Genomic DNA, 57671 nt, shown 5'->3' with positions numbered 1-57671 from the left:
GCGCGCACGCCGTCGAGGCGCGGCTTGCCGTCGACGTAGAGCCGATAGTCGCTGTCCGCGTCGAAAGGGACGAAGGGCGTTCCCGCGCCTTCGGATTGTCGTTTCAGGAAGTCGTCGAAGACAGCCTTCCAGGCGGCCGCGTGGATCCCGGCCGTCTGCACGACCACGCCGTCCATGTCGAAGATTACCGCCGCGATCGATCGGCCTGACATGACCCGCCCCCCCGTTCGTGCCGCCCGTAGGCGGGCCCTGTCCAATGTCCGCCGCCCGGCCCTTTCGCTCCTCGCCGCGAGGACGCTCCCACCGCGCCACTGGCGCGTACATCTTTCCTGCAAGCGGGGGCCTCGCGCAACCGGAACAGCCCCTTCGGCTAGGAGTGTTCGTGTCTGGGTCCGCCTCTGCTAAACTAGAGCTAGTTCAGATGCAGTGTAATCACTGCGGGTTGCCTCGTTACCCAAATAAACGGCATGAAGGTTCTCATCTATTCAGTGGTGCTGGTTCCGGCGTTTTGCCTCGCGCCAGCTGTGGTCGCGGACCCTGCCAAATCGTCAGAATCCCTATCCACCCAGTGCTGGTCGGATCCTTGGCCGAAGCCTTGGCTGCACGCTTATGGGAAAAATTTTTCCCCTCAACCGGTAAGAATCAATCTCGAGAACCCGAGCGACAAGGATCTGGAAATCTGCGTTTACGATAGAGTCTGTAATCAGGTCGTCTACTCGGGAATCCTGAACCGAAGATCCTTGGCCATACTGAATCTTTGCTCCAACGAGAAGCGCCGCGGTTCCATGCTGGTTATGGACCGGCAGGGAAATACTCTGCGGTATCAGGACCTTCGTAGGAAGTCTATCAAGCTGCCGGTGAAGCGCCGGTAAGCCCGACCCATCCGCTTCCAAGACGACGTCACCGGCGTGCTAGAGATCCTTGCACAGCCGCAGCGAGTCGTAGATCGCGGCGTGGACGTTGCGGCTGGCGACGGCGTCGCCGACGCGGAACAGCCGAAACAGCCCGCCGGGGTTGTCGCCCTCGGGTTGGGGCCGGCCGTCGAGCAGGGCGGCCTGGTCGGTATGGCCGTGGTTCGTGGCCTGCTCCTTGAGGCCGTGGAACACCTCGTCCATGGGGATCGTCCCGTGCTCGACCACCAGGTGGTCGACCAGGCGAGTCTCCTCCGCGCCGGTGAATTCGTTGCGCAGGGTCACCTTGAGCCTGTTGTCCTGTCTTTCCACGCCGGCCAATCGGCGGTCCGGGGTCAGCGTCGCGCCGTGCTGGTAGAGATGCTCCAGGAAGATCGGAAAGCTGAGAGTGCCCATCTCCGCCGCCGCCATGCGGTCCGGCGTCACCAGCTCGACCTGGCAGCCGCGCTCGGCGAGGAACTCGGCGCAGGAGGGGCCGGGGTGCTGGCCGTTGTCGTCGTAGACCATGACCGAGCCCGAGAGCGTGACCGAGCCCGAGAGCACGTCGACCACCGAGAGCACAAGGTCGGCCTGCTCATCGAGCACCGGGTCGGGCAGGCCGCCGGTGGCCATGATGACGATATCCGGGCGTTCGGCGATGATGTCCACCTCCTCGGCGTAGCGGTTGGTGTGGACGGTCACGCCGAGGTGCTCCAGCTCGTGCTCGAGCCATTGAACGATTCCCACCATGTCGCCGCGCCAGCTCGCCTTGGCCGCCAGGTTGACCTGCCCGCCCAGGGCCTTCGCCGCTTCGAAGAGCACCACCTCGTGGCCGCGCTCGGCGAGCACCCGGGCCGCCTCCAGGCCGCCGGGGCCGCCGCCGACAACGACGGCCTTCTTGCCCGGCTTGTCCGACCTGGGGACGACGTGGGGCATGGTCGCCTCGCGGCCCGTGGCGGCGTTGTGGATGCAGAGCGCCTCGCCGCCGGCGTAGATCCGGTCCAGGCAGTAGCCGGCGCCGACGCAGGGCCGGATGCGCTCCTCCTCGCCGCGCATCAGCTTGCTGACGATGTGGGGGTCGGCGATGTGCGCCCGGGTCATGCCGACCATGTCGAGCAGGCCGGCCTCGACGGCGTGGCGCGCGCTGGCCAGGTCGATGATCCGGCAGGCGTGGAACAGGGGCAGCTTGACCCGACCACGGAAGTGCTTGAGCACGTGCAGGTGCACGCCGAGCGGGTCAGACATGCCGGGCATCATGTGGGCGAGCGTCTGGTCGCTCTCGATCTGGCCGCGGTTGATGTTGAGGAAGTCGACCAGGCCGCTCTGCTCCATCTTCTCGGCGATGTCGAGGTTCTCCTCCAGGGTCAGGTCGTCCTCCAGGTCGCTCTCGGAGCCCATGCGGATACCGACCACGAAGTCCGGGCCGACCTCGCGGCGCACCGCCTCCAGCACCTCGAGCGAGAAGCGCATGCGGTTTTCCAGCGAGCCGCCGTAGCCGTCGCTGCGCTTGTTGACCCGGCGCGACCAGAACTGCTCCAGCAGGTGGCCGTGGGCCAGCAGCTCGACGCCGTCGAGGCCGCCCTCCTTGACGCGGCGCGCCGTAGCGGCATAGGCCGCGACCGTGCGGTCGATGTCGTACTGGTCCATCTCCTTGGGGAAACCCCGGTGGGCCGGCTCGCGCACCCGCGAAGGCGCGATCACCGGCAGCCACTCGCCGTCGTTCCAGGTGGTGCGCCGGCCCATATGGGTGATCTGGCACATGATGGCGGCGCCGTGCTTGTGCACCCGGTCCGCCAGGGCCTGGAAGTGCGGGATGACGGAATCGTCGGCGGCGTAGATCTGGCCGAAGACCGAGGGCGAGTCGGGAGCGACATTGGTCGAGCCGCCGAACATGGTCAGCCCGATGCCGCCCTTGGCCTTCTCCTCGTGATAGAGCTGATAGCGCTCGCGCGGGTGCCCGTCCTTCACGTAGGCGGGCGCGTGGCTGGTGCTCATGATGCGGTTGCGGATGGTCAGGCCCTTCAGCGTGAAGGGCTCCAGGAGCGGGTCCTGCCTGGTCATGGCCGCCTGTCCTCCGGTGCTCGTCCTGGTCTTCGGCTGCTCGTTCCTCCGATCTTTGGTCAGGCCACCCCGCCTGGCAATGGCGAATTCGAGCGGCAGCGCGCGTCTGCTGCCCCATCCGATGTCCATGCTATGCTGGCCGGGGGTATGACATGACTTTTGAGCAGGGCATCGTCTTCGCCGTTCTCGGGGCGGCCATGGCGCTTTTCGCCTGGGGGCGATGGCGATTCGACGTGGTCGCGGTCCTGGCACTGCTGGCGCTGGTTGCCGCAGGCATCGTGCCCGCCGCCGAGGCCTTCCACGGCTTCGGCCACCCGGCGGTGATCACCGTGGCCGCGGTCCTGATCATCAGCCGCTCGCTCCAGGACTCCGGCGTGGTCGACAACCTCGTACGCTTCCTGGCGCCGACCCGGCACCGGACCACCACCCAGGTCGGCGCTGCTGGCGCCCTGACGGCGGCGATCTCGGCCTTCATGAACAACGTCGGGGCGCTGGCGCTCATGCTGCCGGTCGCCCTGCGCTCGGCCCAGCGGGCCGGGCGCTCGCCGGCCAAGGTGCTCATGCCGCTCTCCTTCGCCTCGCTGCTCGGCGGGCTGGTGACCCTGATCGGCACGCCGCCCAACATCATCGTTGCGACCTTCCGCGGCGACGCCGCGGGCGAGCCCTTCGGCATGTTCGACTTCACGCCGGTCGGCCTCGCCGTGGCCTTGGCCGGCATCGCCTACATCACCCTGATCGGCTGGCGGCTGCTGCCGGAGAACCGGCACGGCGAGGCCGCGCGTGAAGGCCGTTTCCGGATCCAGGCCTATACGACCGAGGCGCGGGTCGGCCCGAGCTCCCGGCTGATCGGCCGGAGCGTGCGCCACCTCGAACGGCTGTGCGAGAACGAGGCGACGGTCATGTCCATCGTGCGCGGCGAGCGCCGCCGACTCGCCCCGCGGGGCATCGAACGGCTGCGCGCCGGCGACATCCTGGTGCTGGAAGGTGACCCGGCGGCGCTCGAGCCGCTGTTCGACGACGGCATGCTGCGGCAGCTGGCCGAGCACGCCGTCAAACCAGAGGAGGTCCGCTCACCCGACGTCCGCGTCGTCGAGGCGGTGCTCATGCCCGACTCGCCGATCGAGGGGCAGAGGATGCGGGCGCTCAGGATGCACGACCGCTACGGCGTCAACCTGCTCGCGGTGGCCAGGCGCGACCGCAGTCCCGTGGCGCGCCTGGCCAACGTGCGCTTCGAGACCGGCGACGTGCTGCTGCTGCAGGGCGAGCGGGAGACGCTGAACCAGGTGATGGACGACCTCGGCTGCTTGCCCCTGGCCGAGCGCGGTCTGCGGCCGCAGAACCCGCGCCGCCGGGTGGTCACCCTCTCGATCTTCGTCGCCGCCGTCACCGCGTCGGCCTTCGGCTGGGTGCCGATCCAGATCGCCTTCGTCGCCGCGGTCGCGGCCCTGATCCTGGCCGGGCGCATCGCGGTGCGGGACGCCTACGAGAGCATCGAGTGGCCGGTCGTCGTGCTGCTGGCGGCGCTGATCCCGGTCGGCGAGGCCCTGGAGGCGACCGGCGGCACGGCGCTGATCGCCGGCTGGATCGTCGGCGCCGCCGGCGACCTGCCGATCTGGGCCATGCTCGCGCTCCTGGTCGTCGCCTCCATGTGGCTGTCCGACCTGATCCACAACTCGCCGACGGCGATCCTCATGGCGCCGATCGCCGTCTCGGTCGCCGGAGCGTTGAACCTCTCGATGGACCCCTTCCTGATGGCGGTCGCCGTGGGCAGCGCCTCGCCCTATCTGACGCCGATCGGCCACCAGTCCAATGCCCTGGTCATGGGCCCCGGCGGCTACCGCTTCACCGACTACGCCAGGATGGGCGCGCCGCTCGAGCTGCTGATCGTCGCGGTCTCGGTGCCGACGATCATGGCTGTCTGGATGCCCTGACGGCAGGGCCCTCAGGAGCGCGATCTTAACGAAAAATTTCCCATCGCCGTCTAGTCCGGAACTATGCGTTCGAACTATTCCCATCGCGCCGCGACCAAAGACGCCAAACGCCTGCAGATTCTCCTGGTCGAGGACGAGCCCCAGATCGGCAAGGCCGTCGAACTGATGCTCAAGAGTTGCAGGCACAAGACCGACTGGGTCACGCGCGGCGAGGAGGCGGTGGCCCATGCCGTCAACCAGCCCTACGACCTGATCTTGCTCGACGTGATGCTGCCGGGGATGGACGGCTACGAGGTGCTTCAGCAGCTCCGCGCCGCGGGTGTCGAGACGCCGGTCATCATCCAGACCGGCCTCGTCCGGCAGGACGAAGCCAAGCTGGGCTTCAGCCTCGGGGTCGCCGACTACCTGGTCAAGCCGTTCAACCGGGACCAGTTGGTGACCCGCATCGACTTGGCTCTGGCGCGAACCCGGGAAGAGCCGCCGGAGGAACCTGCGGCGCCCGATCCAGAACCCGAGCCCGAGCCGGAACCTGCCCCGGGCCGAAAACCCGTGATCCGTCTGGCCCCGCGGCCGGGCCGGGAGCGCCGGGAATCGGAGCGCTCCAGCGTCCTGCAGGGCGCGGTCATCGTCTACCGGGCTGCCACCTGCACCATGGACTGCGTCGTGCTCAACCTCTCGGACGGCGGCGCCGCGCTCCAGCCGGCCGATCTGCCCCACTGCCCCGATGAGTTCACCCTGCGCATCCACATGGGTCCGTCCTACAGATGCGTGGTCTGCTGGCGCTACCGCAACAAGCTGGGCGTTCGCTTCGTCTGAGCCCCGTAGAGCGATCCTCCAGAACAGATTTCTCAAGGACTGACGCAGGGGTGCGATCCGGCTAGACTGCCCGCCTCATCTGAAGAGGGAAGCAAGCCGTGATCGTCGAGCAGATCTGGACCGCCAACGCCTATCGCAACTTCAACTACCTAATCGCCTGCCCGGAGACCGGCGAGGCGCTGGCGATCGACCCCTTGGATCACAAGAAGTGCCTGGCCAAGGCCAAGGAGAAGGGCTGGGAGATCACCCAGATCCTCAACACCCACGAGCACGGCGACCATATCGGCGGCAACAAAGCCATGGTGAGGGCGACCGGCGCCAAGCTGCTGGCCCACGAGAACGCCAAGGACAAGATCCCGGGCATGGACCGGGGCCTGGGCGCCGGCGACGTCATCAAGGTCGGCAAGTCGGTCGAGCTGGAGGCCCTCGACACGCCGGGCCACACCATGAGCCACGTCTGCCTCTTGTCCCGCACCGACCAGCCGGCGCTGTTCTGCGGCGACACGCTGTTCAACGCCGGCGCCGGCAACTGCCACAACGGCGGCCACCCCAACGAGCTCTACCACACCTTCGCGGCCCAGCTCGCCAAGCTGCCCGACGAGACGCTGATCTATCCGGGCCACGACTACATCGCCAACAACCTGCGCTTCACCCTCGACCGGGAGCCGGACAACGCCAGGGCGGCAGCGCTGCTCGGCGACGTGGACGACCAGGACCCGGACGAGGCGCTGGTCTCGACTCTCGGCCTCGAGAAAGAGATCAACACCTTCTTCCGGCTGCACAGCCCCAGCGTGATCGCGCGCCTGCGCGAGGCCTTCACGGACCTGCCGGACCAGCCCGACCCCAAGACGGTCTTCCTCAAGCTGCGCGAACTGCGCAACAGCTGGTGATGCGTCGGGCCGCTGACTTAGCGGCTAGCCGGGGCCATCACCCTTCGACAAGCTCAGGGTGAGGGGGAAGTCGTATCCAAAAAGTATTCTCACCCTGAGCTTGTCGAAGGGTGGCGTCGATCAAGGACTCCAATTTTCTTTCAGCCAGTAAAGACAACACGGTTAGGGAACAAGCCATGCGCCGCAACCGCAGCCCCGGGTTCAACACGCGGGCGATCCACTTCGGCTACGACGCGTCGGAAGAGCAGGGCGCGGTGACGCCGCCGGTGCACTTCTCCTCGACCTTCGCGTTCGAGAACGTGGAGGAGGCTGCCTTGGCCGCGGTCGGGCAGGGCGAGGCCTTCATCTACGGCCGCACCCGCAACCCGACGCAGGAGCTGCTGGAAAGCCGTCTGGCCGATCTTGAAGGGGGCGATGCCGCCATGGCCGCCGGCTCCGGCATGGCGGCGATCTCCAGCCTCTTCTGGTCGCTGCTCAACCAGGGCGACGAGCTCGTCGCCCACACCACGCTCTACGGCAACACCCACGCCTTGGTCGCCGAGGGTCTGCCCCGTTTCGGCGTCACGGTGAAGCGGGTCGACCTGGCCGACCCGGCGGCGGTCGAGGCCGGGATCACGGAGAAGACCCGCCTGGTCTTCTTCGAGACGCCGGCCAACCCGGACCTGGCGATCGTGGACGTGCGCGCCGTCTCGGAAGTGGCGAAGGCGCACGGCGCCCTCACCGTGGTCGACAACACCTTCGCCTCGCCGGCCCTGCAGCGGCCGATCGAGTGCGGCGCCGATGCCGTGGTCCACTCCATGACGAAGTTCCTGGGCGGCCACAGCGACGTGATCGCCGGCGCGCTGATCGGCCCGGAAGAGGTCGTCACGCAAACCCGCCGCCACGGCCTGCGCTACCTGACCGGCGGCGCGCTGGCGCCGCTCTCCGCCTTCCTGGTGCTGCGCGGCCTGAAGACCCTGGGCGTCCGGGTCGAGCGCCAGAGCCGTAACGCCATGGCGTTGGCCCGCTTCCTCGAGGGCCATCCCAAGGTCGCCAGAGTCCTCTATCCGGGACTGGAGTCCCACCCCGGGCACGCCGTCGCCAAGGCCCAGATGAGCGACTTCGGCGGCCTGCTCGCCTTCGAGCTCAAGGGCGGCGCAGACGCGGGGCGGCATTTCATGAACGCGCTGAAGCTGGCCAGCCGGGCGGTTAGTCTGGGCGGCTGCGAGACCCTGGTGCAGCACCCGACGAGCATGACCCACGCGACCTACAGCGCGGAGGACCTGGCCCGAGCGGGGCTTACTCACGGGCTGATCCGCGCCTCGATCGGCCTGGAGGACGAGGAGGATATCCTGGAGGACTTCGAGGCGGCCTTGGGGTGACGGGCGGCGGCAGGTTTGTAGTTTCTGTCATGGCCGGACTCGATCCGGCCATCCAGGAGTAGCGGCACCGGATTTGCGCGTGGTCCCTGGATGCCCGGATCAAGTCCGGGCATGACAATTCGGTCAGGGGTTTCCTGCGGTCGTCAAGCGGCGACCGGGACTACTCGAAGGCCGGATCCCACTCACCGCAGCCGTAGTCCGAGGCGACGGTCGGCCAGGCGTTCATCACCTTGGTGCCCAGTTCCGAGACCGTCGCAGGACGCGGGGCGTAGCGCCGGCACTCGCCGACCTTGACCTTCTGGTTGAGGATCTCCGGGTCGTCGCGGTCGAGCTCCTCGCCGCTGGGGGCGAAGCTCCGGCAGCTGCGGCAGTACTTCATCGCGTCGCTCTCCTGGGGCCGACTGGGGGGAGCGGGAGTGTCGCGCCGAAAGACCAGGATTTCGTTAATTGCGGGGTCTCTTGGGTCGCGGCAGGACGCGTCATGGCCTAGAGTTGTGCGACTTCGAACGATGCTGCAGAGGGGAGGGCGCCTTGGCCCAGATCAACATCCAGTTCACCTTGTTCTCCGCCTTCTACTCGCCGCTGATCTCGGCGATGTCGGGCGGTTTTCTCCGGGACGAGGGGCTGGAGCCCGAGTGGTCGGTGTCGCCGCCGGGAACCTCGGCGCTGGGCGCCTTGAGCGAGGGGTCGGTCCATGTCGTGCAGTCGGCGCTCAGCCAGGGCTTCGGGCCGCTCAACAAGGGCGAGACCCCGGCCACGGTGCACTTCGCCCAGGTCAACGAGATGGACGGCTTCTTTCTGACCGGGCGCGAGGCCGACCCCGACTTCACCTGGGACAAGCTGGAAGGCGCCGAGGTCGTTCTCTTCAAGGGCGGGCAGCCGCTCGCCATGTTCAAGTACGCCTGCCACAAGGCCGGTATCGACTTCGACAGGATCAAGCCGATCAACCCGGGCGGGGCGGCCGACATCGACAAGGCCTTCCGCGAAGGGCAGGGCCTCTATGTCCAGCAGCAGGGGCCCTTCCCGCAGCAGCTCCAGGCCGACGGCGTCGGCCACGTCGTGGCGCAGGTCGGCCCGCTGATCGGCCCTTGCGGCTTCTCCAGCCTGGCCGCCACCCGCGAATGGCTCGAGACCGACATGGCCCGGGCCTTCATGCGGGCCTACCGCAAGACCCGGGTCTACATGAACGAGACCCCGGCCGCCGAGATCGCCAAGGCCGAGAAGCCCTACTTCCCCGACATCGACGAGGCCGTGCTGACCGACTGCATCGCGACCTACCAGAAGCTCGGCTGCTGGACGCCCCACGTCGAGATCACCGAGGCGGCCTACCAGAAGACGCTCGACGTCTTCGAGTACAACGGCCTGATCAAGGAACGCTACCGCTACGACCAGGTCTGTGCGCTACCGCCGAACTAGATTCTTCTCGGCCGTAAACGCTCTTTCTTGTGGTGGTTGACCGCAGTTCAAGACGACCCGTGAGGAGATCCCATTTCGTCCCGGATGCCGGAAGAGCCGCCAAACCTCCTGTTCCTGCTCGGTGAAAGCCATGCGCCGGATCTGCTCGGGGCCTTGGGCAATCCCTGGATCAAGACGCCGAACCTCGACGCCCTGGCAAAGCGGGGCCTGCTCTTCGAGTCCGCCTATTGTGCGAGCCCGCTCTGCGTTCCCGCCCGCGCGGCCGTCGCCACGGGCCGCTTCCCGCACGAAAGCGGCTACTGGGATTCCTCGATCGCCTACGACGGAGTCCGCGACAGCTGGATGAAGCGGCTTCGTGGCGCCGGCTACGAGACCGTCGGCGTCGGCAAGATGCACTTCCGCGACGATACGGACGACTACGGCTTCAGCCGCTTCATGGAAACCATGCAGATCGCCGACGGCATCGGCGACCTGGTGAGCGCGCTGCGCTTCAAGGATGCGGAGCCCTGCTATCGGGGCCTTTGGGACATCTGGACGTCGCAGTTCGGCGCCGGAGACTTGTCGCCCTACCGCCGCTACGACGAACGCATCGTCGCGGCGGCTCAAGCTTGGCTGCGGGAGGAAGCCGTCTCGAGCGTCGCGCCCTGGGCCTTGTCGGTCCATTTCATCGCCGCCCACGCGCCCTTTGTGACGCCCGAGAAGTTCTACAAGCTCTACGACCCCTCCGATCTGCCGCCCCCCATCCGGTTCCACGAGGACGAGCGCCCGGACCACCCCTCGATCCGTCACCTGCGGGACATCGTCTGCCACCAGCCCGACGTTACGCTGGCGCAGGTTCAAGCCGTCCGGGCGGCCTACTTCGCCACGGTGAGCTACCTGGACGATCTCGTCGGTCGTGTCCTCGGGACGCTGGAGGGGCTCGGCCTGGCGGAGACCACCCGTGTCGTCTACACCTCGGATCACGGCTTCAGTTGCGGCGACCACTACATCTTCGGTCTCTTTCATCTCTTCGAGGAGGCGCTGCGGGTTCCCCTGATACTGGCCGGTCCGCAGATCCCGTCCGGCGCCCGGCTCGGCGACCCGGTGTCCCATGTCGACCTCTACCCGACGATCCTCGAAGGCTGCGGCCTTCCTCCGACGGCCGAAGAGCAGGGCCTCGAGGCTCGCAGCCTCTGGCCCTTGATCCGCGGCCGCGAGCGGCGCTGCTCCAACTTCGCCGAGTACCATGGCACCGGCACCAAGTCGGCTGGCTTCGTTCTGCGCGAGGGGCCTTTGAAGCTGATCTACTTCGTCGGCATGGAGCCCCAGCTCTTCGACCTTTCCGCCGATCCGCAGGAGGCGCGGGACTTGGCCCTCGACGCCGGCAACCGGGCGCAGGTCGAGAGAATGATCGGCTTGCTGCGGGCCAAGCTCGACCCGGAAGCCGTGGATGCGCAGGCAAAAGCGGATCAAAGGGCCTTGATCGAGCTGCACGGCGGTGAGGCGAGGGTGCGCGAGAAGATGAGCGGCTTTGCCTACTCACCGCCACCCGGGATGAGCTGGCAGTCGATCAACGCGGCAGGGTGAGGCGCTTGAAACCCCGCAAGTGCCGAACGTTTCGGCGATCAATCAGAAGGCCCGTGTTTCAGCGCGAAAGCACCGGCCTCCTTCATCATGTCTTCGAAAAGCGGGTTCTCCGCCTCGAGAATCTTGCCGTTGTCCCGAATTGGGTCTTTCAGTACGAGGCTTGCGTGGGAGACACCGCGACTCTCTGGAATTCTATAAAAGACTAGCGACTCATCTCCCGATACTTTTTCGCAAAGATTCTCAACGCCACTGATGTCGGCCGTTGAATCCGATTCTGAATGAGCAATAAAGATGCGCCTCGGGAAGGGACATTTGTGGTCAAATCCGTCGATGAGGTCGTCGGTTTCCTTGATCAGATAGGCGAGCTCTTGAGCTGCATCCATGTCGATGTGGCTGTAGCGGTATGGATTGGAGCCAACAAGCGGCTTCTCCTGATCAAGAATATCCGCCAGGAAGGTTCTCAAGACACGTTCTTTCAACTCACCGAGCAACCCCATGTGGCCACCAGCGAGGTCGAGCGCCGCCGAGAAAAGGTAGAGATCACCATTCACTGCCGGCTTGGTCGCGGCCATGTAGAAGCTTAGCGTGCCACCGGTAGAGAGCCCGCCGATGGATATTCTTTCCGATCTTTCCTGCGCTTTTCGCATCGCAAAGCGTACGTTCCGTTTCCACTCCGCCAGATCGACCGTTTCCATGCCACGCGGCTCCCGTAGACCGTGGCACTGTAAGAGCGGCAGGTAGACATCGAACCCCAGTTTCTCGTGGAAGTGTTGGCCTATTGAAGAAACGAAGTGCGGTGAGTCCGATAATCCGTGGACCAGGACGATTGCGTTTCTTGCCGGCGCGGCATGAAGCATGATACGTGGATGGCAGCCGTCCCTTACGTCTTTTGGTGAGAAATAGGTGAACTCCTTGTAGTACTCCATCCACTCGAAATGTCGTGGCTCGGGATCAGGTGAATTTGTCATCTTTCTCGCCCTTTTTCGTATGTTGCACTCGTGGACTTGCTATGGTTTTGCCGCAAGGGCACCGCTAATTTCCGGTCTTGGCTAAGCCAAGACGTTCCAAATAGATCCCTTTGACGCCGCTCTACGGCGAGGCCTTTACCTAGACCCGGAACAGCTGCCCGCAGCCGTCGCGCTTGTCCTGGATTCCTGCGAGCCTCAGGCAGTGCCAGGCCACGGCGTGGTTGCTCGAGGTCACCGGCTTGCCGAGCTCGGCTTCCAGTTCCTCGATGCCGTCTGCCAGACGTATCGAGGTGCAGGAGACGAAGACCGCGTCGACCTGATCCGAGGACCCGAGGTCGACCGCGGCGGCGCGCAGCGAGGCCGCAGAGATGCGCGCGACCCTGTTGTCGTCGGGCTCGTTGAACGAGCCCATGACCGGCACCTCGAAGCCGCCCTCCAGGATGCGCGCGCGCATGGCCTGGTTGATCTCGTCGAGGTAGGGGGTAAGCAAGGCGATGCGCCGGCAGCCCAGCGCCTCGAAGGCGGCGCAGGCGGCGACCATGGGGTTGGTGCAGGCGATCCCCGGCCTGGCCTTGTGGATCTGCGCGGCGACCTTCTCGTCGCCGATCATCATGGCGCCCGAGGTGCAGCCGTAGGCCATGACGTCGAGCGGGACGCCGGGCAGGATCACGCCGGCGGCCTCCTCCAGGCCGGCCTCCATGGCCTTCAGCGTCTCGGGCGTGATGGTCGGGTCGTTGGCGATGCGGCTCTCGAAGAAGGCCACGCCCGGCAGGTCGATGAGGCGGCGGAACTCGTACTCGATCGTGTTGTCGGAGCCGAGCACGATGACCCCGATGGCGGCCCGCGCCGCGATGCCCTCGTCGGTCTCGAAGGGAATGTTGCGCCGGTTCTCGATCAGGCCCTCGGCGCCTTGGTCGAGGGTCAAAGTGGTGCTCATTCTCGCCTCCAATGGCTCAGGCTCTTGCGCCCTTGATCGCCGTCATCCTTCGACAAGCTCAGGATGAGGGAATCTCTCTGAAACATACGTCCCTCACCCTGAGCTTGTCGAAGGGTGATGGTGCCGGCTAGCCGCTGCGCCGCGGCTTCTACTGCAGCGTCATGCCCGTGATATCGAACTCCGGCCGGCGCCCGGCGATCAGGTCGGCGGTGATCCGCGCGGCGCCGCTCGCCATGGTCCAGCCCATGTGGCCGTGTCCGGCATTGTAATAGAGATTGCTCTGCGGGCCGAGGCCGAAGCGCGGCGTGCCCTCGGGCGTCATGGGCCTGAGGCAGGCGCGGTAGGTCGGCCGCGCGTAGTCGGCGCCTTCCGGGAAGATGTCCTTGGCGACGCCCAGCATCCCGTCGAAGTCCGAGGCCTTGGTGGAGAGGTCGTAGCCGGAGAACTCGGCCGTGGCCGTGACCCGCAGGCGCTGGCCCATACGCAGGTAGGCGACCAGGTTGTCCTCGTCGACGCCGCCGACGGTCGGCGGATTGTTGCGCCCGGCGACCGGCAGGGTGACCGAATAGCCTTTCACCGGATAGATCGGCAAGTTGACGCCGAGCTGGCGCGCCAGCTGGGGGCTCTGCGGGCCGAGCGCCATGACGTAGGCGTCGGCGGTCTCGGTGCCCCCGCCTGTGCCACCCTTGGTGCGCACGCCGGTGATCCGGCCGCCTTCGGTGTCGAAGCCGGTGATGCTGCGCTCGTAAAGGAAGGTTCCGCCCAGTTCGACGCAGCGCTCGGCGAGGCCGAGGGTGAAGAGCCGGGAGTCGCCGCTCTCGTCGGTCGGGCAGTAGACCGCGCCGGCGAACTTCTCCTTCACCGGCGCCAGCGCCGGATCGATGCGGGCGGCCTCGTCGCGGTCGATGGCGCGCAGCTCCTGCCCGTCGTTCGCCAGGATCTCGGTGCTGGCCGCGCCGCGCTCGAAGGACTCGGCCGAACGGTAGAGATAGAGCAGGCCCTTCTGCGCGCCGTCGTAGGTCAGCCCGGTCTCGGCGACGGTCTCGCGCAGGGCGCCCTGGGCGTAGAGGCAGAGCTGGTGCTTGCGCAGGGTGTTGAGGCGCGCCCGCTCCGCCGTGCACTGCCGGAGGAACAGCCAGGACCAGTGCCACAGCCGCGGGTCGGGACGCAGCTTGAAGCGCAGCGCCTGGTCGTCCCGCCACAGCGATCGCAAGAGCATCATCGGCGCCTTGGGCGAGGACCAGGCGTAGGCGTGGCCCGGCGCGACGAGGCCGGCGTTGTTGGCGCTGGTCTCTTCGGCCGCGGTGGCGTTGCGCTCGATCACCGTGACCTCGTGGCCGTCCTTCAACAGGCGGTAGGCCGTCGTCACGCCGATCACGCCGGCGCCCATGACCAGCACCTTCATGGCCGCGCCTCCCTTGTTCTGACTGAGCACTCTAGGCGAGGCGCGGCCGCTTGGCGACCGGCTTGAAGACTGCTGAAGTCCCTGCCTAGGCGATCCCCTCACCCCGGCCCTCTCCCCCTCAGGGGGAGAGGGAGGGACCCGCGAAGTGGGAGGGTGAGGGGGCAAGGGCTTGGCGGTGCGGCCATCGACCGGAAGGTCCCAGATGCCTTCGTTCGAGCCTTGGCGCCATCTGTCAGGCTGCTGCCGGCGTCGACATTCCTAAGCGCCGACACCGGGGGTGCTACTCGTCCTCTTCGGGTCCGTAGTTTTGGATGTCGATCTCGAAAGGGAGACCAAGTCGTTTGAGAAAATCAAAGTCATCCGGCGTGAACTCGAAGGACGGTGTGATCTCCCACGGACTCACGTAGATGCTGATGCGAGGCGAGTTGGCGGCGCAGGATGGCAAGGTCGCCAGTCGGTCGAGCCTTGGCTCCAGCGCCGCTCTCAGGGGCTCGAGGAGTCGGCTTACTTCAATGCAATGAGACAAAGGATCAGACAACGCGATCTCAGGTGTCAGAGCCCAGAGATTCAGCTTTGCCCTATGCCGCGGATCGCGAGGCGGTGGAAAGCTCTGCCCCTTTCGCACTATTCGGGTTGGCTGCAGATCGAGGTGCTTGGAGATTTCATCGGGATCGCAGTCGAAACCAACGATCCACAATTGGATCCCGATCCCGTAAAGCTCATCGCCTTGCATGAAATCACCAGAAGTTATCGATTGGTTCCAGGAACTGAGACCGTGCGGATGCACTCTCGGTTCGAAACTAGAAGGTAGACCCTAACGATTGGTGATGGTGTCCACCTGAAAGCCCCAGATTCCGCGGCCCGCTTTGCGGGCGATACTTTCATAGGCGGTGTATTCGAAGGGGGCGTCGGGCGTGGCCACGGCCCAGCCCTGGTAGATCAGCCAGGCGCCCAGGTCGACCATGGGGCCGAAGGGGTCGCCGTCGTCGCGCACGTAGCAGAAGGCATTGTAGCTCCGGTCCCGGTTCCGGCTCACCTTCTCGCAGGTCACCATCCGGTCGACCCGGAAGTGCAGCGCCTCGACCGAACGGGGCGCGCAGCGCAGCGGCCTGATCTGGAAGCGGCAGGTCCGGTTGGTCGGCGGCTGGAAGGTCCCGTAGAGGTGAAAGATCTGTCCGCGGATCTTGAGCGTGCCGTCGTTCTGCACGAAGGCGAGGGAGCGTTGCGCCGCATTCCCGGATTGCGCCGAGGCCGCGAGCAGGACGAGCGCCGCGCAAAGAATTCGCCACATGGTCCTTCCGCCCTCCCTTCTATGCCCGACGTGAAACTCGCCCTCGCTAACTGCTACGAGCGGCGCGTCACGTCCATCCCGCCGTTGCGGGCTTCGCGATCACCGAGCCGCGACGATGCCGATCTCCACGGTGAACTTGGTCGCGGCGAGCTTGGCCTCGACACAGGCCCGCGCCGGCGCGTTGCCCTCGGGCACCCAGGCGTCCCAGACCTCGTTCATCTCCTGGAAGCCGCGGATATCGGAGAGCCAGATCGTCGCCGAGAGGATCTTGGACTTGTCGCTGCCCGCCTCGGCGAGCAATGCGTCGATCGCCTGCAGGATGTCGGCCGTCTGCTCGGCGACAGGGGCGCCCGGCTTGTTCTGCGCGACCTGCCCGGCGAGATAGATGGTGTCGCCGTGAATCACCAGTTGGCTCATGCGGGTCGCGACGTGCCGGCGTTCGATGGTCATGGGCTTCCTCCCTGTTTAGGAATTCGGGTCGAGACTAGCCCAAGCGCCGCCGGCCGGTCGATGGCGAAGCGGTGACATATTCTCCCAACAACATGTCATGCCCGGACTTGATCCGGGCATCCGGGGGCCGCTGCGACGCCGGCTGCTGTTGCTCCTGGATGGCCGGATCAAGTCCGGCCATGACATTTAGGGGGAAGGGGTAGGGCCTCGCGCCGATAGACCCGAGAGCGGGTCACCGAACATAACCCACTCTAGGACGCCAGAGCGGGACGGCCGAAGGCCGTGGCGGTGATGCGGGTCTCGAAGAAGACCTCGCGCCCGTCGGCCGCCTCGGCGACCACGTCCTTGCGGGCGATCTTGACCTCCGACCGCGCCGCGCCGGCGCGCTCCGCCGCCGCCCCGGCGAGACGCCGGGCCTCCTCCACGGCGTAGGCGGTGGCGCCTTCGAGCTGGCCGAAGTCGCGCAGCCCGCTCGACAGGTGGACCCGGTAGCGGCCCTCCTCCGGCGAGGTGATCAAGGCTTCGACCCGCTGCACGACACCGGCCGCGACGGCGCCGACGGCGTTCGCCACCTCGGCGTGGGGTGGCACGATGATCTCGGTGTCGAGGCGGTCGGCGAGCGCGCCGTAGTAGGTCGCGGCCGGCGCGCCGACGGCGACCACCGGCCGGCCCAGCTTGACCGCGAAGTCGACGCCGCCGCGCGCCTTGCGCTCCGGCGCCATGAGGGCCCGCTCGACCAGCCCCGCGTCGTCCAGGCCGGGCTCGCCGGCTTCGGCCAGCGCGGCGCCGACCAGCGCTCTGCCGCTCTGCACCAGGACCTGGTCGAAGACGCGGCGGGCGAAGGCCTCCGGGTCGGCGAAGCTCTCCAGCCGGGATCGACCCAGTCGCCAGAGCCAGATCGCCGCGCCCAGGCGCGCCGCCTCGGCGTTCCACTGGGCATGCAGCCCGAGCAGATGGGCGGCGTCGCTCGGCGTGAAGGCGGAGAGGATGACCAGGCCCCGGTCGGTCAGCCGGTCCAGCGGCGCCTTGAGGTAGGAATTCGCCAGCAGCTCCTCCAGCGCAACCGGGCCCGCCTCGAGGCGGCGCCAGATCTCCCGCTCGCCGCTGCTCAGGCTCCCGGCCTCGGTGTCGAGCGCGCGCAGGCGCAGCGCGAAGCGCCCGGCCAGCGCGTCCTTGAAGGCGAGGCCGGACGCGCCGTCCGCCGCCTGGCGCCGCAGCGCCTCGAGGACCGCTCCGTTGTCCTGGGCCAGAAGCGCCAGGGGAACGGCCCGGCGGGGGCCGACCAGCAGGGCGCCGCGCTCGTCGAGCCGGACCTCGCTGTCGCCTCCGATGCCGAGCGTGTGCACCGAGACCGCCTCGACCATGGTGCGCCAGCCGCCGACCTGGGCGCCGTCGGGGCTGAGCGCGGGCTGGCCGTCGGCGAGCACCGCGATGTCGGTCGTGGTGCCGCCCATGTCGGAAACCACCACGTCGCCCGCGCCGCACAGGGCCTGGGCGCCGATCAGGCTGGCCGCGGGTCCCGAGAGGATTGTCTCGATCGGCCGCTCAAGGGCCGCCGCGGCCGCGATCAGGGAGCCGTCGGCCTTCACCACCATGAGCGGCGCCTCGATCCCGGCCTCGGCCAGCTGGTCCTGCACCGCCAGGATCAGCTGCTGCAGCAGGGCGATAAGCCGGGCGTTGAGCACGGTGGTCATGGCGCGGCGCGGGGCGTCGAGCTTGCTGGTGAGCTGGTGGCTGCAGGTCACCGGCAGGCCGGTTCGCTCGCGCACCAGATCGCGCAGCGCGATCTCGTGGGCCGGGTTGCGTACGCCGAAGTAGCCGGCCACGGCGAAGGCGGCCGCCTTGGGCGCGTGCGCGGCGATCGCCGCTTCGGCGGCGGCGAGGTCGAGGGGACCCTGCGCGTCCCCGCTCGGCTGGTGCCCGCCCTGGAGGAATACGACCGGATCGCCCGCCATGGCGCGGCCAAGGCCGGAGCGTTCCAGGGACTCTGCGTCGAAGCCGGCGAGCAGCAGGCAGACCGGGCTGCCGTGCCCTTCGACCAGGGCGTTGGTCGCCAGCGTGGTCGAGAGCGCGACCATGGCGATCTCTTCCTCGGCCCGGGCCAGCACGCCGGTCATGGCCTCGGCGACGCCGATCGCCAGGTCGTGCTTGGTGGTCAGCGCCTTGGCGGCCGCCACCACGCCGCGGTCCTCATCGAACAGGACCGCGTCGGTGTAGGTGCCGCCGGTATCGATGCCGAGGCGGAGAGGCACGTGACGCTAGGGGCTAGAGGTTGGCCCCTCGCCCTCTGGGAGAGGGAGGGGCCCGACGCCGTCAGGCGTTGGGAGGGTGAGGGCGAGTTGTCTTCCAGCGTCGCGGTTGCCACGAACCAACTGGCCCTCACCCGGCTCCGCTGCGCTTCGCCACCCTCTCCCAAGAGGAGAGGGTTTCGTCGGCTCGGCCAACTCAGCCGCCTGGGAAACGGTAGCCGAACTTGGCGAGCTCGGCGTCGAGCGCGTCGCCCGTCGCCAGCGGGAGGCGGGTCAGCGGGGGGCGAAGGGCGTTCCAGGCCGGGTCGCCCAGGGACGACGCCAGGATGTGCTTCATCACCGGGATCATAGGATTGGCCTGGAGGATCTGGCGCAGGGCGGTGATCGCCGCCTGGTGCTCGGTCTTGGCCTCGTCGCCGGCCTTGAAGGCATCCCAGACCCGGCGGATCGCCGGCCCGTTGACGTTGGCCGAGGCGGTGATGCAGCCCGCCGCGCCCTTCTCCAGCATGTCCAGCATCAGGGTCTCGGTGCCGGGGAAGACGGCGAGATCGGGGAAGGACTCGATGTAGGCGGCGCAGCCTTCGGCGTCGCCCGAGCTGTCCTTCAGGCCGACGAAGGTGCCCGGATAGGCCTTCATCAGCCGCTCGATCACGGCGTGGGTGATCGGCACCATGGAGAGCTTGGGGAAGTGGTAGAAATAGACCTTGAGCGCAGCGTCGCCGACGCGCTCGACCGTCTCGGCAAAGGCCGCGTAGAGGCCCTCGTCGCTCACGCCCTTGTAGTAGAACGGGGGCAGCATAAGCGCCTGGGTGCAGCCGAGGGAGAGCGCGTGCCGGGTCAGGCGCACGCTGTCGCTGAGCGCCGCGCAGCCGGTGCCGACCATGATCTGCGCCGGCGGGATGCCGGCCGCGACGGCCGCCTCCAGCACCGCTTCCCGTTCCTCGGCGGAGAAGGAGGTGGCCTCGCCCGTGGTGCCGAAGACCGTGACGCCGTGACAGCCGTTCTCAAGCAGGCGGTGCAGGTGGGCGGTGTAGCGCGCCGTGTCGGGGCGCAGCTCGCCGTCGATCGGGGTCAGGGCGGGGGACCAGAGGCCCTCGGCCGCCTGCGCGGAGACGCGGTCGAGCGTTGCGGTTTCGGTCGTGGACATGGGCGAACCTCCTCAGCGGGACGGGCTGTCCTACGACGGGAAGGCTGGCGGCGGCAAGGGGATTCAGCTGACCTGATCGGGCAGCACGGCCTCGCGCACGCCGATGAAGGCCTTCAAGGCCTCGTCGATCTCGGGATCGAGGGTCGGCGCCTCGGCCTCGTAGCGTTCGAGCAGCTCCCGGGCCTTGGCCAGGCCCCGGTCATTGGCGTCGGTCGCGCCTTCGACCGACCACTGCTCGAAGCTGTTGTTGTCCAGCAGCTCGGGCATGAAGAAGGCGTCCTTGAAATGCTCGCGCGTGTGTTTCGTGCCCAGGAAGTGCCCGCCTGGCCCGACCTCGCGCACGGCGTCCATAGCGTCGCCCAGGTCGCTCAGGTCGACGCCCTGGCCGAAGCGGTAGTACATCTCCATCTGCTCGGCATCGAGCACGAACTTGGCGAAGCTCGCGGTGAGCCCGGCTTCCAGCCAGCCGGCGGCGTGAAAGACGAAGTTGGCCCCCGAGAGCAGCACCGACTGCATGGTCATGGAGGACTCGTAGGCCGCCTGGGCGTCGACCAGCTTCGAGCCGTTGACCATGCCGCTGGAGCGCCAGGGCAAGTTGTAGCGCCGCGCGAGCTGGCCGATCATGAAGTTCATCAGGCTGATCTCCGGCGTGCCGGCCATGGGCGCACCGGACTTCATCGAGACCGTCGCCAGGAAGTTGCCGTAGATCATCGGCGCGCCGGGTCTCACCGCCTGGGAGAAGGCGATCCCCGCCAGCGCCTCGGCGTTGAGTTGGGCGACCGAGCCCACGGTGCTGGCCGAGGTGCTGGCGCCCGCCATGACGAAGGGCGCCAGAATGACCGCCTGGTTGTGGCGGGCATAGACCTTGACCGCGTCCAGCATGGTCGAGTCCCAGACCAGCGGCGAGTTGCAGTTGCAGACCGAGACCATGACCGTGTTCTTCTCGACGAAGTCGTCGCCGAACACGAGCTTGGCCATGTCGACCGTGTCCTCGGCCCGCTCGCGTGCCGTGGTGGCGCCCATGAAGGGCTTGTCGGAGTGGGCGAGGGCCGAGTAGGCGATGTGCAGGTGCCGCTTGGCCACCGGGATGTCCACCGGCTCGCAGATGATCCCGCCGGTCATGTGCAGCGCCGGCGAGAGGTAGGCGAGCTTGTGGAAGGCGTTGAGGTCCTCCAGGCGGCTGTAGCGGCGCTCCTCGTTGAGGTCGAGCACGTAGGGTGAGCCGTAGGTCGGCACGAAGATCATGTTGCGCCCGCCGACCCGGATCTTGCGGTCCGGATTGCGCCCCTGAATGTCGAACTCCGCGGGCGCCTTGCCGACCAGCTCCATGACCAGGGCCCGGTCCAGATAGACCCGCTCGCCCTCGGTCCTGGCGCCCGCCTCCCGCCAAGTGGCCAGCGCCTCCTCGTCGCGGAAGTCGATGCCGACCTCCTCGAGGATCTGCATGGAGGCGTCGTGGATCAGCTCGACGCCTTCCTCGTCGAGCACCTCATAGACCGGGACGTTGCGCACCAGGGTCGGCAGGGAGACGGCCGGTGCCGCCAGGCGCGCCGCGCGCCGCGCCTGGCGCCCGCCACGGCGGACTTGTTCGCTCGACATGTCGCGCTCCTCCCGAACCTCTTCGCCTTAGAGCGGATCATGTTTAGATGGAACCACTTCGTGGTTGCCAACCAAACATGTGAATCCGCTCTACATCCTAGGTTTAGAGCAGATTCACCGGGTTTGATGGATCGCCTCCGGCGATTCAGTCAAATCCGGATCTGCTCTAGTCAACCAGAGATTACCATCCGGCGGGCGGCCGGGATATTGCGCTCTCGCCATGCCAGTATCCCGGCAGCGACAGCGCTCACCCACCCTTGAAGGAGAGCAGGGGCCGGAGCTTGCGTATGACCCGGGTCAAAGGGCTCTGGGCGCGCATCACAGCGGTTTGCCCTTGCAGGTGGCGGGCGCCGCCCTATTCCAGTTCCAGGCGTTCGCGGAACTTCTCGGCGTTGATGGCGATATCGTCCTCGCCGAGCTGGTCGAAGGGGTTCTCGAGGTGCGACTGGATGTTGTCCAGCCCGACGAAGATCAGGCTGAACAGCACTGGCATCATGAATTCGAGCCCGGGCGAGTACTCCGTGGCGAGATGGGCAAAGTAGGGCCCGTAGAGAACCGGCAGGATAAAGATGAAGATGCTGCTGTAGGCGCGCAGGGAGAGCGGTGTGCGGTACTGGTAGATGTGCTTCATCGTCTCGAAGGAGACGACGATCTTCGAGAGATACTGGTTGCAGCGCGACACCTCACCGGTGGCGAGCCCTTTCTGCCGCAGCGTCTTGATGAAGAGGGAAAGCCGCGACAGGTCGCGGTAGACGGCGTCCTCGTTCCTAACCATCTCCTGGCGTGTTCCGGCGAACAGCGTCCGGCAGTCCGCCAAGAAGCCGCCGAGCAGCGCGCCGGCTTCCCGCAGCGTCTCGGGATCGCTGTCGGCCAGCCAGTCGCGCGCGGCGAAGTAGATGGCGCGGCCGTGCGCCTTGATCTGCCCGTAGTGGTAAAGCGCGGTTTCCCGGCGCTTGTAGGCGCCGCTGATCGAGAAGACGATGGGAAAGATGATGGCCGTGGCGATCAGGGTGAGCGGATAATCGGCGATAAGGCCGTAGTGGCGGCATGCCAGCGTAGCCATTATGGCGAGACCGCAGACGAACAGGGCCTTCAGGTTGATGATCAGCCCGATCCGCTGCAGAAGGCGTCGCAGGGGAGACGGTTCCTCTACGGGTCCGCCTGTGATGCCGGGCTCGGCCAAGCGATCCGCTTCCATTTGGGCCATGTCGGTTTCTCCGCCGGTAGCTTCCGAGAGCCGGGGATAGGCGGAAACTCTTACGATTTCGCTAGCCCTGGCTTTTCGCCATTCGGGGTGGAATAGATAAGTTGCGGAAATTCAGACACTTAAGAGTCTAGGTCGCCGAAACCTGCTCCAGACCCTGGGGAAGGGGTCGAAGGCGCCGGCTATTCCTGTGACCCGTTCGCGTTCGCGCGCGCCCGCTCGATACCGGCGATCTGCTTGTAGGCGATGAAGTACTTGTAGATGTTGCGCACGTAGACGACCGGCTCGCGGCTCACCGCCTTCGCGGTGGCGACCTCGGTCTCGCCGAACCATCGGTTGGGGTCGAGGCCCATCTTCCGGGCCCGCTTTCGCGCCCTGGCGATGTTTGCCGGCCCCGCGTTGTAGGCCGCGAGGGAGAAGAGCACCTGATCCAGGGGCGCGATCTCCGGGTCGCTGAAGTAGCGGTCGCGCAGGAAGCGGAGATACTTGACCCCGGCGTGGACGTTGGATTCCGGGTCTTCGATGTTCGGCACGCCCACGTTGGGGTCGGCCGCCGTGGTCGGCAACACCTGCATGATGCCGACCGCCCCTGCCTTGCTCCGCGTATTTTGGTTGAGCTTCGACTCCTGGTAGCCCTGGGCCATGATCATCTGCCAGTCGAAGTCGAACCGCCCGGCATAGGTCCTGATCAGCGCCGTTACCGCTTCGTAGCGCTCCCGCGCCTTGCCCGCGCGGACATTGTCGATCCAGTCGGCCGACTTCAAGTAGCGCTTGATCAGGATGTTGCCGAGCAGCGTGCCCTTCTTCGCCTTTCTGACGAAGTCGTTGACCGCTTTCATCAGCAGCGGACTGTCCTTGCGGATCGCCCAGGCGATCGACCCGCCCTCGTTGACGGCGAGGTCCTCGTGCACCGTGATGCCGTCGAAGACCTGGGCCCAGAGCGCGGCCTTGTGGCTGTCGACGACGATCGCCGGGACCAGGCCGGCGTTGACCATCTCCAGCAGGTCGTAGTCCTCCAGCAGCTCGTCGGCGGCCACGACCGGGATCTCCTTCTGGCCGTCGTCGCGCCGCGTCTCGTTGATCGCCGAGAGGTGCTCGAAATAGCTGCTGGACCTGCGGACGTGAATCTCGGTGGCGGTCAGGTCGTCCAGGCTCGCGATGTCCGGTGCGCCGGGGCCGGTGATCACCAGTTCGCGGACGTTGGGATAGATCGGGTCGGAAAAGTCGACCAGCTTCCGGCGCGCCGGCGTGATCGTCAGGTTGGCCGCCACGATGTCGCCCTTGCCGCTGATCAGGTGGGGCAGCAGCTCGTCGCGTGCGAGCGGTATCAGGACGACGTTGAGCCGGCCGCGCGGTGCCTTGTGCACCTTCGCCAGGTGCTTCTCGAAGGCCCGGGCGAGGTCGTGCGTCAGTCCCCGCTGATGGACGCCGTCGTAGCTGAAGAAGAGCGGGTTGTGCACGGTCAGAATGCGCACGAAGCCGCGCTCGATCATGCCGTCCAGGTCGCCCCGCCATTCCTCGAAGACGTGCTCCAGGATTTCGTGGCGCCCGGTCTCGACTTCCGCGTCCGCGAGAAGAACCGCGCCCGGCCGCGCGGCGGTCTTGCCTTGCGAGACCTGCGTCCCGGCCGGTGCCGCGACCACGACTCTGTCCCGCGCGCCGTCGCCCGGACCGCTGGTCGGACCGTCCTGGGAATCGCCGCCGAAAAACCAGAGAAGGCTCGAAACGAGAAGCGCCGCCGCCGCCAGCGCGGCGATCGGGACAGCTTTTCTCATTGTCTCCTACTCCTAGCTTGCCGAGCCTAAGGGTCTGCGCCCTTTCGGGCAGGATAGGAGAAGTCTCGCTCGCGGCAAACGGGAATTGCGCGCGGGCCCGCGTCCTGACCCGCACCGGCCTGGTTCACGAGGAGCGGTGACTCTCCTGGCGCCGCGCCGGTCCCGGCTGCCCGATCTCTTCGTGTCAGGCGGTTTCCCCGGCCAGTTCTTTCGAAGCGGTCAGGATGCCTAGCGCGAAGGCGCCGCAGCCGATGCCGAGGGCGCCGAGGCAGAGCACCAGCAGGTGGCTGTACTTGTGCTCCAGCCCGGTCAGGCTCTGCATGACCGTCGTGTAGCCCGCCGTGTCGGTGAAGTAGAGCGCTGCGGCGGCCAGCGCGGCGAGGAAGGCGGCCAGGTAGCTCCAGACCGGCACGTCCCGCCGGCCCAGCCAGATCGAGAAGAAGACCACCGGGGCGAGGAACAGAGAGGCCGTGCCCGAGACCGCCACGGCGTCGAAGAGATCCTTGGAGCCGAGGAAGACCAGCCCCAGGCCGCCCAGCAGGAAAATGGACATGGCGATGCGCCCGTTCCGTACCGTCGGGCGCGCCAGCCCCGTGTCCACCACGGCCAGCTTGGCCGTGCTCGAGAAGGTCGAGTCCAGGGTCGACATGCAGGAGACCACCAGCGCGATGTTGAAGAGCAGCATGGGCCACTCGCCGATCAGCCGCGTCAGCGTAGGCACGAAGCCCTCGCCCTCAAGCGCGTTGAGCCCGGCCCAAACGCCGAGCAGGCCGAAAGCCAGGATGCAGGCGAAGGCGATCCAGGCGGCGTGATAGAAGCTCGCCCGGGTGGTGCGCTCGTCAGCGATGAAGCCCCGGTCCATCATGACCGGGTCGTGCAGCGGATAGCTCCAGACCTGGAGCAGGGCGACCATAAGCAGGACCCAGCCGGCGTTGCTCGCTTCGGGCGAGGAGAGAGCGAAGGCGGGCAGGTCGAATCCCCCGGCGCCGAAAGCGAAAGCCAACAGCAGCGCGAGCACCAGGAGGAAGACGCCGAGCTGGAACACGTCGGTGCGGATCGAGGCGTTCAAGCCCCCAACGGCGGCATAGCCGAAGGTCAGCGTGCCGACGATGACGATGGCGGCGGTGTAGCCGCCGGTCTCCGTCCCCCCGAAGATCAGCCCGATCACCAGCAGGTTGGCGAAGACCTCCGAGAGCAGGCGGAGCCCGACGACGAGGTTGTAGCTCGAGGTGCCGACGGTGCCGAAGCGGTCCTCCAGGAAGGCCTGCACGCTGCCGAAACCGTGGCGGAAGCGGATGCCCGCTATGATCCAGGCGCCGGTGACGAAGGAGAGGTAGTAGGCGGCGTAGGCCAGGGCGCCGGCGATACCGAAGAAGTAGCCCAGGATCGCCGCGTTCATGATCGAGCGCGCGAAGATCCAGGTCGTGACCTGGGAGAAAGTGAGTGCCAGCACCCCCGGCGCCGCCCCCGAGACCGCGGTGCCGCGAAAGAAGGCGCCTTCGCCCCGCGCGCGGGGACTGAGCAGAAAGCTCGCGAGCGCGACGACAGCCGTGACCACCGACAGGGTCAGCAGAGAATCGGACATGCAACCTCTCCATCTCGGACCGAGCGGCGCTAACTACCGGGCTTCGGCCGAAGAAGAAAGGCGGGGGAGGGCTTCATAACCGAGATGTGATGACCGGTGAGGCACGCGATTGCGCGCCGCCCGCCGAAGGGTCTAACGTTGCCCCTAAACCAGGGCGGAGGGCGCCAGGGGCCATGTCGAAACTCTTTCCCCATCTCTTCCAGCCGCTGCAGCTGCGGCACAAGACCTTGAAGCACCGCCTGGTGTTCGGCGCCCATACGGCCAACATGGCCGAGGCCGGCCTGCCGGGCGAACGGCACCTGGGCTACTATACGGAGCGGGCGCGCGGCGGGGCGGCGATGATCGTGGTCGAGCCCGTACCCGTACACCGGACCGGCGTGCTGACCCGCGGCAACTTCCGCCACGAGGACGACTCCATCGTCCCGGCCTTCCGGCGCATCACCGAGGCCTGCCACGCCTACGACACGGTGATGATCCAGCAGGTCTACCACGTCGGCCAGCACGGCGACGCCGACAACTCCTTCGAGCCCAACTGGTCGCCCTCGGGCCGGCCGTCCTACCACGACTCCGACGGCAGCCACGCCATGACCGGCGCCGAGGTCGAGGAGATGATCGAGAGCTTCGTCCAGGCGGCGCGGCGGGCCCGCGAGTCGGGCTTCGATGGAATCGAGCTCTTCGCCAACTACCACGGCCTGATCGAGCAGTTCTGGACGCCTTGGTCCAACCTGCGCGACGACGAATGGGGCGGCAGCTTCGAGAAGCGCATGCGCTTCTCCAGCGAGATCATCCGCCGTACGCGTGCGCTGGTCGGCGAGGGCTTCATCATCGGCCTGGCGGTCTCGGTCGACACCGGGGCGCAGGTCGCCAACTCGCTGGAGGTGCTGCAGGAGATCGTCGCCTGGCACGACGAGCGCGGCCTGATGGACTACGTGACCTGTGGCACCGGCGGCTACTTCGACTTCGCCCAGCTGATCCCCACGGTGGTCTACGAGGACAAGCTGGGCGCCAACCTCGCCGAGGCCCTGAAGCGGGTGGTGAGCCACGCCAAGGTGCAGGCCGAGAGCCACATCCGCACGCCGGAGAACGCCAACACGGTGATCGGTTCGGGCCAGGCCGACATGGTCTCGATCGTGCGCGGCCAGATCGCCGACCCCCACATGGCGGCCAAGGCCATGGAGGATCGGCCCGAGGACGTCCGGCCCTGCCTCTCGTGCAACCAGATGTGCTGGGGCCGGCGCTTCCGCGACTATTGGATCTCCTGCCTGATCAACCCCTCGTCGGGCCGCGAGTATCTCTGGGGCGGCGACCGCTTCACCCCCGCCGAGCATCCGAAGCGCGTGCTGGTGGTCGGCGGCGGGCCGGCCGGCCTCGAGGCGGCCCGGGTGGCGGCGGAGCGGGGCCACCAGGTGACCCTGGCCGAGGCCTCGGACCAGCTCGGCGGCCAGTTCCGCCTGGCCGGCCTGCAGCCGCGCCGGGCCCAGATCCTCGACCTCATCGCCTGGTTCCAGGGCCAGCTCGAGAAGCTCCAGGTCCAGGTCCGTTACAACACGCCGCTGTTCGACCTCGCCGAGGTCGAGGCCTTCGGCGCCGACGTGGTGGTCCTGGCGACCGGCTCGCTGCCGACCGGGACCGGCTTCCAGCGCGCCTTGCCCCACCTCGAGACCCTGCCCGGCGTCGAGCGGGGCAACGTCTGGTCGGTCGAGGAGGTGATGGGCCGCGCGGCGCGCCTCGGCAAGGCCGTGCTGCTGCTCGACGACGGGGCCAACTGGCGCGGCAGCGGCACCGCTTGGCATCTGGCCGAGCAGGGCCACGCGGTCACCCTGGTGACGCCGTCCCCGGTGGTCGCCAAGGAACTGGAACGCACGGCTGTCGACGGGCCGCTGCGCGGCCGTCTCAAGGGTCTCGGCGTAACCTTCTTCACCGAATCCGCCCTGGCCGAGTGGCATGGCGACGCGGCGACGATTCGCGACCTGCTGGACGGCAGCGAGCGGCGCTTGCCCTTCGACTCCCTGGTATTGGCGACCCCCAACGAGGCCGAGACCACCCTGCACCAGGCCCTGGATGGCAGCGCAATCGAGGTCCGCAGTATTGGCGACTGCGTCGCACCGCGCCAGGCCAACCTGGCGATCTACGAGGGGCGGAAGCTGGGCCTGGCCCTTTAGAAAGCGAATGGCGGGGGTGGTTGCAGGACGAATAGGAGGCGTTTAGCGTGCCGCACCACGGCACAGCGCCGCCGGTTCGGGCCATCGCGTGGGATGCGGTCATGGACACGAGACCACTTCACCCTCGTTTCGGGGTAGAGATCCAGGGGATCGACCTGCGGGAGGTCACCGCAGAACGGCATTTCCCGCAGATCCGGGCCTTGTTCGAGCAGCACTCGCTCCTGCTCTTCAGGAACCAGGAGGTGGATTCGGAGGCGCATAACGACTTCGCGCTTCTCTTCGGGCCCTTGGAAGACAGGGCCGCCGATGCCGCGGGCAGCGCGCCGCGCGCCCGACCGCCGGTGCCGAAGCTCTCGAACCTGGAGAAATCGGGCGAAGGGACCCTAGACGCGAAATCGCTCCAGGTCCTGAACCTGATCGCCAACCAGCACTGGCACACGGACAGCACCTTTCTGCGCACACCGGCGCTGATCAACGCGATTACCGCCCATGTGGTCCCGTCGAGCGGGGGAGAAACGGAAATCGTCTCGACCCGGGCCGCCTGGCACGACCTGCCGCAGGCGCTGAAGGACAGAGCCGAAGCAACGGTGTTCCTGCACTCGATCCTGCCCTCGCGGATCGACACCGACCCGCGGCTCTTGGACCTTCCGGAAGTGAACCGCTATCAGGGGCAGGCGTGGCGCGCCGTCTGGCCCAATCCGGTGACCGGGGAAAAAGCCCTCTATATCGCGAACCATATTTACGGCGCGCGCGGCATGGACTGGGACGACGCCCGGGCCCTCGCCGAGGAACTGATCGCGTTCTGCACCCGGCCGGAATATCTCTATGCCCATCGCTGGGAACCGGGCGATTTCCTTGTCTGGGACGAACGGGCGACCATGCATCGCGGGCGCCCTTGGCCCTTGGAGGAAGAGCGCACCCTGACCAGCACCTGCGTGTCGGCGCGCGACTGCGACGGTCTGTCGCTGGTGACGCCGGACGACGGACCGATCCGCCCCGAGGAAACGCTGAAGGTCGCGTGACCAGCCGCTCTCGCGCCCATCGAACGGTGTGAGCCGTTCTGACCGGGGTTCACAGTCGTTCAAAGATGATGCGCCAGTCCGGTCGGTGCCCGATCCTGCGTGTCCTCGAAACGCACGCGACTAGCTCCTGGCGCCGGAGGCCATCCAGACGCCGATTCCGATCAGAGCCGAGCCGGAGAGGCGGTCGAGAAGAAGCCGGGCGGTTCCGCTGTTGCGAAAGGTCTCCGCGGCGCGGCCGGCGGCCATGGCATAAGCGAGGTCGCAGATCAGGGCCATCAAGGTGAAAAGACCGCCGAGGAATAGCGACTGCAGCGCGACCGAGCCCGCCGCCGTGTCGACGAACTGCGGCAGGAAGGCGAGGTAGAAGAGCGCGACCTTCGGGTTGAGGATCTCGACCAGCGCGCTTTCGGCCAGGATGCGCCGGTCCGACTTGGCGGCACCGGCCAGGGCCTCGGGCCTCTCGCCGCTCGCCCGGGCGCGCAGCAAGCCGATCCCGAGCCAGACCAGATACACGGCGCCGATCACCTTCATCACCGTGTAGAGCAGCGGCGAGTACTGGAACACGGCCGAGAGGCCGAGCGCCGCGCCGGCCACGTGGACCAGGCCGCCCGCCGCCAGGCCCAGGGTCGCGAGCAGGCCGCCGCGCAGGCCCTGGCCGATCGCGCGGGCCACGACGTAGAGGTTGGCGGGGCCGGGCGAGATCACCACGACCAGGGCCGCCGCCAGGAAGATCAGGAGCGTCTCGGGGCTAGGGAACATCTGACTACCTTAGGATAGACTGCATCGTTATGGAATTCCGGCCGACACCCCAAGACGAACCGGTCGAACTGACGTTCGAAGAATTCGACGAGCTCGTTCGCGCAGGCACCGTGCGGCCAAAGGCCCAGTACCGTTCCAAGTGGACCAACTATGAATGGCGCCCGGTCGATCGGATCCCAAGGTTCCTCAGGCTGATACCCCCGGGCTACAAGTACGAGGACGAGTTGAAGGAGCGGCGGGCGGAGATCGCCGAAAGCCTGCTCCAGGCCGAGCGGCAGGCGGAATTCTACGAGACCTACGTTTCCGGCGAGCTTATTGAGAGTTGCTACGGTCTCGAGCCCTTGGAGAAGGTCGCTCTGGACCCCGGTGTCGTCGGCGCCGCCCGCTTCATCATCTTGCCGAGTTTCGCGACCGAAAGAGTGGTCACCTTTCGCTTCGGGCCAAAGTCTCTATCCCTGGAAGGCGTAGTGGGCGAGGAATCGGTTTTCCATGCTGTTGCGAAAGCGGGACTTCCGCGTCGTCCCTACGAGTCACGCCTGGTCCACTTGCAAGGAGACCTCGGATATTACGAGGCGCCGGCGCCGTTCACGTCTTGGGAGACCTTCGTGGACAAGGCGGTTGACGCCCCATCGTGTTTCGCCTTTGTCTTGGACGGGGTCGGCTACGCGCAAAGGGTCCTGGTCAAGGGCGAGGTGGTCGCGGTTCGCTGGTTCAACCCCGGCCATGAACGTGAACATGCCAGGCAAACCGCTCTGGTGCGCGCCTATTGTGAATGTCTTCGCAAGGCGGGCATGGGCGAACTCTGTCAGGTCTAGACAGTTCCAGTCGGATCAGCGAACCCTCGGGTCAAGCCCGAGGGTGACGACAAGCGCTATTTCAGGAACTCGATCTCGACGAAGGCGAAGGGGAAGTCGTTGCGGTTGATCACGTTGTGCTCGACCCCGACTTTGCGGGCGTAGGACTGCCCGATGGTGAGCTCGGAACGAGTCTCGCCCTCGGCGCTGACAATGGTGAGCGCGCCGGTCGTCACGGGCACCACGATGTAGTTGTACTCGTGGCGGTGCCAGCCGGTCTCCGCGCCCGGCGCGAAGTTCCACTTGGTCACCCGGACCCGCCCGTCGTCGTGCTGGACCTCGGGCACGGCTTCGATGGTCATGGCTGCACCCTCCAATGCCTGGCGTCAGTCTGCTGCGCCGGCGGAAGCCAGTCAACGTTGCCTGGCACCGCCTCCCTCTGGTACCTGGAAAGGGCCGTCCAGGGAAGGAGACAAGCCCATGCCGCATTCGACCTATCTGCCGGACCGCATGGGCAGCGCGACCGTCGAGCCCGCCGGCCCGGTCGAGGCGGGCTCCTACCAGTCCTTCACCCTGACCTACACGGCCGGCTTCTTCGGCATCGACGACACGGGCTCGATCAAGATCGTCCACCGCTTCGCCAGCGACATGGGCAGGCCCCAGTTCACCGATCCCAAGGCGCCCAACTACGTCACCGCCGAGGCCTCCAACGGCGCCGTGCTTCACGTCGAATACGACATGAAGCGCAACATCCGGCCCTGGGACAAGACGCTCTACATCAAGGTCGTGCGCGGTTTTCTTCGCGAGGGCGACCAAATCGTCGTGCGCTTCGGCGACCGCCGCGAAGGCGGCCCCGGGATCCGGGTCCAGACCTTCTGCGAGGCCACCTTCGAGTTCCGCGTCCTGGTCGACGCGATCGCGACCTACAACTACGTCGAGCTGCCGGTCCAGCCCGAGATCGCCATTGTGCCGGGCCCGCCGGCGCGCTGGAAGGCGGCCCTGCCGACCCTGCGGCGGCGCGGCGAGGCCTTCCGCCTCTGCCTCAAGGGCGAGGACGCCTGGGGCAACCCGAGTGACCGCTGTGATCAGACCTTCCGGCTCCGGTCCAATCAGCCGGTCGACGGCCTGCCCGAGACCGTGACATTCCAGCCCGGCGCGTTCTCCGTGATCCTCGAAGACCTCAAGACGGAGACCCTGGGAGACCTCACCATCGAGCTTCTGGCCGAGGACGGCTCCGTCGCTGCCCGTTCCAACCCGCTCAGGGCCGTCGAGGAGGCTGCGCTTCTGCCCTATTGGGGCGACCTGCACGGCCAGTCGGAGGAGACCATCGGCACCAACTCGGCGCGGGACTTCCACCACTTCGCCCGCGACAAGGCCTTCCTCGATGCCGTCTCGCACCAGGGCAACGACTTCCAGATCACCACGGCTTTCTGGCACGGGCTGAACGAGATCACCGCCGAGTTCAACCAGGACGACAGCTTCATCACCTTCCCGGGCTACGAGTGGTCGGGCAACACGGGGCTGGGCGGCGACCGCAACGTGCTCTACCGGACCGAGGGCCGGCCGATCCACCGCTCGTCCCACGCCCTGGTCGACGACCTCTCGGACGTCGAGACCGACGCCAACTCGGCGGAACAGCTATTCGAGAAGCTGAAGGACGCGGACTGCGTGGTCTTCGCCCACATCGGCGGGCGCTACGCCGACATCAAGATGGCCCACGACATCCGCCTGGAACGCGCGGTCGAGGTCCACTCGGCCTGGGGCACCTTCGAGTGGCTGATCGAGGACGCGCTGGAGCAGGGCTACCGGGTCGGCATCGTCTCGAACTCCGACGGCCACAAGGGCCGGCCGGGCGCGAGCCACCCCGGCGCGACCAAGTTCGGCGCCTACGGCGGGCTGACCTGCATGCTGGCGCCCGCCTTTACCCGCGACGGCCTGCTCGAGTCCCTGCGCCGGCGTCACCACTACGGCACCACGGGCTGCCGCATGATCTTGGACGTGAAGGCGGTCTTCGACACACCGGCCGAGCTGTTCGACGAGGACCCCAATCTCGGCCCCACGACGAGCCGGCCGGCGACCGAGGCCATGATGGGCGACATCCTGCGTTCGGCGGACGCGGCGGTCACCTTGGCCATCGACGCCCACGCCGCGGCGCCGGTCGAGCGGATCGAGCTGCGCAACGGCCTCGAGACCCTCGAGACCTTCCGGCCCTTTGGGCAGGCCGACTTGGGCCGGCGCATCCGGGTGCTCTGGGAGGGCTCGGAGTACCGCGGCCGGGGCCGCGAGACCGTCTGGGACGGCAGGGCCGATCTGACCGGCAACAGCTTCGAGCGCCTGGCGCCGATCAACCGCTACAACCTGGACAAGCGCTTCGAACAGACCGGCCCCGGCAGCCTGGAATGGACCGCGCTGACCACCGGCGGCTTCGGCGGCTTCGACGCCTGGCTGGAAGACCCGAAGGCCGGCACCCTCAAGATCGAGACCGCCCTGGTCCAGGCCGAGATCCCGATCGCCGAGATCGGTATGGAAGACAGGGTCTTCGAGGCCGGCGGCATCCGGAGACAAGTCCGCGTGTTCCGCCTGCCCGACGAGAACCCGCACCGGGAGGTGCGGATCGAGCGCCGGGTCGCCCTGCGCGACGACCGGGACAACGCGCTCTACCTCTGCCTCACCCAGGAGGATGGCCACCTGGTCTGGTCGAGTCCGATCTACGTGTTTCGGTGATCAGCTCTTAGGGCGGCGCGGCTGGGCCACGCGGTTGTCGCGCGCCTCGGGCGGTTCCTCGTTGGGCGCGTCCGGGCGGCAGCCGGGGAAGGGGCGGTCGCCTCGGGTCGCAAGGTGGGCCTCGTCCTGTTCGGCCCAATCCATCTCGGTGAGCTTGCGGCGCAGGGCCGCCCGGGCTCGTTGAAGCCAGCTCATGGGGGAGGCCTCAGGCCTTGCGGTAGAAGCTCTGGTCCGGCCGCTCGGCGCGGAGCTGCGCCGGCAGGTTGCCGCCGTAGGGCGCGTCGATGAAGGCGCAGACCTCGGGGTCCATCTCCTCGGCGCTGACCGGGTCGTCCCGGTAATAGCCGTAGCGATCCTCGCCGCGCACCAAGAGCGCCGAGTCCCGCTTGCCGCGGTGCTTCACGTGGGACGCGACATAGGTGATCGAATAGCCCATGCGGCGGTCGTTCGAGCGGTTCGGCGGCGAGCCATGCATGATGCCCATGTGGTGCAGGGACATCTCGCCCGGCTGCAGCAGGCAGTAGACCGCGTCTTTCTCATCGACCTCGACGTCGGCCTCTTCGTAGGTGAAGAGCATGTTGCCGCTGCCCTGCTCCGAGGCCTTGTGGGGCTTGAAGGGCACCAGTTGGGTGCCGGGAATGACCCGCATGGCGCCGTTCTGCTCGGTGCTCTCGATCAGCGCGACCCAGACCACGCAGACGTCGGCCGGGTCCATGTCCCAGTAGTAGGAGTCCTGGTGCCAGGCGACGTACTCGGGCCCGCCGGGCTCCTTGATGAAGAGGCTGGAACCCCAGCAGAGGAGGTCGGGGCCGAGCACCGACTCGACCACGTCGAGGATGCGCGGGTCCTTGATGACCGGCATCAGCGACGGCATCTTGAGGTGCGCCTTGTTGCGCAGGATCAGCGCTTCCTTGACGCCGTGGCGGCGCCCGAAGGCCTCGACCTGGCCGCGGATCTCGCCGGCCTCCTGCGGGGTCAGCCCCGGAAGCGGCGCGAGGAAGCCGTCGCGGCGATACTGCTCAACCTGCGCTTTGGATAAGCTGCCACTCATCGTCCAATTCCTTGTCGGCTCCGCCCTTCAGGCCGAGCATCTTGAAGAAGTCCGGGAAGGAGTCGCTGGTGTCGTTGCTCTCGTCGAAGCTGCAGGGCTCCTTGCACGCGAGCGCGAAGAGCGCCAGCGACATGAAGATCCGGTGGTCGCCATGGTTCGAGAAGCTGGTCCGCCCGTTGTGCCGGGCCCGGCCGTGGATCTCCAGTCCGTCGGTCGCCCCCTCCTTGTCGTAGAGCACCGAGACCGTCACGCCCGCCTTGGCCAACTCGGTGGCCATGGCGTCGATGCGCGGGCACTTGTGGTGCTGGGTCAGTCGCGCCCCGGTCAGGCGCACCCGGCCCGGGATGGTCGCCGCGATCGCCGCGACCGTGGGCAGGATGTTGGGGCTGTCGCTCAGGTCGAAGGCGACGTCGACTCGGGCCGGCAAGGCAGTGCAGTCGACCGCCAGGGTGTGCGGCGTCTGCAGCCATTGGATGCGGGCGCCCAACTCCTCGACGATGTCGACGATGGCGCGCTCGCCCTGCAGGCTGAGCGGGTCGAGGTTGGAGACCACGATGTCGCCCCGGCTGACGAAGGCGGCGCCCAGGATGTAGGAGGCCGAGGTGTAGTCGCCCGTGATGTCGATCTCCCGGCTCTCGTAGGGCTTGTCGTTGGCGACCTGGATCTCCCGCTCGTCGCCGCTGAAGGCGACGTCTACGCCGAAGCGGCGCATCATGTCGGCGGTCTGCCGGATGTAGGAGAGCGAGTAGGGCGTGCCGCTCAGCTCGATCGTGGTCGGCGTCGTCGCGAGGGGCGCGGGCACCATAAGCGCGGTCGCGAATTGGGAGGACACCGAGGTGCCGAGCTTGTAGAGGCCGCCGGGCAGTTCGCGCGAGAGCGCGGCGCAGGGCAGGCGGTCCTCGCCGTCGAAGAACTCGAAGTGCACGCCCTTGGCCTTGAGTGCCGAGAACAGGGGCGCGAAGGGCCGGTTCCTGAGTACGCTGTTGCCGTCGACCACGACGCGCTCGGCCATCGCCGAGCCAATGGTGGCGAAGAGGCGGCCGACCAGCGCGGAGCCCGAGGCCCAGACGTAGCGGGTGTTCTCCTCGCGCCGCGCCGCGCGGATGTTGCCGCCCAGGCCGGTCACCCGGATTTCGTTCTCGTCCTCCTCGACCTCGACGCCAAGCGCCTTGCAGGCGTCGATCATCATCCGCGTCTCGCGGCAGTAGAGCGGATTGCGGATGCGCGAAGTGCCCTCCGCCAGGGCCGCCATCACCAGGGCCCTCTGGGTTTCCGGCTTGGAGGCAGGCGCGACGCAGCGGCCGACGATCGGGCCTCGTCTGGCGATCCGTAGTGTCACGTCAAGAATCCCCTTTCCTGGTGAAAGAGACGAGGCGGCGCGTGGTTGCGACCTTCGTTGTTCCATACGCACGGGCCGCACGCCCCGGTCTGCCGACGCGGCGCGCGCGACGCTGTGCTCCTGATACGATCAACGCCACCCGGGCTCCCCGCTAGGCGGCCGCGGTGCCGTCCGGACCCTTGCCAGCGGCCCGGGTCGTGGCGTTGTAGCTCTCGACGAACCTCAGCAGGTCGTCGAAGGTGGTCCAGTCGCCGATCACCCGCGGCACCTTGTTCTGGCCGCCCAGCTTGCCTCGGCTCTTCATCCAGTTGTTGAAGGCGCCGGGCGCCGCGGCGACGATCACGGGTGGCAGAATCCCGCCGGCGACCGCGCGGCGCTCCCGGTAGTCCTCGTTGCGCTCGGCCAGGGTGCGGTCGACCGATTCGGTCATGGCTTCGATCTGCTTGGGGTTCAGCAGGCCTTCGCGGAACTCGATCACGTGCACGTGCCGGCCCAGCCCGCCTTTTTCCTCGAACACTTCCGTGCCGACCGAGAACTCGCTGATGTTCAACCCCTGCGCCTTGGCCGACGCGATCAGCGAACTCTCCAGGAGTTCGCCCGTGACGTGCTCGCCGAAGGTGGTGAGGTAGTAGGCCGTGCGGCCGGTCACCAGCAGTCTCGGCGTCGAGGCGTCGACGAAACGGACCACGTCGCCGATGATGTAGCTCCAAAGACCGGCGCAGCTGCTCACCACGATGGCGTAGTCGATGCCGGGCTCCAGGTTGCCGACCCAGTGGCGCGTCGGGTTCGGGCTCGCGAGCTCCTCCAAGGGTACGAACTCGTAGAACACTCCGTGATCGAGAACCATCCGCAGGCCCTCGCCCGGGCCGCGGTCCGCGACCGCCACGAAGGCCTCGCTCGCCGGGTAGGTCTCGCGCATCTCGGCGTGGCTGCCCTCGAGGAGTTCCTCGAAGCGCTGCCGGTAGGGCGCCAGGGAGACGCCGCCGTGCACCAGGATCTCCATCTCCGGATAGAAGTCGACGATGCGCTCTCCCAGGTCCGGCCGCATGGTGGCCAGATGCTCGAAGAACAGCAGCAGCCAGTTGCACCCGCCGGTCATGGCACGGATGTCCTGCTCCAGCGACCGGGGCCCGAGATAGGCCATCTTGTCTTCCCACTCGACGAAGCGGGTCTCGCCCTTGGGCGGAAAGTAGAACGGCCGCGCCCACCAGGCGCGGTGCTTCGCCGCGATGCCGCTCATGTCGCCGCTGTAGACGCCCGGCGCCTGTTCGACCAGGTCGGTGCTGCCGCCGAACACGAATGTCTTGCCCGAAAGCATGCGGCTGCGCGGACGGTTGACCAGGTGATGGACCAGGACGTCGGACGCGGCCTTGTAGTTCGAGCGCACCATGGCCTTGGTGCAGGGGATGTACTTCAAGTTGCCGGTCGAGGTTCCCGACGAGACGGCGAAGTACTCCACGAGGCCCGGCCAGGTGACGTTATCGAGGTGCGGGAAGGCGTCCTTCCAGTAGGCATTCCAGAAGTCGTCGTAGACACGCAGCGGCACGCGCGCCTGATAGTCGGCGACCGAGGCGATGCGGTCGAAGCCGTGGTCCCGCCCGAAACGCGTCCCCGCCGCCTTGTTCACGATGGACAGCAGCTGGCGTTCCTGAGTCTGCGCGGGCGGCTGCGCCTCGAGCTGCCGGACCCGGTGACGCGCGTAGGCCCGAAAGAGGCCGGTCACGCCGGTAAAGCCCCGGCCTTCGGGCGCGGGCTGAATGCTCTTGTCTGCGCTTCTTGCGCCCGAGCGCGCCTCTATGCTCCAGCTACCTACCATTCTCGACCTCGTTGGAGGGACACTACCGCGACGACCGTCGGGCATGGCGGTCGATCCGTCATGCCCTCTGCCTTCTGGCGGCAAGTTATAAAGAAACGATTAGGCTGGACGCGGATCCCGGCCCGCGCGGCCGGGAATTCGGAACGGACATCCCTCTCGTCTCCGTCTCGTGTTTCGGATTAAGGAGACTGAAATGAAAAATCAAGCGCCGTGATGGCGGGCGAGGGGAAGCTTAGCGACCGGGACTTCTTGACGCGCGCAAGACGATCACCCCGCTCGGGAATGTGGGAACGTCCGTCGTTACACGGGTTTACGTGCACCTGGGGCGTCGGACTTTACGGTTTGTTCATCTGTCTATTACGCCTTTCCTGTAACAGGGCGTAACAAATAGTGATTTGGCCGGCGCGGGGCAATTCGCCATTGTGCGCTCGCAAGTGCAACACGCGGGGGCGCACCGCAATCTAATCCGAGAGGTGGGGCGAGGGGTTTTCGAGACGCTACCGGTCAGCGCGTTCAGGTGTCCGAGGGGAACCGCGCGCCACGATCGGTGAGAGGGAGTAGTTCGAGTTGCAACATATCGACTCAAGTCGCCTGGAACCCAGGGGGCCGCACATGAGGCTCGTCGGCGGTCTGGATACGCCGCCGGTCGTTTGGGTGTTGCTGAGCCACCGCGTCGGCGACAGCCTTCAAGTGATGGCCCTGGCCGATTCCCTCGGCTGGCCTTACGAAGTGAAGTCTACCGCCCCTGACGGCGGTTCAACGACGGCCGCGCCGATGAGCATCGACGAGGCGTGCACCCACGACGTAGCGAACCAGACCTGGCCCGACCTCGTGCTGAGCGCGGGATGGCGCAGCGAGGTGCGCGCGCGCCAGCTTCGGGCGCGTGCCGCGCGCGACGGCCACGAGGTGCGCCTGGTGCACGTGGGCCGCCCCTGGATCGACTGGGACGTCTTCGACTTGGTCGTATCGCCGCCGCAGTACCGGCCGCCGGACGGTGAACACATTCTGCGCAACAAGACGCCGCTCCACGGGGTCACGCAGGAGCGGCTCGACGAGGCGGCCGAGGCCTGGCGTCCGCGCCTCAAGGCCTTGCCCGGCCCCTACGTCACGCTGCTCGTCGGCGGGCACAGCGGCCCGTTCAATTTCAGCCGCAACGCAGCCTGCCGCCTCGCGCTCCAGGCCTCGCGCTTCGCCGAGTCGCGCGGCGCCTCGCTGCTGATCACGACCAGCGCCCGGACCCCGGACTACGTTGTCGACGCCCTGGAACAGCACCTGGACGCGCCCCACTTCCTCTACAAGTGGCGGCCGGAGGCGAACAACAATCCCTACTATGCGTTGCTGGCGCTCAGCGACGAGCTGATCGTCACCTGCGACAGCGTCTCGATGCTGACCGAGGCTTGCGCAACCCGCAAACCGGTCTACATGTTCCGCCTGGACAGCGCGAACGAAGAGACGTCGAGGGAAACGCTGCCCTTGGCCGAACGAAATCGCGGCTGGGAATGGGGCGCCTTTCTCGGGCGCCTGCGGGCGCGGCTCTACAGCCACTTCCTGCGCACCGGTCCCAGGCGCATCACGCGCGACATCACGCTCGTGCACCAGCACCTGGTCGAGTCGAAGCGGGCGGTCTGGCTCGGCGAGGAGTTCTCGGATTGGCAGATGACACCGCCACTGGACAGCATGACGCGGGCCGTGGTCCGGGTCCGCGGGTTCTTCGACAGCTCGAAGCAGCCGCTGCCCTTTACCGACGTCTCCCTGGTGTCGACCGGGGAACCTCAACGAGAGGCCTCGTGACATCTGGCGCCTCGGGCAGGCGCAGGGCGTGGGCATCCGTTCGGTGACGGCCGTTCGGCGCTAGGCCCGCGAGGTTGATGCCCCTTGTGTAATGCTCTCGAGATCGGGCAAGACGGGCGTGCCGGCCCCCGAAAGGGCGGACACGACTGCCGGAACGAGGTCAGGTCGCCTCGCTCCGGCCGCAAATGAAGCAAGGGGTTCAGCATTAAGCGCTCTGAAAGGCAATCGTGCTCTTGATGCCCGGTCGTCCCGACACGACAGCGTCCGCGCCGCCACGCTCGGCAAATTCTTCCCCTCACGTGGGGAATCTGGAGTAGTTCGCAGAATCTCATGTTCATCAACGTAGCCACGAAGAAATACATCCCCACGATACCGCGGCCGCTGTTGGCGGCGCTCGGGCTCGTGCCGACGTCGGTCAGCACCGAAAAGCGCTTGGCCGCTTTCCCGACCGAGAACCTGCCGATCGATCGGCCCGTCAGCGTCAGGTGGAACCAGCACCACGTGCCCTACATCGATGCCCAGACGGACGACGACCTGGCGTTCACGCTGGGGCTGGTGCACGCGCACCTGCGCGGTGCCCAGATGAACCTGATGCGCCTCGTGGTGCGGGGTCGTCTTTCAGAGCTCTTGGGCCCCTTCACGCGGGAAATGGACCACGCCCTTCGGGTCATGGACATGACCCTCGGCACCAAGGGCATGTGGGAACGGATGCCTGAGTCGACGCGGCGCTGGATGTCCCGCTTCACGGACGGGGTCAATCACTACCAGGGCCAGCAGGAGCTCCGGCCCCTGGAGCTGCGGCTGCTTCGTGCGCCGCGCGAGCCCTGGACCGTGGACGACGTGCTGTCGGTGGGCCGGCTGCTCGGCGCCGACTTCAACTGGCTGACCTTTCTCGCCCTGCTGCCGCAGCGCAAAGCGGAGAACTTCTCTCTGCTCTGGCGTCGCGTGCTCGAGGCCGGCGGGACCCTCGGCGACCACAACGTCGCCCCGGAACCCGTGGAGGCGATGGTCAAGATGGTGGCCAATGCCGGCAAGGCGGGCAGCAACACCGTGGCCGTCGCGGCCCATCGCAGCGCCACCGGAAGCGCGCTGATCGGGTCCGACCCCCACCTGGGGCTCTCTCTGCCCAACACCTGGGTGCTGGCCGGGCTGCGCTCGCCGACCATGAACGTGGTCGGCCTCATGCTCACCGGGCTGCCCTTCGTCTGCATGGGGCGCAGCCCCTATATGGCCTGGGGCGGGACCAACCTGCGCGCGGCCTCGACCGAGCTGTTCGACGTCTCGGATCTGCCTGACAGCGAGATCGAGACTGTCGAGACGGAGATCAAGATGCGCGGCGCCGGCACCGCCAAGCGCAAGATCCGGCGCACCCGCTTCGGCACGATCATGTCGGATGCGCCCTTCTTTCCCTGCGCCAAGGGAGACAAAATCGCCTTCCGCTGGGTCGGTCACCAGCCGACCGACGAGCCAACCTGCTTCCTCAAGGCGGCGCGGGCCAAGACGCCGGAAGAGTTTCGCCAGGCCTTCGAGAGCTATGGCGTGCCTTCGACCTCGATGGTCTACGCTGACAAGGAAGGCAACATCGGCGAGATCATGGCCGCGACGCTTCCCGTGCGGGGGCCCTTCTCCGAAAAGGATTTCGTGCGCGACGCCCGCGACCCCGAGGTTGATTGGAACGGCTTTCTAAACAGCACCGAGCTGCCCTACAGCAAGAACCCGGGCGACGGCGTCGTCGTCTCGGCCAATACCAAGCCGCCCAAGACGGCGGTGCCGGTAGGTTTCCTCTTCGACTCCGGCGAGCGCTTCAATCGCCTGCACGATCTCCTGGCCAAGCGCCGCCGGGTTTCGACGGAGGAGCTGGAAGAGATCCTGTGCGACGTGACGTCGCCAACCGCGGCCAAGCTGGCCAAGCTGTTGGGTGCCGAGATCGAGGATCTTCAGCTGGGCGAGAAAGAGTCCGCGCTGGCGCGCCAGCTGCAGTCCTGGGACGGCAGCTACCCGGCCGGGTCATCGGCCGCTGCCGCTTTCGAGATCCTCCTGGCGCACCTGGCGCCGACGGTGTCGCAGCGCGAGGATAAGGCGGCGCTGGAACACTACCTGTCCCAGTGGAACTTCATCGTCTCCTACTTCGAGCGGGAGTTCGCCGCCCTCGCGCCGGACCAGAAGGCGCGCATCCTCCGCAAGGCCCTCGCCGGGACCTTGCGCGACCTGCGGCGCTATCCGACCTGGGGCGCCATGCACCGGGTCAAGATCGCCCATATCCTCGCCAAGCTGCCGCTCATCGGGGCGGCCTTCGTGGTCGACGAACTTCCCGCCGACGGTTCGCGGCAGACGCCGCAGAAGACCTCGCACGGCTTGGAACGCGGCCGGCATTACACCGACTTCGGATCCATGGCGCGGCACGTGTCCGACATGTCGGACGACGACGCCAACTGGTTCGTGATGTTCGGCGGCCAGGACGGCTGGCTGGGCAGCGAGTCCTTCTCCGACCAGATGCCGCTATGGCGCGGCCGGCGTTACATGCGGCTGCCGTTGCGCAGCGAGTCCGTGGCCGAGGATTTCCCGATCGCCATGACCTTGAAGCCGCATTAGCGCCGGTTCGGCGACCGCGGTCGCCAGCCTCATGAGGCCCTTTCGACGATCCTGCTTAGCAGGGCTCGCTCGAGCTCGCCGGTCGAAACGCAGGTCAGCGCCGTTGTCCGCAGTTTCCCCTCGGCGATAGTTCCCTCGATTGTCGCCCGGATCCGCATCTGGCCGTCGCTCACGCGAATTCTTAGCCTCACTTCGGTCGTGGTCCGCCGGTCCGCGACCAGAGCCTCGCCGGAAATCTGGCCGCAGTCCGCCTCCGCCGGGGACAGCCGGACCGCTTGGCGGTTGGTTGTGATCAGGCCGCGTGCGGGGTCCGTGAAGGCGATCGGATAGCCGGCACCGACCACGGTCAGCACGGCGGCCTCGAACAGCGCGTCGCGCGTGGCGTCCACGGACACGGTATGCGGCCGCGCCTGGGGCGCGGCCACGGGCGGGCTGTAGGCTCCCTCGCAGGCCGTCACCAGGACGGCTACGCAGAGGGCCGGGAGTCCGGATGGCAAAGACCTCCAAGGGCTGAACGGCTTGGCGCGGCCTCTGATCTCGCGTTCTCCTTTAAGCAGCTAGTGAAGTCGATGGTCACACGCGCGGGGCTCGGGATCAAACGCTGGGTCGCCGTCTCGGCGCAATCTCCTGCAGAGACCCGTCGCGGGCAATTCTGGGAGGAGTTGCATCGCTTCAATGGCTATGCTCTATATGCGCGAGTAGCCTTCCGACGACGAGCGCGTCGGGCCAAGCGATGACCGATATCCAGGTAGCGGTTTCGGTCGGCTCGACATCGCGCGTTTGACGATACGCAGATTTCCCGGCCTGTGCGCCGGCGTCGCGCTCCGTCAAGGAAGTGAGAGCGGCGCCGCCCGGCAGGCCATCCGTTGATTTTCCTGCCGACTCTGCTTCGGGAGCAGGCGCTCATGATCTCCGAATCCGTTCCCATAATGACGGTATTCGATCTGGCCATTATCGGTGGCGTCGCCGTCGCGCTGGTCATCTTCCTGCGCAATCTCGACACCTTCAGACGTCTCTCCGCCCTCTGGAGCCTCGCTTCCATCGTCTTCGGACTGATCATCATTGCCGCCTTCTACTTCTCCGACCTCGTCACCATGCACGTCCTGCCGATGTTCTATTCGCTCGAGGCGTCCATGGCCGAGATGCACAACCTCCACCTTCACCACAGCTGGTTTATCAAGCTCTTGGCGGTCGCGTTCATCGTGTTTGGGGTGATCTCGATCACCCAGCGCATGGCTCATATCCTGAAGGATCTGAATGCAAAGGAGCAGAGCTTTCACCAGGAGCTGCAGCGCCGTGAGAGTTCCGAAGAAAAGGCGCGCGAGGGCGAAGATCGCTTGCGGCTCGCGGTGGAGCTGGCCGGCTTGGGCACCTACGTCTGGGACTCGATCGAGGACAAGTGTCTCTATTGCTCGCCGGAGCATGCGAGCATTCACGGCACCACGGTCAAGGACTACATCGCCCGGGGTTCCGATATCGACGGGCCGTTTCTCTTCACCCACCCAGAAGATAGGGAGCGTGTCAGGTCGACCTTCAAGTCGCTGCGGGAGGGTAACCGCATCGAGTTCGAGTACCGGGTCGTCACGCCCAGCGGGGAAGTGCGCAATGTCCGGGAGATCGCCAAACCCATCTTCGATCAGAACGGTGCGGTGATCCGGGAATACGGCACGACGCAGGACATCACGGATTTCACCCGCTCCCAGGAACAGCTGAGGCAGTCCCAGAAGCTGGAGGCGCTCGGTCAGCTGACGGGCGGCATTGCCCATGACTTCAACAACATGCTTGCGGTCATCATGGGCAACTGCGATTTCCTGCAGAAGCAGCTCGGCGACGACCACAAACGGGTGCAGTCCATCCTTCGCGCGGCATCCCACGGCGCGGAACTGACCGAGCGGCTGTTGGCCTTCGCCCGGCGGCAGTCGCTCAGTCCGCAGGACATTGATCTTCAGGCGCTTCTCGCCGATATGAGCGACATGATGTCCCGAACCCTCGGCGAGTCGATAGAGATCAAGATCTCGCCTGCTCCGGGACTCTGGCCGGTCTCCGCCGATCCGGTGCAGTTGGAGAGCGCGATCCTGAACCTGGCAATCAATGCCCGCGACGCCATGCCCAGGGGCGGCACGCTCTCCCTCGAGGCCGCGAACGCCGAACTCGGCCCGGACACCCCCGCCTCGACGTCCGGCTGCCGTCCGGGCCACTTCGTCGTGCTGACGGTGCGCGATACGGGCACGGGGATGTCGGAGGAGGTGCTGTCCAACGCCTTCGAGCCCTTTTTCACGACCAAGGATGTCGGCGAAGGGAGCGGCCTGGGACTCAGCATGGTCTACGGCTTCGTCCAGCAATCCGGCGGTCACGTCGCGCTGGAGAGCCGGCAGGGGGAAGGGACCACGCTGAAGCTCTATCTGCCGAGGGGCGAGGCGCCCGAGGCCGCCGAATCCGCGGCGCCGGCCACGGCCGCGAGCGCCCCGCAGGAACCAACCGGAAAGGTCGTCATGGTTGTCGAGGACGACCGGAACGTTCGCGAGATCGCGGTCACCTTGCTGCGCGATCTCGGCTACGAGGTTCTCCAAGCGGCTGACGGCGAGGCGGCCATCGCCGTGCTCGAGGACGCGCCCAGGATCGACCTCCTGCTCTGCGACCTGGTTCTGCCCGGCGGCATGGCCGGGCCCGAGGTCGCGGAGCGGCGCAAGCGCCGCCACCCCGCCAGCAAGGTCCTGTTCATGACCGGCTACGCCGGGGAGGATGTTCAGGAGGTCGCCCGCAAGGGCCAGGGGCCGGACAATGGACTGCTCCGCAAGCCGTTTCGCAAGCGGGAGCTGGCCGAGAAGGTGCGCCAGGCGCTCGGGGCGGAGGCCGATCAAGGGCGGATCGTCCGCTTCGAAGAGCACCTGCGCTCCCGCCGGGTGACCTAGCCTGCAACCAGAGATGTATTACTAATGCAAATAAACTAATGCTCTTGATAGTAGATTCACATTCTTCTGGTATTTTTCATAATTACATGAAGCGCCCGGAGTAAGCACAATGTCCGATCGAAGCCTGAAGCAGTCCTTTCTGGATTTCCTCGCCGACGAGGCGGGTAGCGCTCAGGTCGAGCAGGCCCTGATCGTGGCACTTGTCTCGGTAGCCATCGTTGCCTCGCTGTCCAACGGCGACGCCTTCGCGGCGCTCTACGATCTCGTGGCTGACGAGGTCGATCCTCCGCTGATCCAGGAAGAGTAGGACTAAGCGGCCCGGGGCCGCGATAGCACCCACGGTTAAGGATCATTAACCGAGCTGCGCCGAGCGCGGTGGCGCGGCTCCCTCGACCTCTCAGTCTTCCGCAAGATCTGACGGCAGGGCGATCCGCCGTTGGCGATGCGATTGCTCGTTTCAAGGAGATTAGATGGTGCCGCCGGTGTGAATTGAACACACGACCCCACCCTTACCAAGGGTGTGCTCTACCCCTGAGCTACGGCGGCACCGGGGTCGAACGCGGCGGAAAATGCCACCGTGCCTTGATATTGGCAAGCCCTTGTCGCGCGGCGGCACTTGAATGCGGCCGCGTGGCGGCCCGCGCCGCCGCCGGACGGCCCCTTGGCTGCCTTGACCTTGCCGCATTCGGCCGCCATCTTGCGCCGCCAATGAAAGACCCGCTCTCCGCATCCTCGCCCAAGCAGACGGCCCGGGCCCGCACGGCCAAGGCCGAGCGCGACCGCCGCCTGGCAAAGGCGCTCCGGGCCAACCTGCGCCGGCGCAAGGAGCAGGCGCGCGGCCGGGAAACACCTGAGGCCGAGTCGCGCACCGCCGCGGAAAGCGAGCCGAGTGAAGAACTCGTTAAGCATGAGAGAGATAAGAACAGGGGCACAAGTCCCGGAACAGGGCGGGCGGCTGGCGAAGGCTGACGCTTGACTGGCAACCCGTGACCCTGTCGGCAGAGCGGCCGGCGCGATGAGAGGAACTTGATGGACCGTATGCGCATTCGCGGCGGCCGGCCCCTGGTCGGCGAGATCGAGATCAGCGGCGCCAAGAACGCCGCCCTTCCCTTGTTGGCGGCCAGCCTGCTGACCGAAGATACGCTGAAGCTGACCAATCTTCCCTACCTGGCGGACATCGACGCCATGACCCGGCTGCTTGCCCAGCACGGCGTGGCGATCACCGACGCCGGCGGCAACGGCGACCGCCGCGTGGTGACACTCTCGGCGGGCCGGATCGAGAACCATCGCGCGCCCTACGATCTCGTCCGCAAGATGCGCGCCAGCATCCTGGTCCTTGGGCCTCTTCTGGCGCGCGAGGGCAGGGCGGAGGTCTCCCTGCCGGGCGGCTGCGCGATCGGCACCCGGCCGGTCGATATCCATCTGCGTGGCATGGAGCTGCTCGGCGCCAAGGTGGAGCTGAAGGACGGCTACGTCCACGCCGAGGCGCCGAACGGTCTGACCGGCGCCGAGATCGTGTTCCCCAAGGTATCGGTCGGTGCGACCGAGAACCTGCTTATGGCGGCTTCTCTGGCGCGCGGTCAGACCCGGCTGGTCAACGCTGCCCGCGAGCCGGAGGTCACCGATCTGGTCCACTGCCTGGTCGCCATGGGGGCCCGGATCGACGGGATCGGCAGCGACACGTTGACCGTGCAGGGCAGCCCAAAGCTGCGCGGGGCGACCCACCGGGTGGTGCCGGACCGGATCGAGACCGGCACCTACGCCATGGCCGCCGCGATCACCGACGGCGAACTGGATCTGATCGGTGCCCGCACCGAGCACCTGCCCAACGTGATCGAGCTGCTCGGCGAGGCCGGCGTATCGATCGAAGAGTCCAATCGCGGCCTGAAGGTGGGCCGGGCCAACGGCCGGCTCGCCGGGGTCGACGCCATGACCGAGCCCTTTCCGGGCTTCCCGACCGACCTCCAGGCCCAGATGATGGCCCTGATGGCGGTCGCCGACGGCGCCGCCATGATCACCGAGACGATCTTCGAGAACCGCTTCATGCACGTCCCGGAGCTGGCGCGCATGGGCGCCAACGTGAACGTCCACGGCGCCTCCGCCCTGGTGCGGGGCCGCGAGAAGCTGACAGGCGCGCCGGTCATGGCGACCGACCTGAGAGCCAGCGTCTCGCTGGTGCTGGCCGGACTCGCCGCCGAGGGCGAGACCGTGATCAACCGGGTCTACCATCTGGACCGGGGCTACGAGCGCCTCGACGAGAAGCTCTCGGCCTGCGGCGCCGACATCGCGCGCCTCGCCGACTGAAGAGCCACCGTGCCCTAGAGCAGATCGATGTCGAGCGGATTCACATGTTTTGCCGGGACCGCCAAGCGCTTCCGTCAAAACATGATCCGCGCTAGAGGTTTTCTTTTCGCGCTCAATCGCTAAATTCCTCGCTCGTGGGGTCGGCTGCGCCGCGCCCCTGCGTACAAGGGATTGAACCAGCGTTGTTTTCCGGCTTCCAGGTGGGATCGGCGCGGGACAACCGCGCCTTGTCGGGCCGCCGCGCCCGGCGTCTGCCAGCGAGGGACAAGGTTTCTGCCCCATGATACCGCCACCATCGATCAAGCTGCGGGCCCACGACCGGGACGACATGGAGGTTGTGGCGGCCTGGCTGCAGGACGCCCTCGCGCCGGTCGCGGACATGGCCTACCTGAAGCGCGAGAAGCGTTTTGTCATGGTGGTGAACCGCTTCAAGTGGGAGATCGACCGGGTGCCGGGACCGGCACCGGTTCCGCCGGCCGACACCGACGCGCGCTTCGAGGACGACGCGGAGCCGCCGGCCTTCGAGCGGGTCAATTGCGGCATCTGCTTCGACCGGGTCAAGAAGGTGAGGCTGCGCGGCTTCAAGCTCGAAGACAAGGACCAGATCCTCAATCTGCTCACGATCCACGTCGAGCCCAAGGCCATTACGCTGGTCTTCTCGGACGACGCCATGGTGCGCCTCGAGGTGTCGGCGATCGCCTGCCACCTGGAAGACCTGGGCGAGCCCTGGCCGACCCATTGGCGTCCCGAGCACGAAGAGGACCAGACCCCTGCCGGCTGACGCCGGCGCACGCGGCCCGTGCAGGCGGCCCGGACAGCTGGAGTTCCAGGTTTGAGCGCCAACGATCCCCTCGTGCTGGCCGTTCCCAAGGGCAGGATCCTCAAGGAGCTACTGCCCCTGTTGGCGCGTTGCGGCATCGTGCCTGAAGCCTGCTTTACCGACGAGTCCTCGCGGCAGCTGCGCTTCTCGACCAACCACGGCATGCTCGAGATCATCCGCGTGCGCAGCTTCGACGTGGCGACCTTCGTCGCCTTCGGCGCGGCCCAGCTCGGCGTTGCCGGTAACGACGTGATCATGGAGTTCGACTATCCGGAGCTCTACGCCCCGGTCGATCTCAAGATCGGCCACTGCCGCCTGTCGGTCGCCGAGCCGCGGGCCCTGCTCGCCGGCGACGATCCCAGCCGGTGGAGCCACGTCAGGATCGCCACCAAGTATCCCGAGATTACCCGACGGCACTTCGCCCGGCGCGGGGTCCAGGCTGAGTGCATCAAGCTGAGCGGCGCGATGGAGCTGGCGCCCGGCTTGGGTCTGTGCCGCCGCATCGTCGACCTGGTGTCGAGCGGCGCCACCCTGGCCGCCAACGACCTGGTCGAGGTCGAGGAGATCGCGCGCATCACCTCGCGCCTGATCGTGAACCGGGCCGCGCTCAAGACCCGCTCGTCGCAGATTAATCACTGGATCGAACGCTTCCGGGAGGCCGCCAATGCCGCATAGGCTGAACGCAGACGACTCCGGCTTCGAGGCGGCCTTCACCCGCCTGCTCGAAGCCGAACGGGCCGAAGTGCCCGACCTAGGGCGCGTCGTCTCCGATATCCTGGACGCCGTGCGCCGCGGCGGCGACGCGGCACTGATCGACTTCACGCGGAAGTTCGACCGTCTCGAGCTCACACCCGAGGGCCTGCGGGTTGGTGACCACGAGATGGCCGCCGCCGAGGCGGCCTGCGACGCCGAGACCCTGGCCGCTCTGGACCTGGCCGCCCAGCGCATCGCCGACTATCACGAGCGCCAGCTACCCGAGGACCTCGCCTACGAAGACGCGCAGGGCGTCAAGCTCGGCCATCGCTGGACGCCGGTCTCGGCCGTCGGCCTCTATGTGCCGGGCGGTACGGCGGCCTATCCCTCTTCGGTGCTGATGAACGCCGTTCCGGCCAGGGCCGCCGGAGTCGGGCGGATCGTCATGGTCGTCCCGGCCCCCGACGGCGTGCTCAATCCGCTGGTGCTGGCGGCCGCCAGGCGGGCGGGCGTCTCGGAGATCTACCGGGTCGGCGGCGCACAGGCGGTTGCGGCCCTGGCATACGGGACCGAGACGATCGCCGCGGTCGACAAGATCGTCGGGCCCGGCAACGCCTACGTCGCCGAAGCCAAGCGCCAGGTCTTCGGGACGGTCGGCATCGATACCATTGCCGGGCCGTCGGAGATCCTGGTGGTCGCCGACCGGCACTGCGACCCGACCTGGATCGCCGCCGATCTCCTGTCGCAGGCCGAGCACGACACAGCCTCGCAGGCAATCCTGATCACCGACAATGCCGCTTTCGCCGACTCCGTGGTTGACGCTGTCGAAGATCACCTGTCGCGCCTGCCGCGGGCCGAGATCGCCCGCCGTTCCTGGGAGGCCCACGGCGCGGTGATCCTGGTGCCCGACCTCGAAGGGGCGACGCCACTGATCGACAGAATCGCCCCGGAGCATCTGGAGCTCGCGGTCGACGAGCCCGAGGCGCTCGCGGCCCGTATCCGGAACGCCGGCGCCATGTTCCTCGGACGTCACGCGCCCGAGGCGATCGGCGACTATATGGCCGGCCCGAACCACGTGCTGCCGACCGATCGGTCGGCGCGCTTCGCCTCCGGCCTGTCCGTGCTCGACTTCCTCAAGCGCAGCTCCCTGATCGCCTGCTCGCCGGGCGGCCTCGCCAAGCTGGCGGCGCCGACGATCAGTCTCGCCCGCGCCGAAGGACTCGACGCGCACGCGCTGTCGGTCCAAATTCGCTTGGAATCCGACCCCGACCGCTAATCCCGCACGAGCCCGAGAGGCATGGACGACGAGTCGAGACCCGAGGACGAGACCCGACGCCTCGCCAACATAACGCTCGACGAACAGAGCGTGGTCCGGCGCAGCGCGGAAGTCGAGCACGAGCGCGCGGTCGCGATCTACGACCTGCTCGAGGAAAACTACTTCGCGCCCGCGGGCGAATACAGCGGGCCATTCCACCTGCACCTGGCGATCGAGGAGAACCGCCTGAAGTTCGACGTCCGCGACCAAGAAGACGCGCCGATGGTCGCCTTCCACCTGGCGCTGTCGCCCTTTCGACGCCTGATCAAGGACTACTTCATGGTCTGCGAGACCTATTACCAGGCGATCAAGACCGCCAGCCCGTCGCGCATCGAGGCGATCGACATGGGCCGGCGGGGCCTGCACAACGAGGGCTCGGAGCTGCTGCTGAAACGCCTCGACGGCAAGATCGAGGTCGACTTCGATACCGCCCGACGGTTGTTCACCTTGATCTGCGTTCTTCACATCCGGGGCTAGTCCTCACTTTCAGGATTAGGTGTGTCGTATGACGAGCAATCAAGACTTTCGGTTAGGAGCGCGGTTCGCCGTGATGCCGCCCATCACAAGGGCCGCGCGACCCCCATTAGTCTCAACGGGGCCGAAAGTCTCGATAGCTCGCCCGCAGGGTTGCCGAGGCGCCCGCCCGGCGTCGTCAGCGGCGCTCACCGATGCTTGGGCATCGCTTTCGCCCCCCTTCCTGGCCGGACGAATGCCTCGGCAATCAGACGTCGCACCTAATCCTGAAAGTGGGGACTAGGTACCTGGATGGACGACTTGCCCGACGCCGTGTTGTTCAGCTGCAGCCACAATTCGATCCGGTCGCCCATGGCCGAAGGCCTGCTGAAGCACCTGTTGGGACACCGCATCTACGTCGACTCGGTGGGGGTTCGGCCGCATGAGATCGATCACTTCGTCGTCGAGGTCATGGACGAGATTGGGATCGATCTCTCGAAGCACCGCTCCAAGGGCTTCGACGACCTGGAGGACACGTCCTACGACCTGATCATCTCGCTCTCCCCGGAAGCCCAGCACAGCGCGGTCGAGCTGACCCGGACCATGGCCTGCGAGGTCGAGTTCTGGAACACCATGGACCCCTCGATAATCGAGGGCAGCCGGGACGTGCGGCTCGACGCCTATCGCCAGGTGCGCGAGCAGTTGAGGCGCCGGATCGAGGCGCGCTTCGTGGTCGACCCGAAGCCCGTGCCCTAGAGCAGATCCGGGTTTGACTGAATCGCCGAAGGCGATCCATCAAACCCGGTGAATCTGCTCTAAACCTAAGATGTAGAGCGGATGATGCCTTGCCTTGAACGCTTCGCGGTTCCGGGCTCGAGAGACGAGGCGCGGGGATGATTCGAGGCCCTGAGTTGTATGACATTCATGGGCCGATCGCCGCGAGGTCGCGGAGACTTCCCGTGGCGCCTCGACCCGGGCGGGCCCACATATGCTAGAAAACTGCAAGCCGCCGACCGGGGCCGGAGCCGCCTGTCGCAGGCGGCATTGCATGTTGATTGAGGGTGCGTGATGTCGCCGCGTTTGAAAACGCTCGCCAAGCGCCTGCTCATCGTCCCGCCCATCGTGGCCGGGCTCGCGTTCTTCGCCTATCAGGCCATCGACCGTCGCGCGCCGCAGCAGGCGGACACGGCGGAGGTCGCCCGACCGGTTCGGGTGATCGAGGTGAAGCCGACCGACTTCGTGCCTCGGGCGCTGGGCTACGGCTATGTCGAGCCCGGCCTGGTCTGGGAGGCGGTCGCCGAGGTTTCCGGGAAGATCGTCTTCCGCCATCCGGACCTGGAGCGCGGAAGGGTGCTCGAGGCGGGGACGCCGCTTTTTCGGATTGACCCGACCGACTATCAGCTGGCGGTCGACAGGACCGAGTCCAACCTCCAGGGGATCGCGGCGCAGCTCGCCGAGATCGATATCCGCGAGAGCAACGCCAAGCGGTCCCTCGCTATCGAGCGCCGGGCTCTCGAGCTGACGAGCGACGATCTGGAACGCAAGCGGGCCCTGCTGGCGCGCGGCAACACCAGCCGGGTGTCGGTCGACGAGGCCGAGACGGCCGTTCTCCTTCAGCAGCAGAAGATCCAGGACCTGGAGAACCAGCTGAGCCTGATTCCCGCTGAACGCAGTATCTTGGAGGCCGAGGAGAGGCTGCAGCAGGCTCAGCTGCGCGAAGCGCAGGTCAAGCTGGAAAGGACCGAGATTCGCCTGCCGTTCGACGCACGGATCGCCGAGGCCGCGGCCGAGGCGCAAGAGTACGTCGGCGTCAACGAAACGCTGGCGGAAGCCGACTCGCTCGATGTCGCGGAAGTCTCGGTTCAGATGGCGATCGATCACGTGCGGCCGCTGGTGCCCCGGCAGACGCCGCTCGGCTCTATGAGCGCCCTGGAACAGTCGCGGGCGCCGGCTAGCTGGGGGTTGACGGCGATCGTTCGGCTGCGCACCGGAGATCTCGATGCCGCGTGGCAGGCGCGTTTCGACCGGATCAGCGACAGCCTCGACCCGAAGACGCGTACCCTCGGCCTGATCGTCGCCGTCGACGAGCCCTACGGCAAGGTTATACCCGGCGAGCGCCCGCCGCTGATCAAGAACATGTACGTCGAGGTCGAGCTGCGTGCGCCCCGGCAACCAGATCGCTTCGTGGTGCCGCGCGCCGCCGTCCATCGGGATGACGAGGGAAGGTCGGTTCTCTATCTCGCCGGGCCTGACGACCGCCTGGTGCTGCGGCCGGTCACCCTGGGGCCGGCGCAGAGCGACTTCGTCGTGGTCGAGGACGGGCTGAGCGGCGGCGAGCGTGTCGTCGTCTCGGATCTGTTGCCGGCGATCGAGCAGATGCTGCTGGCGCCGCGCATGGACCAGGTGCTGGCCGACCGGCTCGTGGCCCAGGCGAGCGGGACGGCGAACGTTCGATGATCCGCTTTTTCGCCGCCCATCCGACGGCGTCCAACCTTCTGATGCTCTGCCTCTTCGCCCTAGGGCTGATCGCCTTGCCGTCACTGAAGCGCGCGATCATCCCCGACTTCTCGATTGACGCGGCGGAAGTCCGGGTCGTCTACCCCGGCGCATCCGCCGAGCGGGTCGAGGAGGCGATCTGCCAGCGCATCGAAGACGCCGTCGATGACGTGACCGATCTCGAGGAAGTGCGCTGCGACGCACGCGAAGGGCGGGCGACCGCCACCATAGAAATGGTCGAAGACGCGGACCTGGATCGCTTTATGTCCGAGGTCGAGACCGAGATCGACGGAATCGACGACTTCCCGGAGGTGACGGAAATCCCGGTGATCCGCCAGCTGAACCGGACCGACAAGGTGATCTCGATCGCCATCACCGGTCCCATGTCGGAGCCGGATCTCAAGGTCTACGCCGAGATGCTGAAGGACCGCCTGACCCAGCTGCCGGAGGTCAGCCTGGTCGAGCTGCAGGGCTTTTCCCAACGTCAGATCAGGATCGCCCTCGATTCACTCGCCCTGCGTCAGCTGGGGCTCAGCGCGGCGCAGGTGGCCGACATCGTCGAGCGGCAGAGCGTCGACCTGCCCTCCGGCACCGTCGAGACCGATCAACGCGACGTTCTGATCCGCTTCGACGACGAGCGGCAGAGCCCTCTCGGCTTCGAGGATCTCGTGGTCAAGGGCTCCGAGACCGGGGCCGAGGTCCGGCTCGGGCAGATCGCCGAGATCATCGACCGCTTCGAGCTGGACGAGGAGCGGGTCTACTTCAACGGCGAGCGCGCGGCCCTGCTCCAGGTCAGCAAGACCAAGTCCCAGGACGCGCTGACCGTCAAGCGGGCGGTCGAGGCCTTCGTCGAAGCCGAGCGGCTGCGCGCGCCGCCCAGCGTCACCCTGGCCCTCACCCGCGACCTGGCTTCCAACATCGAGGACCGGCTCGAGATGCTGTCGCGCAACGGCCTGCAGGGCCTGGTGCTGGTCTTCCTGGTCATGTGGCTGTTCTTTTCCCTGCGCCATTCCTTCTGGGTCGCCATGGGCCTGCCCGCCTCTTTCCTGGGCACTTTCTTCGTCATGACCGTGCTGGGCCTCTCGCTCAACATGCTGTCGATGGTCGCCCTGCTGATCGCCATCGGCGTCATCATGGACGACTCGATCGTCATCGCCGAGAACATCGCGACGCAGTCCCGGCAGGGGAAGCCGCCGCTCGAGGCGGCGATCGACGGCACGCGCCAGGTCATGCCGGGCGTCGTCTCGGCCTTTCTTACATCGGTCTGCGTCTTCCTGCCGCTGGCCTTCATCGAGGGCGATATCGGCAAGGTTCTGCGGGTCGTTCCGATCGTGCTGATCATCACGCTCTCGGTCAGCCTGATCGAGGCCTTTCTCATCCTGCCGCACCACATGCAGCGCGCCGCGTCACGGGAGAAGCGGGGCCGTTTCCGCCGCTCGTTCGACGCGGCCTTCGAGAGACTGAAGGAGAGGGGGCTCGGCACGACGGTCGATGCGGCCGTCCGCTGGCGCTATCTGACCATCGGATTGATCGGGTTCCTGTTTCTTGCCTCGCTCGGCATGGTCGCCGGCGGCCAGCTCAAGTTTCGGGCCTTTCCCGACCTCGACGGCGACGTGATCGACGCGCGCATCCTCCTGCCCCAGGGGACACCGCTCGCCCGGACCGAAGCGGTCGTCGCCCAGGTCGAGGAGGCCTTGAAGCGGGTCGACGAGGCGCTCTCGCCGCGCCTGGGCGAGGGGCGGCGCCTCGTCCGGAGTGTCCTGGTCCAGTACAACGTGAACGCCGACGCTTTCGAGTCCGGCCCCCACCTGGCGACGGTCACCGCCGACCTGATCTCAGGCGAATCGCGGCCGATCCGCATCGACGAGATCCTCAACCTCTGGCGCCAGGAAGCCGGAGAAGTGTCGGATGTCGTTGCGCTTACCTTCAAGGAACCCAACTTCGGCCCGGCCGGCGTGCCGATCGAGATCCGGCTTCAGGGGACGGACCTCGTCACCCTCAAGGCCGCTTCCGACGACCTGGTCGCCTGGCTCGAGCGTTACGACGGCACGGCCGATCTGACCGACGACCTGCGTCCGGGCAAGCCGGAGATGCGCCTCCAGCTGCGCGAAGGCGCCACGGGCATGGGGCTGGACGCCCTGCAGATCGCCTCGCAGCTTCGCGCCGCCTACTACGGCATGACCTCGGCGGAAATCCAGGTCGGCTCGGAGAGCTTCGAGATCGACGTCCAGCTCAGGCCCGATGACCAAGACAGCCTCGCCGATCTGGAGTACTTCGCCGTCACCCTGCCCGACGGAAGCCAGGCCCCCTTATCCGCCGTGGCGCGGGTCGACGTCGCGCGGGGCTACGCGCGGATCGCCCGGATCGACGGTCTGCGCACCGTGACGATCCGCGGCGATCTCGATCCGCAGCGGGCCAACCTGAACGAGATTCTCGCCGACACCCAGACCCGCTTCCTCGACCAGCTCCAGGCCCGCTATCCCGGCATCAGGATCGGGCTCGAAGGCGAGACCGCCGAGCAGAACAAGACGCAGTTCTCCATGATGCGCGGTTTCCTGCTCGGACTCCTTGGCGTGTTCGTGCTGCTCAGCTTCCAGTTCCGCGACTACTTCGAACCGGTGATCGTCATGATGGCGATTCCCCTCGCGCTGATCGGGGTCGTCTGGGGTCACCTGCTGATGGGACTCGATCTCTCCTTGCCTTCGACGCTGGGTTTCGCGTCACTCGCGGGCATCGTGGTCAACGACTCGATCCTGCTGGTCACCTTCATCAAGATGCGCTCGGAGGAGGGACTCGAGGTGGACGAGGCGGCCCGCCGGGCGAGCCGGGAGCGCTTCCGTCCGGTGCTCCTGACGTCGCTGACCACGATCGCCGGCCTCCTGCCCCTGCTGTTCGAAACCAGCTTGCAGGCCCAGGTGCTGATCCCTCTGGTGACGTCGCTCGCCTTCGGTCTGATGGCATCGACCCTGCTCGTGCTGATCGTCGTTCCCTGTCTCTACGCGATTCTGCACGATTTCGGGCTCTCCAGCCTCGCCGGTCCGCGCGAGGCCGCTCGCGTCCCCGGCACGGTTCCGCCAACTTGAGCGAAATCGCCGGGCGGGGTTTGTTTCGAATCTTGGATTATGTATGATCCGCGCCGCTCGCAGCCGCAGGGTGTGCTGCGCCGATCGGGGCGGACATCGCGCTGCCGCGAAACATTAAGGGGAGTGTATGGCGAAAGAAGACCTGATCGAGTTCCAAGGCACCGTGGTCGAGCTACTGCCGAACGCGATGTTCCGGGTAAAGCTCGACAACGAACACGAGGTTTTGGCACACACCTCAGGCAAAATGCGCAAGAACCGCATTCGCGTTCTAGCGGGCGACCGGGTCAATGTCGAGATGACGCCCTATGATCTGACCAAGGGTCGCATAACCTTCCGTTTCAAGTAATCAGGGCCGCCGGCGATGGGCGCCGGAGCCAAGACAAAAGCCAAGAAAGCGGACCCGAAGCCCGGCGCCGCACCTTCGTCCGGACTGGTGCTGGCGTCGGCCTCGCCCCGCCGCCTCGACCTGCTGAGGCAGCTCGGTGTCGAGCCCGCTTCGGTCGATCCGGCGGATATCGACGAGACACCCGGGAAGGCCGAGCTGCCCGCGGCCTATGCTCTCCGGCTGGCCCTGGCCAAGGCGCAGGCAGTGGCGGCGCGCCATCCTGCCGACTACGTCCTCGCCGCCGATACGGTCGTCGCGCTCGGCCGGCGCATCCTGCCCAAGGCCGAGGACGCGGCCACCGCTCGGACCTGCCTGGAACGCCTTTCGGGGCGGCGGCACAAGGTGTTGGGCGGACTCTGCGTGATCGCGCCCGACGGGCGCCGGGCGCTTCGCCTGGTGACCACGTCGGTGAAGATGAAGCGGCTCTCGGAAGCCGAGATCGATGGCTATCTCGCGACCGAGGAATGGCGCGGCAAGGCCGGGGGCTACGCGATCCAGGGCAGGGCGGGCGCCCTGATCCCCTGGATCAACGGGTCCTACCACAACGTCGTCGGCCTGCCCCTCGCCGAGACCATGGCGCTCCTGTCCGGGCTGGGCTTTCGGCCATGAGCCGTCGCCTGCTCGTTTCGGCTCTGCCCGGGGAAACGCGGGCGGCCCTCTTGGTCGACGACCGCCTGGAAGATCTCGCCATAGAGCGGGCTGACCGTCCTTCCCGCCTCGGCAGCCTCTACCACGGCCGGGTGACCAAAGTGGAGAAGTCCCTCGACGGCGCTTTCGTCGAGATCGGGACCGCGCGGGCCGGCTTCCTGCCCTTGAGTGAAGCGCCGAAAGGCCTCAGCGAGGGCGACGCGCTCGCCGTGCGCGTCCTGCGCGACGGCGAGGACGGCAAGGGGCCGAGGCTGAGCGGCAGGATCAAGCATCCGCCGGCCTGGCTCGAGCGCAGGCTTCGCGAAGCTCGCCCGCCGGCTCTCCTGGCCCGCGGCGACGACGCCCTCGAACGCCTTGTCTTCACCGAACCGGGTCCGGACGAGATCGTGTTCGACAATTCGGCGGCCCTGGCCGACGTCAAGCGCCGTCTGGAGGATGCCGGCGCGCAGGATTGGCCGCGGCTGCGCCTCGATCCGGGGTCCGGGCCGCTGTTCGAGCGGGAAGGCGTCGAAGCGGAAATCGAGGCCTTGCTGATCCCGCGCGTCGACCTCCCATCTGGCGGCTTTCTGCTGGTTGAACCGGTCGCCACGCTGACGGCCATCGACGTCAACAGCGGGCGCCACCGCGGCGCGGGCCGCGCGCAGAATCAGGCGATGGACGTCAATCTCGAGGCGGCGCAGGCGATCGCGCGGCAGCTCCGTCTGCGCGCTCTCTCCGGCCTGATCGTGATCGATTTTCTGACACTCGACGAGCCGGAGGCGCGCCGCCGGGTGGTCGAGGCGCTGAAACGCGCGCTGGCGAACGATCCGGAACCGGGCCGCGTCTTTTCCATGAGCCGCTCGGGCCTGGTCGAGATGACCCGGCGCCGGGCCCGCCCGGCCCTGCACGAGGTGATCACCCGGCCCTGCGGCATCGCCGGCGGCGGCCGGGAGAAGGATCCCGTCACCCTGGCCTACGAAGCCTTGCGCCAA

47 protein-coding genes and 1 tRNA gene (2 of these 48 running past the window's edge) are annotated in these 57671 nt (G+C 67.0%); 25 read left to right on the top strand and 23 right to left on the bottom strand.

Annotated features, from left to right (window positions below):
* Together otsB and QNJ67_02095 are read right to left on the bottom strand one after the other, a co-directional pair.
* Positions 1-212, bottom strand: the start of a protein-coding gene (otsB, locus tag QNJ67_02100; GenBank protein ID MDJ0607742.1) for a trehalose-phosphatase. 1336 nt of this gene lie to the left of the window's left edge; the window shows 212 of its 1548 coding nt (coding positions 1-212); it begins with the start codon at positions 210-212; its stop codon lies off the left edge, out of view.
* Between the two features lie 699 nt (positions 213-911).
* A complete protein-coding gene (locus QNJ67_02095; protein ID MDJ0607741.1) occupies positions 912-2951 on the bottom strand; it encodes an NADH:flavin oxidoreductase in 2040 nt (679 codons plus the stop codon).
* Between the two features lie 152 nt (positions 2952-3103).
* Here QNJ67_02095 and QNJ67_02090 point away from each other — a divergent pair, with 152 nt between their 5' ends.
* The 4 genes from QNJ67_02090 to QNJ67_02075 all read left to right on the top strand — a co-directional run bounded on the left by QNJ67_02090 (position 3104) and on the right by QNJ67_02075 (position 7949).
* Complete coding sequence (locus QNJ67_02090) at positions 3104-4882, top strand: SLC13 family permease (protein MDJ0607740.1); 1779 nt, start codon at positions 3104-3106, stop codon at positions 4880-4882.
* A gap of 63 nt (positions 4883-4945) precedes the next feature.
* On the top strand, positions 4946-5698 hold the full coding sequence (locus QNJ67_02085; GenBank protein MDJ0607739.1) for a response regulator: 753 nt from the start codon (positions 4946-4948) through the stop codon (positions 5696-5698).
* Between the two features lie 98 nt (positions 5699-5796).
* A complete protein-coding gene (locus QNJ67_02080) occupies positions 5797-6588 on the top strand; it encodes a hydroxyacylglutathione hydrolase (GenBank protein MDJ0607738.1) in 792 nt (263 codons plus the stop codon).
* A 176-nt stretch (positions 6589-6764) separates the two neighbouring features.
* Positions 6765-7949 (top strand): aminotransferase class I/II-fold pyridoxal phosphate-dependent enzyme, encoded by a 1185-nt coding sequence (locus QNJ67_02075; GenBank protein ID MDJ0607737.1) that lies wholly within the window; start codon positions 6765-6767, stop codon positions 7947-7949.
* A gap of 160 nt (positions 7950-8109) precedes the next feature.
* Here the strand turns inward: QNJ67_02075 and QNJ67_02070 are convergent, their stop codons facing one another.
* Positions 8110-8328, bottom strand: coding sequence for a hypothetical protein (locus tag QNJ67_02070; GenBank protein ID MDJ0607736.1), 219 nt, complete (start codon positions 8326-8328; stop codon positions 8110-8112).
* A 152-nt stretch (positions 8329-8480) separates the two neighbouring features.
* Here QNJ67_02070 and QNJ67_02065 point away from each other — a divergent pair, with 152 nt between their 5' ends.
* Both QNJ67_02065 and QNJ67_02060 read left to right on the top strand, forming a co-directional pair.
* Entirely contained in the window at positions 8481-9365 is an 885-nt protein-coding gene (locus QNJ67_02065; GenBank protein ID MDJ0607735.1) for an ABC transporter substrate-binding protein, read from the top strand.
* Between the two features lie 84 nt (positions 9366-9449).
* Positions 9450-10931 (top strand): sulfatase-like hydrolase/transferase, encoded by a 1482-nt coding sequence (locus tag QNJ67_02060; protein MDJ0607734.1) that lies wholly within the window; start codon positions 9450-9452, stop codon positions 10929-10931.
* A 38-nt stretch (positions 10932-10969) separates the two neighbouring features.
* Here QNJ67_02060 and QNJ67_02055 read toward each other — a convergent pair whose 3' ends face one another.
* The 12 genes from QNJ67_02055 to QNJ67_02000 form a co-directional block, all read right to left on the bottom strand.
* Positions 10970-11857, bottom strand: coding sequence for an alpha/beta hydrolase (locus QNJ67_02055; GenBank protein ID MDJ0607733.1), 888 nt, complete (start codon positions 11855-11857; stop codon positions 10970-10972).
* Between the two features lie 181 nt (positions 11858-12038).
* Complete coding sequence (locus QNJ67_02050; GenBank protein MDJ0607732.1) at positions 12039-12836, bottom strand: Asp/Glu racemase; 798 nt, start codon at positions 12834-12836, stop codon at positions 12039-12041.
* 148 nt (positions 12837-12984) lie between these two features.
* The gene (locus QNJ67_02045; protein ID MDJ0607731.1) at positions 12985-14241 is read right to left on the bottom strand and encodes a D-amino acid dehydrogenase; all 1257 of its coding nucleotides are present in this window, start codon (positions 14239-14241) and stop codon (positions 12985-12987) included.
* 280 nt (positions 14242-14521) lie between these two features.
* Positions 14522-14974, bottom strand: a complete 453-nt coding sequence (locus tag QNJ67_02040) for a DUF4279 domain-containing protein (GenBank protein ID MDJ0607730.1) — start codon at positions 14972-14974, stop codon at positions 14522-14524.
* Between the two features lie 81 nt (positions 14975-15055).
* The gene (locus tag QNJ67_02035; GenBank protein MDJ0607729.1) at positions 15056-15532 is read right to left on the bottom strand and encodes a hypothetical protein; all 477 of its coding nucleotides are present in this window, start codon (positions 15530-15532) and stop codon (positions 15056-15058) included.
* A gap of 99 nt (positions 15533-15631) precedes the next feature.
* Positions 15632-15982: a RidA family protein gene (locus QNJ67_02030; protein ID MDJ0607728.1), complete on the bottom strand. Its 351-nt coding sequence runs from the start codon at positions 15980-15982 to the stop codon at positions 15632-15634.
* A gap of 251 nt (positions 15983-16233) precedes the next feature.
* On the bottom strand, positions 16234-18234 hold the full coding sequence (locus tag QNJ67_02025) for a hydantoinase/oxoprolinase family protein (protein ID MDJ0607727.1): 2001 nt from the start codon (positions 18232-18234) through the stop codon (positions 16234-16236).
* A 193-nt stretch (positions 18235-18427) separates the two neighbouring features.
* Positions 18428-19378: a dihydrodipicolinate synthase family protein gene (locus QNJ67_02020; GenBank protein MDJ0607726.1), complete on the bottom strand. Its 951-nt coding sequence runs from the start codon at positions 19376-19378 to the stop codon at positions 18428-18430.
* 63 nt (positions 19379-19441) lie between these two features.
* Complete coding sequence (locus tag QNJ67_02015) at positions 19442-20977, bottom strand: trimethylamine methyltransferase family protein (GenBank protein MDJ0607725.1); 1536 nt, start codon at positions 20975-20977, stop codon at positions 19442-19444.
* 355 nt (positions 20978-21332) lie between these two features.
* Positions 21333-22184: a hypothetical protein gene (locus QNJ67_02010; GenBank protein MDJ0607724.1), complete on the bottom strand. Its 852-nt coding sequence runs from the start codon at positions 22182-22184 to the stop codon at positions 21333-21335.
* A 179-nt stretch (positions 22185-22363) separates the two neighbouring features.
* Positions 22364-23956 carry a transporter substrate-binding domain-containing protein gene (locus QNJ67_02005; GenBank protein ID MDJ0607723.1) on the bottom strand — a complete coding sequence of 531 codons (1593 nt, stop codon included), beginning with the start codon at positions 23954-23956 and terminating at the stop codon, positions 22364-22366.
* A 184-nt stretch (positions 23957-24140) separates the two neighbouring features.
* Positions 24141-25541, bottom strand: a complete 1401-nt coding sequence (locus QNJ67_02000) for a hypothetical protein (GenBank protein MDJ0607722.1) — start codon at positions 25539-25541, stop codon at positions 24141-24143.
* 173 nt (positions 25542-25714) lie between these two features.
* Here QNJ67_02000 and QNJ67_01995 point away from each other — a divergent pair, with 173 nt between their 5' ends.
* Together QNJ67_01995 and QNJ67_01990 are read left to right on the top strand one after the other, a co-directional pair.
* Positions 25715-27703 (top strand): FAD-dependent oxidoreductase, encoded by a 1989-nt coding sequence (locus QNJ67_01995; protein MDJ0607721.1) that lies wholly within the window; start codon positions 25715-25717, stop codon positions 27701-27703.
* A 101-nt stretch (positions 27704-27804) separates the two neighbouring features.
* Positions 27805-28725: a TauD/TfdA family dioxygenase gene (locus QNJ67_01990; protein MDJ0607720.1), complete on the top strand. Its 921-nt coding sequence runs from the start codon at positions 27805-27807 to the stop codon at positions 28723-28725.
* Between the two features lie 120 nt (positions 28726-28845).
* Here QNJ67_01990 and QNJ67_01985 read toward each other — a convergent pair whose 3' ends face one another.
* Positions 28846-29484: a LysE family translocator gene (locus tag QNJ67_01985; protein ID MDJ0607719.1), complete on the bottom strand. Its 639-nt coding sequence runs from the start codon at positions 29482-29484 to the stop codon at positions 28846-28848.
* 29 nt (positions 29485-29513) lie between these two features.
* Between QNJ67_01985 and QNJ67_01980 the strand changes: the two genes are divergently transcribed.
* Positions 29514-30299: a hypothetical protein gene (locus QNJ67_01980; GenBank protein ID MDJ0607718.1), complete on the top strand. Its 786-nt coding sequence runs from the start codon at positions 29514-29516 to the stop codon at positions 30297-30299.
* Between the two features lie 56 nt (positions 30300-30355).
* Here QNJ67_01980 and QNJ67_01975 read toward each other — a convergent pair whose 3' ends face one another.
* On the bottom strand, positions 30356-30640 hold the full coding sequence (locus QNJ67_01975) for a cupin domain-containing protein (protein MDJ0607717.1): 285 nt from the start codon (positions 30638-30640) through the stop codon (positions 30356-30358).
* Between the two features lie 118 nt (positions 30641-30758).
* Between QNJ67_01975 and QNJ67_01970 the strand changes: the two genes are divergently transcribed.
* Positions 30759-33002 carry a DUF3604 domain-containing protein gene (locus QNJ67_01970; GenBank protein MDJ0607716.1) on the top strand — a complete coding sequence of 748 codons (2244 nt, stop codon included), beginning with the start codon at positions 30759-30761 and terminating at the stop codon, positions 33000-33002.
* Here QNJ67_01970 and QNJ67_01965 read toward each other — a convergent pair whose 3' ends face one another.
* From QNJ67_01965 to QNJ67_01950, 4 genes are all read right to left on the bottom strand, one after another.
* Entirely contained in the window at positions 33003-33197 is a 195-nt protein-coding gene (locus tag QNJ67_01965; protein ID MDJ0607715.1) for a hypothetical protein, read from the bottom strand. It lies immediately after the preceding gene.
* 10 nt (positions 33198-33207) lie between these two features.
* Positions 33208-34053: a phytanoyl-CoA dioxygenase family protein gene (locus QNJ67_01960; protein MDJ0607714.1), complete on the bottom strand. Its 846-nt coding sequence runs from the start codon at positions 34051-34053 to the stop codon at positions 33208-33210.
* Positions 34022-35392, bottom strand: a complete 1371-nt coding sequence (gene aroA, locus QNJ67_01955; GenBank protein ID MDJ0607713.1) for a 3-phosphoshikimate 1-carboxyvinyltransferase — start codon at positions 35390-35392, stop codon at positions 34022-34024. Before aroA ends, QNJ67_01960 begins: the two co-directional genes overlap by 32 nt.
* Positions 35393-35543: 151 nt before the next feature.
* Positions 35544-37208 (bottom strand): GH3 auxin-responsive promoter family protein, encoded by a 1665-nt coding sequence (locus QNJ67_01950; protein MDJ0607712.1) that lies wholly within the window; start codon positions 37206-37208, stop codon positions 35544-35546.
* A gap of 612 nt (positions 37209-37820) precedes the next feature.
* Between QNJ67_01950 and QNJ67_01945 the strand changes: the two genes are divergently transcribed.
* Both QNJ67_01945 and QNJ67_01940 read left to right on the top strand, forming a co-directional pair.
* Positions 37821-38999, top strand: coding sequence for an ELM1/GtrOC1 family putative glycosyltransferase (locus QNJ67_01945; GenBank protein ID MDJ0607711.1), 1179 nt, complete (start codon positions 37821-37823; stop codon positions 38997-38999).
* A 330-nt stretch (positions 39000-39329) separates the two neighbouring features.
* Entirely contained in the window at positions 39330-41591 is a 2262-nt protein-coding gene (locus tag QNJ67_01940) for a penicillin acylase family protein (GenBank protein MDJ0607710.1), read from the top strand.
* Positions 41592-41620: 29 nt separating this feature from the next.
* Here QNJ67_01940 and QNJ67_01935 read toward each other — a convergent pair whose 3' ends face one another.
* Entirely contained in the window at positions 41621-42088 is a 468-nt protein-coding gene (locus QNJ67_01935) for a hypothetical protein (protein ID MDJ0607709.1), read from the bottom strand.
* A gap of 408 nt (positions 42089-42496) precedes the next feature.
* Here QNJ67_01935 and QNJ67_01930 point away from each other — a divergent pair, with 408 nt between their 5' ends.
* Both QNJ67_01930 and QNJ67_01925 read left to right on the top strand, forming a co-directional pair.
* Positions 42497-44503 (top strand): response regulator, encoded by a 2007-nt coding sequence (locus QNJ67_01930; GenBank protein MDJ0607708.1) that lies wholly within the window; start codon positions 42497-42499, stop codon positions 44501-44503.
* Between the two features lie 109 nt (positions 44504-44612).
* The gene (locus tag QNJ67_01925; GenBank protein MDJ0607707.1) at positions 44613-44810 is read left to right on the top strand and encodes a Flp family type IVb pilin; all 198 of its coding nucleotides are present in this window, start codon (positions 44613-44615) and stop codon (positions 44808-44810) included.
* Positions 44811-44974: 164 nt separating this feature from the next.
* Here the strand turns inward: QNJ67_01925 and QNJ67_01920 are convergent.
* A tRNA-Thr gene (locus tag QNJ67_01920) sits at positions 44975-45049 on the bottom strand.
* 483 nt (positions 45050-45532) lie between these two features.
* On the opposite strand from QNJ67_01920, the gene murA reads away from it, so the two are divergent.
* The 11 genes from murA to QNJ67_01865 all read left to right on the top strand — a co-directional run.
* A complete protein-coding gene (gene murA / locus QNJ67_01915; protein MDJ0607706.1) occupies positions 45533-46807 on the top strand; it encodes a UDP-N-acetylglucosamine 1-carboxyvinyltransferase in 1275 nt (424 codons plus the stop codon).
* Between the two features lie 280 nt (positions 46808-47087).
* Positions 47088-47588 carry a DUF2948 family protein gene (locus QNJ67_01910; protein MDJ0607705.1) on the top strand — a complete coding sequence of 167 codons (501 nt, stop codon included), beginning with the start codon at positions 47088-47090 and terminating at the stop codon, positions 47586-47588.
* Positions 47589-47639: 51 nt separating this feature from the next.
* Positions 47640-48302, top strand: coding sequence for an ATP phosphoribosyltransferase (gene hisG, locus QNJ67_01905; protein MDJ0607704.1), 663 nt, complete (start codon positions 47640-47642; stop codon positions 48300-48302).
* The gene (gene hisD, locus QNJ67_01900; protein MDJ0607703.1) at positions 48292-49596 is read left to right on the top strand and encodes a histidinol dehydrogenase; all 1305 of its coding nucleotides are present in this window, start codon (positions 48292-48294) and stop codon (positions 49594-49596) included. The genes hisG and hisD overlap by 11 nt, the downstream gene beginning before the upstream one ends.
* A gap of 21 nt (positions 49597-49617) precedes the next feature.
* A complete protein-coding gene (locus QNJ67_01895) occupies positions 49618-50112 on the top strand; it encodes a UPF0262 family protein (protein ID MDJ0607702.1) in 495 nt (164 codons plus the stop codon).
* A gap of 288 nt (positions 50113-50400) precedes the next feature.
* Positions 50401-50844: an arsenate reductase ArsC gene (locus QNJ67_01890; protein MDJ0607701.1), complete on the top strand. Its 444-nt coding sequence runs from the start codon at positions 50401-50403 to the stop codon at positions 50842-50844.
* A 312-nt stretch (positions 50845-51156) separates the two neighbouring features.
* Positions 51157-52545 (top strand): hypothetical protein, encoded by a 1389-nt coding sequence (locus QNJ67_01885; GenBank protein ID MDJ0607700.1) that lies wholly within the window; start codon positions 51157-51159, stop codon positions 52543-52545.
* Positions 52542-55667: an efflux RND transporter permease subunit gene (locus QNJ67_01880; GenBank protein MDJ0607699.1), complete on the top strand. Its 3126-nt coding sequence runs from the start codon at positions 52542-52544 to the stop codon at positions 55665-55667. Before QNJ67_01885 ends, QNJ67_01880 begins: the two co-directional genes overlap by 4 nt.
* 127 nt (positions 55668-55794) lie before the next feature.
* Positions 55795-56013, top strand: coding sequence for a translation initiation factor IF-1 (gene infA, locus QNJ67_01875; protein ID MDJ0607698.1), 219 nt, complete (start codon positions 55795-55797; stop codon positions 56011-56013).
* Positions 56014-56028: 15 nt separating this feature from the next.
* Entirely contained in the window at positions 56029-56661 is a 633-nt protein-coding gene (locus QNJ67_01870) for a Maf family protein (GenBank protein MDJ0607697.1), read from the top strand.
* Positions 56658-57671 carry the 5' portion of a ribonuclease E/G gene (locus QNJ67_01865; GenBank protein ID MDJ0607696.1) on the top strand. It continues 189 nt past the right edge of the window, so 1014 of the gene's 1203 nt are visible here — the first part of the coding sequence; the start codon lies at positions 56658-56660; its stop codon lies beyond the right edge, outside the window. Before QNJ67_01870 ends, QNJ67_01865 begins: the two co-directional genes overlap by 4 nt.

This window comes from Kiloniellales bacterium, from assembly GCA_030064845.1.
In the GTDB taxonomy this organism is placed as follows: Bacteria; Pseudomonadota; Alphaproteobacteria; order Kiloniellales; family JAKSDN01; genus JASJEC01.
The sequence above is the reverse complement of the archived record's forward strand: the minus strand, read 5'-3'. Positions and strand labels throughout refer to the sequence as shown.

What these genes read in the sequence shown, in the direction of transcription:
- QNJ67_01970 (MDJ0607716.1), top strand. Translation starts at nt 30,759, where the DNA reads ATGCCGCATTCGACCTATCTGCCGGACCGCATGGGCAGCGCGACCGTC.
- QNJ67_02090 (MDJ0607740.1), top strand. Translation starts at nt 3,104, where the DNA reads ATGACTTTTGAGCAGGGCATCGTCTTCGCCGTTCTCGGGGCGGCCATG.
- hisD (MDJ0607703.1), top strand. Translation starts at nt 48,292, where the DNA reads ATGCCGCATAGGCTGAACGCAGACGACTCCGGCTTCGAGGCGGCCTTC.
- QNJ67_01870 (MDJ0607697.1), top strand. Translation starts at nt 56,029, where the DNA reads ATGGGCGCCGGAGCCAAGACAAAAGCCAAGAAAGCGGACCCGAAGCCC.
- QNJ67_01980 (MDJ0607718.1), top strand. Translation starts at nt 29,514, where the DNA reads ATGGAATTCCGGCCGACACCCCAAGACGAACCGGTCGAACTGACGTTC.
- QNJ67_01985 (MDJ0607719.1), bottom strand. Translation starts at nt 29,484, where the DNA reads ATGTTCCCTAGCCCCGAGACGCTCCTGATCTTCCTGGCGGCGGCCCTG.
- QNJ67_01965 (MDJ0607715.1), bottom strand. Translation starts at nt 33,197, where the DNA reads ATGAGCTGGCTTCAACGAGCCCGGGCGGCCCTGCGCCGCAAGCTCACC.
- infA (MDJ0607698.1), top strand. Translation starts at nt 55,795, where the DNA reads ATGGCGAAAGAAGACCTGATCGAGTTCCAAGGCACCGTGGTCGAGCTA.
- QNJ67_01940 (MDJ0607710.1), top strand. Translation starts at nt 39,330, where the DNA reads ATGTTCATCAACGTAGCCACGAAGAAATACATCCCCACGATACCGCGG.
- QNJ67_01945 (MDJ0607711.1), top strand. Translation starts at nt 37,821, where the DNA reads ATGAGGCTCGTCGGCGGTCTGGATACGCCGCCGGTCGTTTGGGTGTTG.
- QNJ67_02035 (MDJ0607729.1), bottom strand. Translation starts at nt 15,532, where the DNA reads ATGTGGCGAATTCTTTGCGCGGCGCTCGTCCTGCTCGCGGCCTCGGCG.
- QNJ67_01995 (MDJ0607721.1), top strand. Translation starts at nt 25,715, where the DNA reads ATGTCGAAACTCTTTCCCCATCTCTTCCAGCCGCTGCAGCTGCGGCAC.
- QNJ67_01930 (MDJ0607708.1), top strand. Translation starts at nt 42,497, where the DNA reads ATGATCTCCGAATCCGTTCCCATAATGACGGTATTCGATCTGGCCATT.
- QNJ67_01910 (MDJ0607705.1), top strand. Translation starts at nt 47,088, where the DNA reads ATGATACCGCCACCATCGATCAAGCTGCGGGCCCACGACCGGGACGAC.
- QNJ67_01960 (MDJ0607714.1), bottom strand. Translation starts at nt 34,053, where the DNA reads ATGAGTGGCAGCTTATCCAAAGCGCAGGTTGAGCAGTATCGCCGCGAC.
- QNJ67_02020 (MDJ0607726.1), bottom strand. Translation starts at nt 19,378, where the DNA reads ATGTCCACGACCGAAACCGCAACGCTCGACCGCGTCTCCGCGCAGGCG.
- QNJ67_01925 (MDJ0607707.1), top strand. Translation starts at nt 44,613, where the DNA reads ATGTCCGATCGAAGCCTGAAGCAGTCCTTTCTGGATTTCCTCGCCGAC.
- QNJ67_01990 (MDJ0607720.1), top strand. Translation starts at nt 27,805, where the DNA reads ATGGACACGAGACCACTTCACCCTCGTTTCGGGGTAGAGATCCAGGGG.
- QNJ67_02005 (MDJ0607723.1), bottom strand. Translation starts at nt 23,956, where the DNA reads ATGAGAAAAGCTGTCCCGATCGCCGCGCTGGCGGCGGCGGCGCTTCTC.
- QNJ67_02015 (MDJ0607725.1), bottom strand. Translation starts at nt 20,977, where the DNA reads ATGTCGAGCGAACAAGTCCGCCGTGGCGGGCGCCAGGCGCGGCGCGCG.
- QNJ67_02075 (MDJ0607737.1), top strand. Translation starts at nt 6,765, where the DNA reads ATGCGCCGCAACCGCAGCCCCGGGTTCAACACGCGGGCGATCCACTTC.
- QNJ67_01895 (MDJ0607702.1), top strand. Translation starts at nt 49,618, where the DNA reads ATGGACGACGAGTCGAGACCCGAGGACGAGACCCGACGCCTCGCCAAC.
- QNJ67_02000 (MDJ0607722.1), bottom strand. Translation starts at nt 25,541, where the DNA reads ATGTCCGATTCTCTGCTGACCCTGTCGGTGGTCACGGCTGTCGTCGCG.
- QNJ67_02060 (MDJ0607734.1), top strand. Translation starts at nt 9,450, where the DNA reads ATGCCGGAAGAGCCGCCAAACCTCCTGTTCCTGCTCGGTGAAAGCCAT.
- QNJ67_01890 (MDJ0607701.1), top strand. Translation starts at nt 50,401, where the DNA reads ATGGACGACTTGCCCGACGCCGTGTTGTTCAGCTGCAGCCACAATTCG.
- QNJ67_02050 (MDJ0607732.1), bottom strand. Translation starts at nt 12,836, where the DNA reads ATGAGCACCACTTTGACCCTCGACCAAGGCGCCGAGGGCCTGATCGAG.
- QNJ67_01950 (MDJ0607712.1), bottom strand. Translation starts at nt 37,208, where the DNA reads ATGGTAGGTAGCTGGAGCATAGAGGCGCGCTCGGGCGCAAGAAGCGCA.
- QNJ67_01880 (MDJ0607699.1), top strand. Translation starts at nt 52,542, where the DNA reads ATGATCCGCTTTTTCGCCGCCCATCCGACGGCGTCCAACCTTCTGATG.
- QNJ67_02070 (MDJ0607736.1), bottom strand. Translation starts at nt 8,328, where the DNA reads ATGAAGTACTGCCGCAGCTGCCGGAGCTTCGCCCCCAGCGGCGAGGAG.
- QNJ67_02040 (MDJ0607730.1), bottom strand. Translation starts at nt 14,974, where the DNA reads ATGCAAGGCGATGAGCTTTACGGGATCGGGATCCAATTGTGGATCGTT.
- QNJ67_02085 (MDJ0607739.1), top strand. Translation starts at nt 4,946, where the DNA reads ATGCGTTCGAACTATTCCCATCGCGCCGCGACCAAAGACGCCAAACGC.
- QNJ67_02045 (MDJ0607731.1), bottom strand. Translation starts at nt 14,241, where the DNA reads ATGAAGGTGCTGGTCATGGGCGCCGGCGTGATCGGCGTGACGACGGCC.
- QNJ67_02095 (MDJ0607741.1), bottom strand. Translation starts at nt 2,951, where the DNA reads ATGACCAGGCAGGACCCGCTCCTGGAGCCCTTCACGCTGAAGGGCCTG.
- murA (MDJ0607706.1), top strand. Translation starts at nt 45,533, where the DNA reads ATGGACCGTATGCGCATTCGCGGCGGCCGGCCCCTGGTCGGCGAGATC.
- QNJ67_02030 (MDJ0607728.1), bottom strand. Translation starts at nt 15,982, where the DNA reads ATGACCATCGAACGCCGGCACGTCGCGACCCGCATGAGCCAACTGGTG.
- QNJ67_02055 (MDJ0607733.1), bottom strand. Translation starts at nt 11,857, where the DNA reads ATGGAGTACTACAAGGAGTTCACCTATTTCTCACCAAAAGACGTAAGG.
- QNJ67_01975 (MDJ0607717.1), bottom strand. Translation starts at nt 30,640, where the DNA reads ATGACCATCGAAGCCGTGCCCGAGGTCCAGCACGACGACGGGCGGGTC.
- QNJ67_02010 (MDJ0607724.1), bottom strand. Translation starts at nt 22,184, where the DNA reads ATGGCCCAAATGGAAGCGGATCGCTTGGCCGAGCCCGGCATCACAGGC.
- QNJ67_01885 (MDJ0607700.1), top strand. Translation starts at nt 51,157, where the DNA reads ATGTCGCCGCGTTTGAAAACGCTCGCCAAGCGCCTGCTCATCGTCCCG.